Genomic DNA, 56,914 nt, shown 5'->3' with positions numbered 1-56,914 from the left:
TCAAGGTGCCGTCGGCGGCGTTGGCCGACGAGTCGCGGGCCACCGCGCCGGTGCCCTCGTCGAAGTGCCACGAACCGCTCGCGGCCAGCGCGGCGACGGCGGAGGAGGTCAGCGGCGTCGGGTACGCGCGGACGTCGTCGATGCCGCCGGCGAACCAGTCGGCGGGGTTGCCGGCCCACTTGCCGCGGCCGATCTCCAGGTGCCCGCCCGCGGTCCACGGCGTGGTGAACGGGACGCTCTGCTGCAGGGTTCCGTTGACGTACAGGGAAAGCGTGCCCGCCGCGCGGTTGTAGACGCCGACGACGTGCTGCCACTGGTCGGCCTGCGCGGGCAACGTCGACACCGCCGAGGACGAAGCGGTGTCACCGTCGCCCGCGCGGCGCGTGAAGGCGAAGCGGCCGTCGGCGGCGCGCTGGAGGTAGAAACCGCTGATCGTCGAGCCGTCGACGCTCACCGCGGTCCGGAAGCCGGCGGCCGCGGTGGGCTTGAGCCACGCCGACACCGAGAAGCTCTGCGCGGTGTCCACGACCGGGGCCGGGACGTCGACCGCGGCGTCGGTGCCGTTCAGCGCGACGCCGTGCGGGCCGACGACGCCGTCACCCCAGGCCGCGCCGCCGGTCAGGGTGCCGGTGCGCAGGTCGAGGGAGTCGTCGGCGGTGGTGGTGCCGGTGCCCTCGTCGAGGCCCCAGTGCCCGGCGATGGCCAGGCGGCCGGCGTCGGCGGCGGTCAGCGCGCCCGCGTAGGCGCGGACGTCGTCGATCGAGCCGTCGACGAAGTCCACCGGGTTGCCGCCGTACTTGCCGCGGCCGATCACCAGGTGCCCGGTGCCCGCCCAGGCGGTGGGTGCGGCGACGGTGGTCTGCCGGGTGCCGTCGACGTACAGCGACAGCGTCGACGCGGCGGCGTCGTACACGCCGGTCAGCTGGTACCACTGACCCGCGACGGGGTCGAAGTTCGCGCCCGCGACGACGCCGTCGGTCGGCGCGTCCCCGGCCAGGCGGGTGAAGGCGAACCGGCGCGAGTCGTCGCGGAACTGCAGGAAGAAGTTGCTCACCTGGGCGCCGTCGACGCTGACGAACGTCTGGTAGCCGGACGTCTTGTCGAGCTTGACCCAGCTGCTCACCGAGAAGCTCGCGGTCGTGTCGAGCACCGGCGCCCCCGCGTCGGCGAACCCGGTGGCACCGTCGGTGGTCAGCGCGCCGCCGCGGATGCCCGGGCCCCAGCCCGCGCCGCCGGTCAGCGTGGCCGGGTGGGCGCCCGCGGTGTCGGCGGCGGTCGTCCCGCTGCCGTCGTCGAACGCCCAGTGCCCGGCCAGGCCCGGCGCGGCGCCGGCCACGGCGGCCGGCGCCGCCGCGAGGGGAACAGCGGAACACAGCGCCAAGGCCGCGAGGACGGCCACCGGCCGCCGCAGTCTGCGGAGCATGACTCTCCCTTGAGTGTGAGCGCTCACATGATCCACCGGCCCGGTGGACCGGGTGTCAGCGGGTCCGTCGGGTGACGAGGCGTTGCAGGACGATGAAGACGAACAGGAGGGCCCCGGTGATGATCGAGGTCCACCAGGAGTTGAGGGTGCCGTCGAAGGTGATCAGGGTCTGGATGATGCCGAGCACCATGATCCCCAGCACCGTCCCGAGCACGTACCCGGAACCGCCGGTGAGGATGGTGCCGCCGATGACGACCGCCGCGATCGCGGTCAGCTCCAGGCCGACGCCGTTGAGCGGGTCGCCCGAGGACTTGTAGAGCACCAGCAGCAGCCCGCCGAGCGCCGAGCAGACGCCGCTGATCGTGTACACCGCGATCTTGGTGCGGCCGGTCTTGAGACCCATCAGCATCGCGGACTGCGCGTTGCCGCCGATCGAGTACACCGTGCGCCCGAACCGGGTGAAGGCCAGCACGTAGGCGGCCGCGGCGACGACCACGAGCGCGACGACCACGCTGATCGAGATGTGCAGCTCGCCGCCGAGCGGGATCTGCGTCTGGGCCAGGGTGGCGATCGTCGCGTTGTCGATCGAGTACGCCTCGGTGGTGATCGTGTAGCAGAGGCCGCGGGCGAAGAACATCCCGATCAGCGTCGCGATGAACGGCTGGATCTCGAAGAAGTGGATCAGCGCGCCCATCCCGGCGCCCAGCAGCGCGCCGACCACCAGCACCACGGCGATCGCCGCGTACGCCGGCCAGCCGTGCTTCTGCAGCAGGTCGCCGGAGACCACCGTGGACAGTGCGACCACCGAGCCGACGGACAGGTCGATGCCGCCGGTGAGGATCACGAACGTCATGCCGACCGCGACCACGAGCAGGAACGCGTTGTTGATGAACAGGTCCAGGACGACCTGGCCCGAGCCGAACGCCTCGTAGCTCGAAGCGCCGAAGATGTAGGCGCCGATCAGCAGCGCCATCGTCGCGAGGATCGGCAGGTGCCGCTGCTGCGGCCGGTAGCCCTTGACGCGGGCGAGCGTGGTCATGCCGTGACCTCCACCTTCTCCGGAGCGGGCGTGGTCGCCGGCTGCCCGGCCGCCGGTGTCCGGCGGCGCCGCAGCTTCCGGCGGAACGCGGGCGACTGCAGCAGGCACACCGCCAGCACGACCAGGGCCTTGAAGAGCATGATCGCCTCGGGCGGGATGCCCAGGGCGTAGACGGTGGTGGTGAGCGTCTGGATGAGCAGCGCGCCGATCACCGAACCGCCGAGGGAGAACCGGCCGCCGGTCAGCTGGGTGCCGCCGACGACGACGGCGAGGATCGCGTCGAGTTCGATGAACAACCCGGCGTGGTTGCCGTCGGCGCTGTGCACGTTCGCGCTGATCATCAGCCCGGCGATGCCCGCGCACAACGCGCAGAAGACGTAGACGAGCCAGGTCAGCCGGGCCGAGCGCAGGCCGGCCAGGCGGCTGGCCTCGGGGTTGCCGCCGACCGCCTCGACCAGCAGGCCGAGCGCGGAGCGGCGGACGAGCACCGACGCCAGCACGAACACCGCCAGCGCGATGAGGATGGCGCTGGGCAGGGTGACCAGGAACCCGCTGCCGATCCACTCGAACGAGTGGGAGTTGACGGTGATGATCTGGCCGTCGGTGATCAGCTGGGCGATGCCCCGGCCGGCGACCATCAGGATCAGCGTGGCGATGATCGGCTGGATGCCCAGGGCCGCGACGAGCCAGCCGTTCCACACCCCGAGCACCAGCGACAGCCCGAGCGCCAGGCCGAACGCGATCAGCGTGGTGCCGATGCCGTCGGCGTTGTCGCTGACCCACAGGCAGGCGAGCGCGCCGCTGATCGCCACCACCGAGCCGACCGAGAGGTCGATGCCGCGGGTGGCGATCACCAGCGTCATGCCGATCGCGATGAGGATCAGCGGGGCGCCGTTCTTGAGGATGTCGACGAGGTTCCCGTAGAGGTGCCCGTCCCGCAGTTCGATCTTGAAGAACGACGGGCTCGCGATCAGGTCGCCCAGCAGCAGCACCAGCAGGGCCACCACGGGCCAGAAGAGCCGGTGTTTCGTCATCCCTTTCACGGCAGTCACGCCTGCACCCCCTCGGCCATCGTGGCCATGATGTCGTCCGCGGTGAGCGCCTGGTTTTCCCGCTCCGCCACGACCTTCCGGTCCCGCAGCACCACGACGCGGTGGCTCAGCCGCAGGACCTCCTCCAGTTCGGCGGAGATGAACACGACGGCCATCCCCTCGCCCGAGAGCTGGGTGACCAGTTTCTGGATCTCCGTCTTGGCGCCGATGTCGATGCCGCGGGTGGGCTCGTCGAGGATCAGCAGCCGTGGTTCGGTGATGAGCCAGCGGGCCAGCAGCACCTTCTGCTGGTTGCCGCCGGAAAGGTTGCCCACCAGGGCCTCGGGGTTGGCGGGCCGGATGTCGAGCGCCTTGACGTACTTCTCGGCGATTTCGTCCTGGCGGCGGCGCGACAGCGGCCGCGCCCAGCCGCGGGAGGCCTGCAGCGCCAGCACGATGTTCTCGCGGACCGTCAGCTCCTCGACCAGGCCTTCGGCCTTGCGGTTCTCGGAGAGGAACGCGATCTTGTGGTCGAGCCCGGCGCGCGGGGTCCGCAGCGAGGCCGGGTCGCCGTCGATCCGCACCGTGCCGCTGTCGGCGTGGTCGGCGCCGAAGAGCAGCCGGGCGAGCTCGGTGCGGCCGGAGCCGAGCAGACCGGCCAGACCGACCACCTCGCCGGCGTGGATGGCGAGGTCGAAGGGCTGCACGCCGCCCTTGCGGCCGACGCCTTCGGCGGCCAGCAGCACCGGTGCGCCGGCGACCTCGGCCCGGCTCGGGCCGGAGTCCTCCAGGTCCTCGAGGACCTGGAGCTCCTTGCCGATCATCCGGGTGACCAGTTCGACCGGCGTGATGTCGGCGGTGCGGTACTCGCCGATCAGCTTTCCGTTGCGCAGCACGGTCATCCGGTCGGCGATGGCGAAGACCTGGTCGATGAAGTGGGAGACGAACAGGATCGCCAGGCCCTGCTCGCGCAGGGACCGGACGACCGTCAGCAGCCGCTCGACCTCCCCGGCGTCCAAACTGGACGTCGGCTCGTCGAGGACGAGCACCCGCGCGTCGACGTCGAGCGCGCGGGCGATCGCCACCAGCTGCTGCACCGCGATGGAACAGGTGGAGAGCTCGGCCGAGACGTCGACGTGGACGTCCAGCCGGGCCAGGAGTTCCTCGGCCCGCCGCCGCATCGCGCCCCACTGGATGCGGCCGAAGCGGCGGGGTTCGCGGCCCAGACAGACGTTCTCGGCCACGGACAGGTTCGGGCAGAGGTTGACCTCCTGGTAGACCGTGCTGATGCCGGCCTGCTGGGCCTCGCCGGGCCCGCTGAAGGCGACGCCGCCGCCGTTCAGCTCGATCGTGCCCGCGTCCACCCCGTACACCCCGGTCAGCACCTTGATGAGGGTGGACTTGCCGGCGCCGTTCTCGCCCATCAGGGCGTGGACTTCGCCGGGGTACATCCGGAAGTCGACCCCGTCCAGGGCGAGGACGCCGGGGAACTCCTTGCGGATACCACTCATCCGCACCATGGGCTGCGGTTCAGGCATGTGCTGTGCTCCGGAGTGGACGCGGGGGTCGTGAGTGGTAGGGCGTGTTAGAACGCGCCTTACCACTCACGACCCGCGGGCGGGTGTCAGTACTGGCGCTGCGGCAGGGCGGCCTTGGCCGACGCCTGGTCGAACTCGGTCTCCTGGGTCTCGATGCGGGCGGGCACCTGCTCGCCGGCGGCGACCTTCTTGACCAGGTCCATCAGCTGCGGGCCGAGCAGCGGGTTGCATTCGACGACGTGGTTGATCTTGCCGTCGGCCAGCGCCGTCAGCGCGTCCTTCACACCGTCGACCGAGACGATCTTGATGTCCTTGCCCGGGACCTTGCCGGCCGCTTCGATGGCCTCGATCGCGCCGAGGGCCATGTCGTCGTTGTGGGCGTAGAGCACGTCGATCTTGGGCTGGGACTTCAGGAAGGCCTCCATGACCTCCTTGCCCTTGGCGCGGGTGAACTCACCGGTCTGCGACGCGACGATCTTGTACTTCGGGTCCGCCGCGATGACGTCCCCGAAGCCCTTCTTGCGGTCGTTGGCCGGGGCCGAACCGGTGGTGCCCTGCAGCTCGACGATGTTGACCTGGCCGGTGGCGCTGCCGAACTCCTTGGTCAGCCACTCCCCCGCCTTCTTGCCCTCGGCGATGAAGTCCGAGCCGAGGAAGGTCTTGTAGAGGGACTTGTCCGGCGAGTCGATCGCACGGTCGGTCAGGATGACCGGGATGTTGGCGGTCTTCGCCTCCTTGAGCACGGTGTCCCAGCCGGACTCGACCACCGGCGAGAAGGCGATGACCTTGACCTTCTGCTGGATGTACGAGCGGATCGCGGAGATCTGGTTCTCCTGCTTCTGCTGCGCGTCGGAGAACTTCAGCTCGATCCCGGCGGTCTTGGCCGACTCCTGGATCGACTTCGTGTTCGCCGTCCGCCAGCCGCTCTCGGCGCCCACCTGGGCGAAGCCGAGCGTGATGGCCCCGCCCGAACCGCCGGACGAACCGCCACTCCCGCAGGCGGTGAGCAGCACGAGTCCGGCCGCCGCGGCCGCCGCGGCGGCCCATCGCTTCTTCAGCACGTTCACTCCTCGATCGACGATGATCAGTGGGGAAACCTGGGTGGAACTCTGTGACACTTGCGTGTTAGCGCTAACAATCCCTGCGGAACCACCGGTCCGCGCCGGCCGCCGCGCTACCGCGGTCCGGTGCTTTCGCGCACGATCAGCTCGGGGACGACCAGGGCGCGCGCGTGCCGGTCGCCTCCGTCCATCCGCCCGGCCAGGAGGCCGAACGTACGCCGTCCGACTTCGATGAAGTCCTGGCGCACCGTCGTCAGCGGCGGCGTGAAGTACGCCGCCTCGGGGACGTCGTCGAAGCCCGCCACGCGCACGTCCCGCGGCACCGAGATGCCCGCTTCGGCGAACGCGCGCAGCAGACCGAGTGCCATCTGGTCGTTGCCGGCGAAGACGGCGTCCAGATCCTTTTCCTTGGCGAGGGATCGCCCCGCCTCGTACCCCGACCGCGAGCTCCAGTCGCCGCGGATCACCCGCGGGACGCCGACACCGTGGCGTTCCAGGGTTTCCCGCCAGCCGAGTTCGCGGTCGCGGGCCTCCAGCCAGTCCTCCGGGCCGGCGATGTGCCACACGGTCCGGTGACCCAGCGCCAGGAGGTGTTCGGTGGCCCGGCGGGCGCCGTCGCGCTGGTCGACGGAGATGACCGGCACCGGTGCCGCCTCCCCGCCGCCGACCGCGACGACCGGGAAGTCCGCGGGCGCGGCCTCCAGGGCCCGGCCCGCGGTGACGTGCGGGGCGATCACGATGATGCCCTCGACCGCCTGGCGGCGGAGGTTTTCCACCGCGTCGGCGATCGACGACCGCCCCGGCCGGCTGACACTCGAGATCGTGATCGCGTACCCGGCTTCCCGGGCGGCGTTCTCGATCCCGTACAGCGTGCTGGCCGGACCGTACAGATTGGACTCGAGCGCGACGACGCCGAGCGTGCCGGTCCGCCCGGTGACCAGCGCGCGAGCCGCGGAATTGGGCCGGTAGCCCAGCTCTTCGATCGCCGCGAGCACCCGGGCCCGGGTCTCGGGGCGCACCGGGCCGGTCCCGTTGATCACCCGGGACACGGTCATGTGGGACACGCCCGCGACCCCGGCGACGTCGGTCAGGCTCGGCTGCCGCGTCCCGGCCGCGGTCGCCTTCAGGGGTCCGCCGGAGCGGGGTCGTTCGGCCACCGGCGTCCCCTTCCGTCCGCTCCGACCTGGTCCGCGTCACCTGTTCCGGTGACGACGAGGAGTTAGTGTTAGCGATAACACCCACGGGGTCAACCCCGGGTCGCGTAACGGTCTAGTCACGTGGCCTTCACACGCCCCTGACGCCGCGTTCGACGGCCCGACCTGCGCGGAGCGTCGTTTGAAATTCACCGCCCGTCAGCGCGGCCCGGTGTTCAAGCGCATGTTCGCGGTCTCCCGCGGCCGGTTACCACAGCCCGCGGCAAGCCGACCCTCCAGGTACGCAAGCCGACCCCCCAGGTACGCGAGCCGACCCTCCGGGTACGCGAGCCGTCCCTCCGGGTACGCCGGTCCGCCGGTCAGAGGGCCAGGGTGGCGGCGACCGGGAGGTGGTCGCTGCCGGTCGCGGGCAGCGACCACGACGCCAGCGGCCGCACCCCGGCGACGAAGATCTGGTCGATCCGGGCCAGCGGCAGCCCGGCGGGCCAGGTGAAGCCGAAGCCGTCGCCCGCTTCCTCCTGCGCGACCTGCATCCGCGCGGTGATCGGCGCCAGCGCGCGGTCGTCGGCGGTGCCGTTGAAATCGCCGACGAGCACGGTCCGTGCCGCGGAATGCTCGGCGATCGCGTCCGCCAGCAGCTGCATCGCGGCGTCGCGGCCGCCCGCGGTGAACCCCGCGTCCAGCCGCACCCGCACCGACGGCAGGTGCGCCACGAACACCGCCACCGGCCCCTTCGGAGTGTCCACTGTGGTCCGCAGCGCCCGCGTCCACGGCATGATCGCCACCGGCCGCGTGTCGCGCAGCGGGAACATGCTCCAGACCCCGACGGTCCCCTGGACGGAGTGGTACGGGTAGGCCGCGGCCAGTGCGTCTTCGTACTTCGGGACCTCGGACTTCTTGAGCTCCTCGAGCGCGATCACCTGGGCGCCCGCGGCGGCCAGGGCCCGCGCGGTGCCCGCCGGGTCCGGGTTCTCGTCGTTGACGTTGTGCGACACGATCGTGAAGTCCCCGCCGGCCTGCCGCTTGTCGAACAGCCGGCCGCCGAAGAACCCGCCCCAGACCAGCGTCGGCAGCAGGAGGGCCACGAGCGCCAAAGCCGAGCGCCGGAGCAGCGCCGCGACGAGCAACGGCACGACGAGCAGGCCGGTCCAGGGCAGGAACGTCTCCAGCAGGCTGCCGGCGTTGCCCGCCCAGTTGGGCACCAGCGGGTGCGCGAGCAGCAGCACCGCGGTCAGGACGGCGAAGGCGGTGATGACACGCCCGCGCCGCCACGTCCCGCTCCACCGCCCCGGGCGCACCGGCCGTTCGGTGGTGGCGGTCACCGGGTGGCCGCCGGCAGTTCCCGCTGGATCGCCGCGATGAGCTTCCCGCTGGTCTCCAGCGCGGCCCGCAACCCGGCCGCCGGGGTGCCGCCCGGGCTCTGGTGCAGGACCACGCCGAGGATCAACGCGCCGTTGCCCGCCCGCGCCGCCCACATCAGGGCGCCGCCGGCGGCGGTCGACGAGCCGGTCTTCAGCCCGATCACGCCGTCGCGCCCGAGCAGGGAGTTCGTGTTGGCGATCGGCCCCGGCACGCCGTCGACCCGCAGGTCCGCGGTCGCGACGATCGCGCGGATCACGGGGTTGCGCATCACCTCGCGCGCCAGCCGCAGCTGGTCGGTGGCGGTGCTCGTGGTCGAGTCCTCGACGCCGCTGGCGCCGGTGTAGGTGGTGCTGGTCATCCCGAGCGCGGCGGCCTCGCGGTTCATCTTCGCGACGAACGCCTCCTGGCTCCCGGCGTCCCAGCGGGCCAGCAGGCGGGCGACGTTGTTGCCGGACGGGACGAGCATCAGGGCCAGCAGGTCCCGTTCGCCGATCCCGCGGCCCGCCCGGACCGGCGCGCTCGACTCCTCGGCCGAGTTCGCCTCGGCTTCGGCCTGCTCGTCGACGGTGATCTCCGGGCCGGCTTCGCCCGGGCGCAGCGGGTGGTCCTTGAGCACCACGTGGGCGGTCATCACCTTCGTGACGCTGGCGATCGGCACCGGCCCCCGCTCACCGCGGCTGCCGAGCGAGCCCAGGTTCTGCACCTCGGCGCTCGCCTGCCCCTCGGCGGGCCACGGCAGCGGCAGGTCGACGACCGGGCGGGCGGCGATCGCGCGCCCGGCGGTTTCGGGCGGGAACACGACCCAGCAGACGGCGGCGAGCACCACGGCCGCGGCGGCGGCGAGGCCACCGGCGACGGGTGGGATGCGGGTTCGGGCCATCGGTCTCCTCCGGGTGCCGGGTGCGCTCGGGGAAGCGCACACCGGTCACTGTGTCCGGAGAAGATCGCCGGCCCGTCGGGGTTGTTCGACAGGTCTGAATCAGAAATGTCCCGGTTGTGTCCCGAACCCGGTCACGTCGAACGCTGGATGCAGTCCAGGCCCACGCCGAGCGAGGTGGCGACGTACTGGCAGACGTGCGAGGCGTGCGCCGCGTCGGTCTGCGTGCAGGCGACCGGCACGCCCAGGACGTCGACCGAGCAGTAGGCGTAGAACTGGGTCGTGCTGCCGGGGACCATGTCCGCCGACGCCGGAGCCGCCGTGACGGCCACCGCGGAAACCGTGAGCGCCGCGGCCGCCGCCCAGGAAGCGATTCGGGTCTTCATCGTGCTCTCCTCCCGCGAACTTTCCCCTGCTGTCAAGGGGTTCACCGGGGAGAATTCCCCGTCCGGCCCGCACCCAGCGCGGGGTCACCGTAAAGTGTCACACCTCGCCAGCGTTCACGTACGTGATCGACGTTCATCCTGTTGACGAATTCCGGGATGGTCGCCTATAAAGAGAACGTCCGGGTGTCCGCCGCACACCTCCGCAGTTTTTCCGTTCCGGAGGCCGTCGGTGTCCCTGCGAAAACCCGTTTTCCTCGGTGTCACAACCATTTCCGCGGCCGTTGCCGTGCTCGCCCTGGGCGGGCCCGGCACCGCACGGGCCGCCGCGCCGGACCTGTCCGCCACGTTCGCCCGGTCATCGGTCTGGACCAGTGGCTACAGCGGCGGCTACACGATCACCAACCGCGGCGACGCGGCCGCCGCCGGCTGGACCGTCGAGTTCGACCTGCCCGCCGGCTCGGCGGTGACCGGCTCGTGGAGCTCGGTGCGGACGCAGGCCGGGCCGCACTACCGGTTCACCAACGCGGGCTTCAACGGCACGGTCACCCCCGGCGGCACCGCGAACTTCGGCTTCACCGTCACCGGCACCGGCCTCCCGGTCGCGTGCACGGTCGACGGCGTCCCGTGCGACGGCGGCGGCCAGGTGACGACGACCCCGGTACCCCCCACGACCACCACACCCACGACGACCACGACCACCACCACTCCCCCGCCCACCGGTGACGTCGTCGACGTCTCGACGGCCGCCCAGCTGCAGGCGGCGCTGGCCGACGCGGCACCCGGCCAGGCGATCCGGCTCGCGGCCGGCACCTACCACGGCTCGTTCGTCACGACGAAGGCCGGCACGGCGGCGAAACCGATCCGGCTGTCCGGCCCGGCCAACGCGGTGCTGATCAACGACGGCCCCTCGGGCGACGCCCCCGACTGCCCGGTGCCGACCGCCGGCTGGGACTCCGGCTACGGCCTGTGGCTCTTCGGTGCGCCGTACTGGACGTTGAGCGGGTTCACCGTGCAGGAGTCCAAGAAGGGCATCGTCGCCGACAACTCGCCGCACACCACGATCGACGGCGTCACGGTCCACCACATCGACGAGGAGGCGGTGCACTTCCGCCGTTCGTCGGCCGACAGCGTGCTGAAGAACTCCACGATCACCTACACCGGCCTGGTGCAGCCGGGCTACGGCGAAGGCGTCTACCTCGGCTCGGCCAACTCGAACTGGGGCTGCCACGGCAACTCCGGCGGCGTCGACCGCGGCGACCGGATCCAGGTGCTGGACAACCACATCGGCCCGTTCGTCGCGGCGGAACCGATCGACGTCAAGGAGGGCACGTTCGACGGCGTCATCCGCGGCAACACCTTCGACGGCCGCGGCATCACCGGCGAGAACTCGGCGGACTCCTGGATCGACGTCAAGGGCATCGGCTACACGATCGAGGGCAACACGGGCACGTTCGCCCCGCCCGGGGTGTTCGCCAACGGCTACGAGAACCACAACACGAGCACGAGCCCGTCGTTCGACAACGGCTGCGGGAACGTGTGGCGCGGCAACAAGTCCGACCTCGGCGGCGTGGGCGAGTACGCGATCAGGATCAGCTCGGTGTCGAAGTGCGCGGCGCGGCCGAACGTGGTCTACGCGTCGAACACGGTGACGAACGCGCGCTCGGGGCTGACGAACATCCCCGTCACGCCGTAACGTCTCACGGCACGATCGAGTCGACGTACCCGCCGTCCACGCGGACCGCCGCGCCCGTGGTCGCCGAGGCGAACGGGGAACTCAGGTACACCACCAGGTGCGCGATCTCCTCGGGCTCGATCAGCCGCTGCAGCAACGATTGCGGGCGGTGCTGCTTCATGAACTCGCGCTGGGCCTGCTCCCACGGCAGGTCCTTGTCGACGAGTTCGTAGACGAAGTCCTCCACCCCGCCGGTGTGGGTGGGCCCGGCGATCACGGCGTTGACCGTGACGCCGGTGCCCGCCGCGTGCTTGGCGAAACCACGGGACACGCCCAGCAGCGCCGTCTTCGACACTCCATAGTGGATCATCTCGGCCGGGATGACGATCGCGGAATCGCTGGCGATGTACTGGATCCGGCCCCAGCCGCGCTCGGTCATGCCCGGCAGGTACGCGCGGGTGAGGCGGACCGCCGCCAGGACGTTGACCTCGAAGTAGTGCCGCCATTCCGCGTCGGTGATGTCCAGGGGCTCCTGGGCGCCGAAGATGCCGAGGTTGTTGACCAGGATGTCGGCGTCCGGCACCTCCTCGACCACCTGGGCGGCCCCGGCCTCCTCGGAGACGTCGCCCGGGGCGGGCAGGAATACCGCGTCCGGGACCTCCTCGCGCAGCCGCGCGATGGCCTTGTGGACGCCGGTCTCGCTGCGGCCGTTGATCGCGACCCGCGCGCCCGCCGCCGCCAGGCCGGTCGCGATCGCCGCGCCGATGCCCTGGGTGGAGCCGGTGACCAGCGCCGTCTTCCCGGTCAGGTCGACCAGCATCGTGAAAGCCCTCTCTCGCTCGAGTGCCTCCCCGGGCCGATTCAAGCACAGCTCGCCCGGGCCCACCGGCTGGAAAATCCGGTTGCCCGTCCCGCGCGCCGCCCGTCACGATCGGCGCATGACCTCGCACCGCACTCCGCTCCTGCCGACCGCCGCCGCGACCACCGCGCCGGTCCGGCAGCAGCCGTGCCGTCCGCGGAGGCCGCGCACGCCGGCGCCGTGACCGCCGCGCTGCTGGCCGGCCTGGTCGCCGGCTACGGCATCGCCATCCCGGTCGGCGCCGTCGGGACCTACCTCGTCGCCCTCACCGCCCGCACGTCGCTGCGGACCGGCCTGGCCGCCGCGCTCGGCGTCGCCACCGCCGACGGGGTGTACGCGCTGGTCGCGGTGCTCGGCGGGGCCGCGATCGCCGAGGTCGTCACGCCGGTCGCCGGGCCGCTGCGGCTGGTTTCGGCGGCGATTCTGATCGCGCTGGCCGCGCTCGGCGCCCTCCGCGCGGTGCGCTCCCACCGCGAACCCGCCGCCCGGGCCGTGACGCCGCTCGGCCCCGGCCGCGCCTACGTCAGCCTGCTGGGCATCACGCTCGTCAACCCGGCCACGGTCGTGTACTTCGCGGCGCTGGTCGTCGGCGGCCGCGCGGGCACCGCCGTCCCGGCGCTCGAGCAGGGCGTCTTCGTGCTCGCCGCGTTCGCCGCCTCGGCGAGCTGGCAAGCCGCCCTGGCCGGCGGCGGGGCCCTGCTCGGGCGGGTCCTCACCGGGGCGCGGGGCCGGCTGGTGACGGCGCTCGCCTCGAGCACGGTGATCACCGCACTGGCCGTCCGGCTTGTCCTGACCTGAACCCGAAACCGTTGCCGTGTAACGGTTTGTCCGGTTGCCGGGCGCACTCCGGGAGACGTTCGGCGGGGCTCGCCCCGGTTAGCGTCGGGGGAAGCGATTTCGGGAGGCGGCCATGACGATGCCGATGGCGGCGCCGGGCTGGGACACCGCGGGCGCGGTCCTTTTGGTGCTCTGGGCCGTGGCCATGTGGGCGGCGGTGGGTGTGCTGGCCCACGCCAACCGCCGTCCGGTCCGGCTGGGGGTGTACCGCGGCGCGCTGGCGGTGATCGGCCTCGGCGTCCTCGGGCAGCTCGGGCACGTCCAGGAGCACGTCGCCCAGGCCGGGTACTGGCTCGGCCACCCGAACTCCCCGGCCTGGATGACGCCGTGGGGTGCCGGGCTGGCGGCCGGGCTGCAGCAGGTCCTCCCGCACCGGCCCACCTTCGGGATGGAGCTGCTGCACCTCACCGGCAACTTCCTCTTCCTGGCCGGCTTGGCGGGCGTCATGGTGATCACCCGCCGCGCCACCCGCACCCGGACCCGGCGCTGGGCGAAGATGGGCGTCTGGATGCAGGGCCTGCACGGCCTGGAGCACCTGGTCCTGACGCTGTCGATCGGGTTCGGCGCGCCCCGGGCGATCGGGCTGTCCACGTTCTTCGGGCTCGTGGACCCGGGCCCGGGGCTGACCACCTACCGCGTCTGGTGGCACTTCACCGCGAACGTGCTGGGCACGATCATCTTCGGGCTCGCGCTGTACCACCTGTGGCGCGAACGGCGGGAGGTCCGCGCCACCTTCGTGCTCCGGCCGCTGCCCGCGGTCACCGAGCGGGCGGCGTGACGCAGGTCAGCGTCGGCACCGCCCAGTCGGCGTGGTCCTGGCCGTTGCCGTCGCCGCCGTCGCCCACCAGCAGGTCGAGCACCTGGGCCCCGGTGACGTCGACGTCGATCGGCACCGCCGCCTGCCCGCCGCGGACGACCGGGGTCGTCACCTTGGTCGTGCCGTCGACGGCCACGCCGAAGCTCACGCTGCCGCCGCTGCCGGTCTCGCCGTCGACGCCCACCGACGCGGTCAGCCGGGTGCAGGCGCCCGCCAGGTAGAGCTGGACGTCGCTCGCCGCGTGGGCGCCGAGCCCCTTGGCGTAGGCGACCCCGCCGACGGTCATCGGCTTGCCGTCACCCGCGTTCGCCTCGCCGTTGCTCGTGTCGCGTTCGACCGGGCCCCAGCCGTTCGTCGCGGTGAGGAACGGCAGCGAGCTCACCGCCACCTGGCCCGCGGGCGGGGCCGGGGGCACCGCGCCCACGATCCGTTCCCCCGTCACCGAACCCGCGCGGCCCGCCTGCCGGTAGGCCACCGCGACCTTCAGCGCGGCGGTGTCCACAGTGGACGGAGGTGTCACGGTCCAGGAGAACGTCGCCGCCTTGCCGCCGTCGATCCGCGGGACCGAGGGCGGGGTCGCCGCACCGACCGTCCACCCGGCCGGGGCGGTGAGCGCCGGCTTGACGTCGAACGCCGGGGGCGCGCCCGCCGGCACCCGCACGGTCGCCGACGCGGTGAACGCCTGGCCGCCCGAGGCGGTGTCCGGCGCGGTCAGCGTGACCCCGGCCGTGGGCGCCGGCGGCAGCGCGTACCGGGCCGGGTCGTAGCCGGGCGAGGCGTTCGGCCGGACGGTCAGCGGCGAGCGGTAGCTGCCGTAGTCGGTCCAGGCGATCTTCCCGAGGCCGCCGGTGCTGCCGTCGAGGTTCCACACCGCGACGGCGATCGTGTTGTGGCCGTTCGGGTTCAGGACACCGTTCGGGATCGGGAAGCTGTGTTGCGGCCCGAGGTAGTTCACGTACTGGCCGAGCTGCCAGCCGTTGACGAACAGCAGCGCGCGGTACTGCCGCGCCGGGTCGTCGGTGATGGTCAGGCCGAGCGAAGTGTCCTGGCCACGCGGCAGGTCGAGGTCGGCCGTCGTCCGGTACCACGAGACGCCGGGAGTGGTGTCCTTCGCCGGGAGCGACGCCGGTGCCCAGCCGCGGTCCGGGAAGCCGGGCAGCGACCAGCCCGCGCGCTCGCCGTAGAGGCCGCCGGTGTTGAGCGGCCCGCGCACCGGGTCGAGCCCGGTCTCGCCGCCGCGGACGCCCTGCAGCCGCCAGGTCACCGACGTCAGCGGGGTGCCGGTCAGGCGCGCGGCGGTGAGCCCGCGGGCGGCCTTGTTGCCGTTGTTGGCGCCGTAGTCCTCCTCGTGGCCCATGTTGACGGTCAGCACGGAAAGCTCGTTGTCGCCTTGGTGCAGTGACCCGGCCGGGAAGGTGAACGTGTGCTGCGGGCTGGTCGAGCTGCCGAGGAAGACGCCGTTGAGCCACGCCGAGAAGGCGCCGGCCGGGCCGCCGCTCTGGCTCGACAGGGTGATGCCCGTCTGCTTGCCGTCGCCGGTGAAGTGGCCGCGGTACCAGGTGTTGCCGGTGTGGAAGCCGTAGTCGTCGGCGAACAGGACGGGTTTCGTGCCGAGCGCGGTCGAGCTGTTGGTGGTGTCCTTGTCCGCCACCGGCCACGCCGAGTCGTCGAAGCCGGGCTGGCTTTCCGGCGACTCCTGCTGGTGCTTCCAGCCGGTCAGGGCGGGCAGCGGCACGGCCTTCGCGGTCGGGGCGGTCCCGGTGAGGCTGCCGCTGGGCGTCGGCGTCACCGGCACCCACGAACCGTTCCACAGCACGGCCTTTCCGGTGCCGAAGACCTCGAACGCGCCGTCGGTGCCGGTGTCGCCGGTCAGCGACAGCATCCCGTACTGGTCGGCCGCGGTCCGGACCAGGTGGGTGCCGCGGACCAGCACCGGGCCGGCCGCGGTGTCCTGACGCCAGAACGTCGTCGCCGTCGCCTTGTCCGCCAGCAGCAGGAGCAGCGGGCGAGCGCCGGGGGCGGTGACGAGCACGCGGGCCAGGCCGTCGTGGGTGTAGTTCAGCCGAAGGTCGCCGCGGGCGGCGTCCCAGGTGCTGGTCACGGCGCCGGCGAGGACCTGCACGGACGGCTGCTTCGCGAACCGCAGGACGGTCTCCCCCGGCCCGCCCTTGTCGCCGTAGAGCACCGCGACGTCCCGGTTGCCGATGGTCGCGGTCGTCATGATCTCCGACGTCGAGTACTGCATCCGAGTGGCGCCGAGGTCGTAGCCGGCGACGAGGATCTTCGACTGCCGCCCGTTCAGGGTGATGCCGGTGCCGGTCTGCTGGGGCACGACCGGGTAGTAGTCGGCGCTGCCGGACAGCAGGTCGACGGCGTCCACCACGACGAAGTTCCCGGTGGCGGCGGCGTTCTTCTGCCCGGTCACCACGATCTTCAGCGTGTGCGCCCCGGCCGGCAGGCCGCGGACCTCGTACCCGGTGATCTGGTTCTGCTTGCTGCCCGCGTAGAGGTCGACGGTGCTGACCTTGGTGTCGTCGAGGTAGACGTCGGCGAGGCCGTGGTTGCCGTCCTTCGACGTCACCCACCGGATCCCGGTGCCGGTGAAGGGAATGCTGACGCTGTCGCCGGCTACGTCCGAGAACGACTCGGTGTGCTGGTAGTCGCCACCGGTGTAGTTGACCTCGGGGCCGACGTGGCTCCAGGTGCCGGTGTAGGCGACTTCGGCCGCGGGGTCGTCGTAGGTGTAGCCGGCGTGCGCGGCGAGGTCGAGCGCGACGCTCGTGGTGTTCGTGGCGGTGGACGTCGAGTCGCCGTGGCGCAGGGTGTGGAACTGCGTGCGGGTGTCGGGGTTGATCCGCGCGGTGTCGGTGAGCGCGGGATCGGTCAGCGGCGCCCCGGCCAGCCCGTCGGTCTTGGTCAGCGGGGCGACGGACTGGGTGAAGTAGCCGATCAGCTTGTCCTCGGCGTACTTCGGGTCGAACTGGCGGCCTTCGGTGATCGCGGCGCCGTAGTCGTAGGAGGTGTAGTTCTGCGGGATCGCGCTCCAGCCCCAGGACGTGCCGCCGTGCAGCATGTAGAAGCTCTGGCCGGTGGCGCCGACGGCGATGTTCTGCTTGTAGAAGACGTTCGCGAACTGGTCGTTGATCAGCTGCGCGCACTTCTCGTAGCCCGGGCCGCCCCACGGGTCGAAGGCGCCGCCCTGGAACTCGGCGGTGATCAGCGGCTTGCCGGGGACGTGGTCGTAGCTGATGTCCGGCACGCCGTTCCAGCGCGTGGGGTTCGAGCAGTCGAAGCCCTGCGGGTAGGAGTCGGCGGCGTCGACGTCGAGCGCGGCGGTACCGGCGTTGAAGGTGCCGTTGTTGTTGCCGACCAGCGGGACGGTGATGCCGTCGGCGCGGGCCTTGTCCTCCAGGTGCTGCATGTAGGTGCGGCCGTCGGCGTTGCCGTTGTAGTACTCGTTCTCGACCTGGTAGGCGAGCACGCTGCCGGTGCCGTTGGTGAGCTGGTGCCGGGCGATGATCCGGTCGATCTGCGTCTGCCACTCGTCGGAATACTTGAGGTACACCGGATCGGCGCTGCGGGTGTGGCCGGGGGTGGTGGACAGCCAGGTCGGGAACCCGCCGCCGTCGACTTCGGCGTTGATGTACGGGCCGGGCCGCGCGATGACGTAGAGCCCGGCCTGCTGCGCCATGTCGAGCAGCCGGTCGAGGTCCCGGACGCCGGAGAAGTCGTAGCCGCCCTGCCGCGGTGAGTGGTAGCCCCAGTCGAAGTACAGCGACGTCGAGTTGAAGCCGGCGGCCTTCATCTTCTGGAAGATGTCGAGCCACAGGTCGGGGCTCGGCAGCCGGTAGGAGTGGAACTCGCCGGACCACAGGTAGGTCCGCTTCCCGTCGACGAGGAACGAGTAGCCGTCGTAGGTGACGCGGTGGGCGGCCGGCGGCGCGGGCGCGGCCACCGCCGCCTGCGGGACGACGACCCCGGCGACGGCGAACAGGAACGAGAGCAGGACGGCGAACAGCGGGCGGGAGCGGCGGCGCATCCGAGGCCTCCTGAAGCGGCGGGGACCACAATCGAACACGAACCTTTGCCGATCACACAGAAGCGGTCAAGATACAACACCACAATGGATCAGTGCCGACGTGGTGTTAGCGCTAACATTCAGCGCGAGCCGGACATCTGACACACAAAAGCCGGGGTCAGCGGGGGCGGGTGCTGTCCCGGACGACGAGTTCGGCCGGCACCAGGTGGCGGGCGCCGGCGTCCCCGCCCGCCATCCGCTCCTCCAGCAGCCCGAACGTCCGGCGGCCGACCTCGATGAAGTCCTGTCGGACCGTCGTCAGCGGCGGGGTGAAGTACGCCGCCTCCGGGACGTCGTCGAAGCCGGCGACGTGGACGTCCTCCGGCACCCGGATGCCGGCCTCGGTGAACGCCCGCAGCAGGCCGAGGGCCATCTGGTCGTTGGCCGAAAACACCGCCTTGAGCCCGCGCTTGCCCACCAGCGCCCGGCCCGCCTCGTACCCCGACCGCGGGCTCCAGTCGCCGCGCACCACCGCGGGGACCCGCAGGCCGCGCGCCTCCAGGGTGTCGCGCCAGCCGCGTTCGCGGTCGCGGGCCTCCAGCCAGTCCTCCGGCCCGGCCAGGTGCCAGACCGTCCGGTGGCCCAGGGACAGCAGGTGCTCGGTGGCGCGGCGGGCGCCGTCGTACTGGTCGACCGAGATCACCGGCACCGGCGCCGCGTCGCCGCCGCCGACCGCGACCAGGGGGATGTCCGCGGGCGCCGCGTCGAGCGCGCGGCCGGCCGTGACGTGCGGGGCGATCACGACGATCCCCTCCACCGCCTGGCGCCGCAGGCTTTCCACCGCGTCGCCGATCGACGTCCGGCCCGGCCGCGTCACGCTGCAGATCGCGACGCCGTACCCGGCCTCGCGGGCCGCGTTCTCGATGCCGTAGAGGGTGCTCGCCGGGCCGTACAGGTTGGACTCGAGCGCGACCACGCCGAGGGTGCCGGACCGCCCGGTCACCAGCGCCCGCGCGGCGGTGTTGGGCCGGTACCCGAGCTTCTGCACCGCGGCGAGCACCCGCTCGCGCGTTTCCGGGCGCACCGGCCCGCTTTCGTTGACCACGCGCGAGACCGTCATGTGCGAAACACCGGCCATCCCGGCGACGTCGGCCAGGCTCGGCTGGCGGGGCCCCGGCAAGGGCGCCCTCGTCTGCTCCCCCGGCTTCGCCCGGTCCACCACCCTGGCCCCCTCCACGTCGTACCGTCTCACCCCCGAGACGGTACCGCCGAACCGGCGAGTTCCGGACGTCCCGCGCCGGGCCGGGCCCGCCCGGGCGAACCGGAGGGCCGGGCTAGCAGCCTTTCGCGGTCGCCGAAGGGTGTCCAGGGCACGACGTCCGCGGGCCGAGCCGTCCGCGCAGCGGCTCGGCGGGCCGGTCCGGCGGCGCCGCGGTCGCCGTCGTCGCCACGCTCGTGATCAGCGGCGGTCCGGGCGGCGGCGAGCCCGGCGGGGCCGGTGGGCGCACCGCCGCGGCCACGCCGAGCACCGCCACCACCGCGCCGGCACACGTCCCGGCGACCAGCATCGCGGTTCCCCTGCGCATACCGGCTCTTGTCCGCACCCCGCCGCGGTGTTCGCGCGGAGCCGCCGGATGTGGCGTGCGTCTCATCCGGGCGGGCGGCCGGGGACGCGGGCGGCGGGCCGCGACAACCAGTAGCGTGACCAGAATCGTCGAACGGCTGGACCGGCCCGACTTCGCCGCACGAGACCCGAAAGAGGTCTTCGCGCGGCTCTTCGACGAGTACGCCCCTCCCCTGCGCGGCTACCTCGCGGGCCGGGTGGGCGTGCACGTCGCCGACGACCTCGTGGCGGAGACGTTCGTCGTCGCCCTGCGAAGACGGGCGAGCTACGACCCGGAACGCGCGCCGATCCGCGGCTGGCTCTACGGGATCGCCACCAACCTCCTGCGCAACCACGTGCGCCAGGAGGTCCGCGGGTTCCAGCTGACCGCCCGGGCCGGGGCGGCGGACCGCCCGGCCGAAAACCACGACGCCGCGGTCGCCGGCCGGGTCGACGCGGCGGCGCGCCTGCGCGTGCTCGCCGCCGCCCTCGCCGGACTGTCCGAACAGGACCGGGACGTCCTGCTGCTCACGTCCTGGGCCGGTCTAGAACCGGCCGAAGTCGCCGAGGCGCTCGGCGTGCCCGCGAGCACGGTGCGCTCGCGCCTGCACCGCGTGCGCCACCGGCTCCAGGCCCTGCTCGTCCCCACCGAGGAGAACCACTGATGAACGAGCTCGACGAGACCCTCGGGCTGCTCCACCGCGACGCCCGCACCGCCCCCGCGGACCTGACCGCGGCCCGCGCGAAGCTGCTGGCCGAGCTCGACGCCGTGCCGCCCGCCACGACGCGCCGGCGCCGGTTCGTCCTGCCCGTGGCCGCGGCCGCGGCCGGCGTGGTCGCGGTGACTACGGTCGTCGTACTGCAGCGCCCGTCGGATCCGGGGCCGGCCGCCGCGCCGCCGGTGCCGGCCGCGACGCCGTCGCCGGTCCCGACGACGGCGGTCCCGGACGTCCGGTTGATGTCGGCGGTCCAGGTGCTGACCCGGGCGGCGGACCTGACGGTCGGCGCGGCCGAGCAGCCCGTGGGGCCCGGCCGGTTCCGGTACGTCGGGGAGCACACGTGGGTGCAGCGCGGCGTCCACACCGGCGACGGCACGACGGGGTACACCTACCTGTGGGAGCAGCAGGTGGACCGCTGGATCCCGGCCGACGAGCACGACGTCTGGCAGGAGACGCGCAAGATCCTGCACACCGGCGAGTTCCTCGGCGGATCGGTGCCGCAGGCGCAGGCCCCCGAGCCGCCGGTCGACGACACCGACCAGGGCCAGTGGCAGGGCCGCTGCGGCGACTTCTTCCCGCAGGCCCAGCCCCCGAAGAAGTGCGGCGACGCGACCGACTTCGACAGCCCGGCGTTCTACGCGGCCCTGCCCCACGACCCGGCGGCGCTGTACGCGAAGCTGAAGAACCTGACGAAGGGCCGCGGTTCGACGCCGTCGGTGATGTTCCACTTCGGCATCGAGGTCCTCCGCGCGGGCCAGATGCCGGCGCAGCTGCGGGCCCAGTGGTACCGGGCGCTGGCGAAGATCCCGGGCATCACGGTCCTGGCGGCGCAGGCGAACCTCGACGGCCGCACCGGCGTGGCCCTCGGCCTGGACGACAGCCACGAGATCCGCCAGCTGATCATCGACCCGGTGACGGGCGCGTTCCTCGGCGAGCGCACGATCGCGGGCCCCCAGCCGGACGAGCCGTGGATCAAGCCGGGCACGGAACTCGGCGCCAGCGCGATCACGACGGCGGTCGCCGACCGGCTCGGCGAAGTGCCACCGAAGTAGCAGCCCGCCCGAGCGCCCCGTGCTGCCTGGGGGCGCTCGGGATCCGGCAAGCGTCCGGGCTCAGTCCCGCGTCAGGCGTACGCAGCAGAAACCCGGGTGCGGATCCAGCCGCGCCCGCAGGCCGCGCTCCCCCGTCCCGTTGAGCATGCCCTCCACCAGGCCCAGGTTCATCTCGCACACCAGGCGCGTGTGCGTCTCCGCCAGCCGGTGGAAGGGGCAGTTGCCGAGCAGCACCTCCGCGCCTTCCACGCGCGGCTCGAACCCGTTGTCCTCCAACGTTCCGACGATGTCCGGCGCACCGCCCGCCAGCTCCGCCCCGCGCTCGCGGGCGCGGCGGCCCAGGATCTCGCGGGCCGGGGCGCCCGTTTCGTCGGCCTCCTCGACCGCCGCCGCGAGGAGACTGCCCGCCAGCTCGTAGTGGCGCTCCGGCAGGGACACGCTCACCTGGCGGTCCGAGCGGCGGTACAGCTTCGCCGGGCGGCCCGCCCCCGGTCCGCTGCGGCCCGTGCGGCGCTCGTGGCCGACGGCCAGCAGCCGCTCCTCCACCAGGCGGTCGAGGTGGAACGCGACCGTCGCGCGCGGCACGCCCAGCGCGGCCGCCACGTCGTCGCGGCTCACCGGTTCCGGGCGGCGGACGACGTATTCGTACAGCCGGCGCCGGGTCGGCTCGTCCAGCGCCGCCACCGCGGCCAGCGCGCCCGCCTGGGTTTCGTACATCTCCGCATTCTAAAACACATAACTGTTGACGAAAACCCTGAGGAGCTTCTAGCGTCGATCCGACTTGATTTTAGAAGGAGGCACCCCGTGACCGTCGATCCCGTCAGCGCCCCGGTCCCGCTGCGGCACCTCGGTGTCGTCCACAACCGCGACCCCTTCGACCTGCGCGCGGCGGAGCGCGCGGTCGCCGACCTGCTGCGCGCCCTGGGCAAGGACCCGTCGTCGGAGCACCTCGGCGACACGCCGCGCCGGGTGGCCCACGCCTACGCGGAAATGCTGCAGCCGCGCGACTTCCAGCTGACGACGTTCCCCAACGACGAGGGCTACGACGAGCTCGTGCTGGCGAAGAGCATCCCGGTGCAGTCGCTGTGCGAGCACCACCTGCTGCCCTTCCGCGGCGTCGCGCACGTCGGCTACCTGCCCGGCGAACGGATCCTCGGGCTGTCGAAGCTCGCCCGCGTCGTCGAGATGTTCGCGCGCGACCTGCAGGTGCAGGAGCGGCTGACCAAGCAGGTCGCGGACTGGCTGCAGGAGCACCTGGACCCGAAGGGCGTCGGCGTGGTCATCGAGGCCGAGCACCTGTGCATGTCGCTGCGCGGCGTGCGGGCGAGCGGCGCGCTGACCGTCACGTCGTCGCTGCACGGCCTGCTGCGGGAGGAACCGAAGACGCGGCAGGAGTTCTTCGCGCTCACCGGGGTGAGCGCCTGATGGACACCTTCGTCGTCGCGGGCGCCGGCCTGACCGGCGCGAAGGCCGTCGAAACCCTGCGCGCCGAAGGGTTCGCCGACCGCATCGTGCTCGTCGGCGCCGAGCCGGACCTGCCGTACGAGCGCCCGCCGCTGTCGAAGGGCTACCTGCTCGGCCGGGACGACCGGCCGTCGGTGTTCGTGCACGACGAGAAGTGGTACGCCGAGCAGGGCATCGAGGTGCTGACCGGCCGGCGCGTCACGGCGCTGGACCGGGCCGCGCACGAGGTGGAGCTGGCCGGCGGCGAACGGATCGGGTACACGAAGCTGCTGCTCGCGACCGGGGCGTCGCCGCGGCGGCTGCGCGTGCCGGGCACCGAGCTCGACGGCGTCCACTACCTGCGCCGGCTCGCGCACGCCGACCGGCTGCGCGAGGCCTTGGCCGCGGGTGGCCGGGTCGTCGTCGCCGGCGCGGGCTGGATCGGCCTGGAGACCGCCGCGGCCGCCCGCCACCACGGGTGCGCCGTGACGATCGTCGAGCCGGCCGCGAGCCCGTTGCACGCCACGCTCGGGCCGGAGGTGGGCGGGCGTTTCGCCGACCTGCACCGCCGGCACGGCGTCGACCTGCGGCTCGGCACCGGCGTGACGGGCTTCGCCGGCGAGTCCGCGGTTTCGGCGGTGCTGACCGACGACGGGGAGATCCCGGCCGACGTGGTCGTGGTCGGCGTCGGCGCCCGGCCCGAGACGCAGCTGGCCGCCGACGCGGGCCTGGCCGTCGACGACGGCGTGCTGGTGGACGCGGGCCTGCGCACCGAAGACCCGGACGTGTTCGCGGCCGGCGACGTCGCGAGCGTGTGGCAGGAGCGCTACGGACGACGTGTCCGCGTGGAGCACTGGGCCGCGGCGACGAACGGCGGCCCCGCGGCGGCGCTGGCGATGCTCGGCCGCGAAGTGGTCCACGACGACCTGCCGTACTTCTTTTCGGACCAGTACGACGCCGGCATGGAGTTCACCGGCTGGTTCCCGCCCGGCGGCTACGACCGCGTGGTGGTTCGCGGGGACGCCGAGGCCTACCACGCGTTCTGGCTGACGGGTGACCGCGTGGTCGCGGGCCTGCACGTGAATAAGTGGGACGAGGGCCTCGACGCGGTGCGCGAGCTGATCCTCAGCGGCCGGACCGTGGACCCGGACCGGCTGGCCGACCCGGCCCGGTCGCTCACGGACTGACTCACCCGACCGGGGCGAACCCCGCCAGGCCGGTCTCGACGAGCCGGGCCGCGCTGTGCACGTCCGCGGTGACGGCGGCACGGATCTCCTCGGGCGTGCGGACGCCGTCGAGGCTCCGGCGCAGCGCGGAGGACTGGACGCGGCAGAGCCCGAGCAGCGCGGTCGCGGTGATCTGGCACCGCGGATCGTCGGCGGTGCAGCCGGTCCGGGCGGCCAGCGCCTCGGCCGCCGCGCCTTCCAGCTGCTCGGCCATCTCCCGGTGGTGCGCCCGCAGCGCGGGGGTCGACCGGACCAGCGCGGTGAACGCCTGGACCCGGCCGCTCGCCTCGGCGAGGTCGGGCTGGGCGGCCAGCCAGGACAGGAGGGCGTCGAGCTCGCGCGCCAGGACGTCCAGCACGGCTTCGACCGGGGAGCGGCCGGCGCGGGCCAGGCCGGTGCGCAGCGCGGCCATCGTGGCCTCGGGCCGGTCGAGGACCAGGGCTTCCTTGCTGGGGAAGTGGTTGAAGACGGTCTTCTCCGACACCTCGCAGGCCGCGGCGATCTCGGCGACGCGGACCGCGTCGAAGCCGCGCTCCAGGAACAGGGCGGTGGCGGTGTCGGTCAGCCGCCGGCGCAGCAGCCGCTTCTTGCGCTCCCGCAGTCCTTCCGCGCCGGCCGCGCCGGGCGTCCCCCAGTCCACCGTGGGCATGGTCATGCACTCACTGTACTTCTTCAGTGACTGAATATTGTCCTTGCCTCGATAAGTTCAGTGACAGTAATCTTTCAGTGTGAGTAATTTCCTGCAGTACGCGGGCCTGTTCCTGCTCGGCGTGTTGGCCGGCGAGGAGCTGATCGTCCGGTACGGACTCCACCCGGCGCTGTCCCGGCTGGACGAGCACGCCCACCTGCTGGCCCGCCAGGCGCTGGTGCGCCGCCTGCGCGTGGTGGTCCCGATCGTGATGCTCCCGGCGGCCGCGCTCGCGGCGGCGGTCCTCGTGGTGGTCGACGGTCCCGGCCTCGCCCTGCGGTGGGCGGCCGTGGTCACGATGGCGGCGTTCCTGCTGTTGTCGTTCCTCGGCACGGTACCGATCAACATCAAGGTCGACGGCTGGCGAGCGGACGCCCCACCCCCGGGCTGGCAGGAAGTGGTGCGCCACTGGGCAAGGATCGACGTCCTCCGCTCGACGGCGGCGACCGCCGCGTTCCTCTTCGCGATCCTCGCCCAGGCAAGCTGATCCGCGCGCCCGCGATCCTCGCGCAGGCAAGCTGATCCGCGCGCCCGCGATCGCCGCGATCCCGGGCCGCGAGCCCCGCCTACGCGAGCTGGTCCTCGCGTTGGCGGCGCACGCCGGCCCCGGGTCGCAACCCTCTCCCCGTCGGACTAGTTCTCCCGACGATGCCGCCCGCGCCGTGCGCCCGCGATCGCCCGCACCCGCGTCTCCAGGTCCCCCCGGCGGGACCGGCGTGCGTACTCCAGCAGCGCCTCCGCCTGGGCCTCCGGCAGCCACCCCTGGTCCGCGCCCGCCTCCAGCCGGAGCAGGTGCGTCACCAGCTCGCGGGACTCCTCGTCGTTGCCCGCCGCCAGCTCGGCGAACCGGCCGGCCGCCTCCACCTCGCCGTCGCACCACGCCGTCATCGCCAGCAGGGTTGCCGTGGCGGTCAGGATGTCGCCGCGGTGGACGCCTCCCTCCGCGGCCAGGTGCTCCGCCAGCTGGAAGCTGCGTGTGCCCACCCCACCGGCCCCTTCCCGGCGCACCGCTTGCGCGAGTGCCCGGATCTGCTGCGTGACATAGTCCCCGCCCGACAACCCCGACATGCCGTCCCCTCTGCCGCGCACGCCAACTCGTGCGTCACCCGACAGGTGTACTCCATCGGTGGCTGGATACGTCGGACGCCCCACCGGTTTCGTCCGATCGGGCGGGGATTCAGCCCGATCGTCCCGGCTCGGCCCGGCGCTGGGACATGTACACCGCCGCGGACGTCCGGCGTTCGACGCCGAGCTTGTGCAGGACCGACGAAACGTAGTTCTTCACCGTCTTCTCGGCCAGGAACAGCCGCTCGGCGATCTGGCGGTTGGTCAGGCCCTCCGCCACCAGGTCCAGCACCCGCCGCTCCTGCGGGCTCAGCTGCTCGTACCGCGGGTCGGGCGCCGAGACGTTCTCGCCGCGCAGCTTGTTCATCACCGACGCCGTCAGCGTGGCGTCCAGCAGCGAACCGCCGCCGGCCACCGTGCGGACGGCCTCGACCAGGGACCGGCCGGAAACCTGTTTCAGCATGTAGCCCGCCGCGCCGGCCATGATCGCGCCGAACAGGGCGTCGTCGTCCGAATAGGACGTCAGCATCAGGCAGGCCGGCGGCGGGTCCACTGTGGACCGGATCTCCCGGCACACCGCCACCCCTTCGCCGTCCGGCAGCCGGACGTCGAGGACGGCCACGTCCGGGCGCGCCTGCGGGATCCGCACCAGCGCTTCGGCCGCCGTGCCGGCCTCCCCCACCACCTCGATGTCGGCCTCGGGCTCGAAGACGGTCTTCAGCCCGGTCCGGACCAGCTCGTGGTCGTCCAGCAGGAACACCGCGATCGTCATCGTCCACCTCCCTGCTCGCCGGTCGTCGCCGGCAGGTCCGCCGTCCACTCCAGCCGCGACCCGCCGTCCTCGGCGGCCGCCAGGACGCAGTGCCCGCCCCACCGGGCCGCCCGCGCGGCCAGGTTCGCCAGGCCGCTGATCCGGCCGGCCTCCGGCGGCGGGCCGGCGCCGTCGTCGCGCACCACCAGGGTCAGCCGGCGCCCGAACCGGTCCACGGTCACCTCCACCGACGACGACTTCGCCCCGGCGTGCCTCGCGACGTTCGTCAGCGCCTCGCGCAGCGACGCGATCAGGTCCGAGCGGACCGCGTCCGGCACCGCGGCGTCCAGCGGCCCGTCGAAGCCGACGCGCGGCTCGAAGCCGAGCGCGTCGCGCGCGTCCACCGCCACCCGCAGCAGCTCCGCGCGGAGGCTGCCCTGCGCCTGCGCGGGCGCCTGCAGCGAAAAGATGCTGTTGCGGATCTCGCGGATCGTGCCGTCGAGGTCGTGGGCGAACCCGGCGACCCGTCCGGCGACCCCCGGGTCGGCGATCAGCCTGCTGACCCCCTCCAGCCCGAGCCCGGTCGCGAACAGCCGCTGGATCACCAGGTCGTGCAGGTCGCGGGCGATCCGGTCGCGGTCGGAGAACACCGCCAGCTGCTGGCGCGCGTCCTGCGCCCGGGAGAACTCGACGGCCAGCGCGGCGTGCCCGGCGAACGTCTCGGCCAGCTGGACGTCGGAGTCGGTGAACGGCGACCGGTCGCGGAACTTCGCCACCACCAGCACGCCGAGGGTTTCCTCGCCGACGATCAGCGGTACCGAGATCGCCGAGTCCAGGTCCTTGATCATCGCCGGCATCGGCCCGGCGTGGTCGCGCTGCTGCTCCTGGACACGCTCGCCGTAGTCGCGCACCACGACCGGCCGCCGGGTGGCGAACGCCATCCCGGTGGCGGTGCCTTCGGTCGGCACGGTCAGCCCGGTGAGCCGGTCGGCGTCCTCGCCCGGCGGCTCGACGACGTCGAACACGAGCCGGCCCGGTCCGTCGGGCCGCGCGATCGCGCCCGCGGTGCCGCCGGCGACGACGCGGGCGCGTTCGGCGACCAGCCGGAGCGTGGCCCGCAGGTCCTGCGCCGCGAGCAGCGCGCGGGTGACGTCGTAGGACGCCTCGAGCCAGCGTTCGCGGCGGCGCATCTGGTCGACGAGCAGGGCCTTCTCGACGGCCATCCCGGTGGCCGCGGTGAGCGCGCCGAGCACTTCGCGCTCGCGGCGGCCGAACTCCCGGCCGTCGCCGGGTTCGATCGTGAGGGTGCCGAACGTCTGCGTGCCCGCGCGGACCGGCAGCTCCAGCGCATCCTCGCCGAGCGGGCCCCGGCCGTGCTCGGCGACGCCGTGCTCGGCCACGTCGAGCCGGCCGCGCCGGGCGCCGAGGAGTTCGCAGGTCGTGGTGACCGCGCGAGCCAGCAACGCCGGCAGCTCCAGCTCGCGGGCGATGCCGCCCACCGCCGCGAGGATCGCCGGCATGCTGATTTCGTCCGCCACGTCCCGTCGACTCCGCTGGCTCCGCCCGAATCCCGGGCCTGCCCCGGGCCGTCAAGGGTCCCACAGGTCACTGCCCGTGTCGGCCCAATCAGGTTCGTCCATCCGGTGGGTCGATGGCGGGACCCGTCCCGTTACGGCCGCCGGGAAGTTACTCTGCGTGACACCCGATCCGGTGACCACTGATCGACTCGGCGGGGACGCGCAGCAGCCGGTGGCCGGCCCGGACCGGGCCCGGGCACGCGCAGGCGATGTCACCGACGTCGGCCGAGCCGGACTCGGCGGCCCGGCCCAGCAGGCTGACGTACCAGCCCGCGCCGGTGTCGGCCGCGAACTCGTCGACCTCGAAGGCGACGACGGCGTCGCGCGCACCCGCGTACAGCGGGCTGCCGGCCGGGACGGCGAAGACGACGGCGTCGCCGACCACGGTGAAGCGCACCGGGCGGACCGCCGGCATCGCCCGATGGGTGAAGATCACCCGGCCGAGGCTCGCCGTCCGCAGCAAGGCGAGGCACTGCTGCCGGTCGAGCAGCAGTCCGAAGCCCACGTCGTCCACCATCGCGTCCCTGTGTTTCTCCTGTGAAAAATCCCCGGCCACCAGCGTGATCGGTACGCCCCGCGGTCCGGTAGGGCCGTTCGGCCCGGCCGCCCGCGACCGCGGCCGGGCAGCACACCGCGGCGCCGGGGACCAGGGCCGGAAGACCCGGATCAAGACGGTCGCCCGACCGGTGTGCCGACCACGCGGAGTCACCTAGCGTCGTGACCGTCCGTTGCCGGAAGTGCAGAGAAGGGGGTGAGGCCGGTGGCGCCGTACTCCGCCGAGGGAGGTCGCACGCCCACGGTGACACCCATCCTCGACCCGGAGCTCGTCCGGGCGGCGGTGCAGGGCAACCGCGCCGCGGTGGCCGGGCTGCTCCGCGCGCTGCGGCCGACGGTGTTCCGCTACTGCCTGGGCCGGCTCCGCGCCTGGCAGGACGGCTCGTCCGACGCCGAGGACTGCGCACAGGACGTGCTGCTCGCGATCGTCCGCGCGCTGCCCGGGTACACCCACGACATCGACGGCTTCCTGCCGTTCGTCTTCGGGATCGCCGCGCACAAGGTGTCGGACTTCCACCGGCGCCGGGCCCGCGACCGCACCAGCCCGGTCGCCGAGCCGCCCACGCAGCGCACCGGCGGCGCGGACCCGACGAGCGAGGAGGCCGAGCGGTCGGCGGCGCTCGACTGGTCGGCCGGGCTGCTCGACACGCTCCCGCCGCGCCAGCGCGAAATCCTCGTCCTGCGGATCATCCTCGGCATGACGGCCGAGGAGACGGCCGCGGCGGTCGGGCTCGGCAGCGCCGGCGCGGTCCGCGTCGCCCAGCACCGCGCCCTGACCACGCTGCGGCGGCTGCTGGCGGGAAAAGAAGCGTCCTGACCCGGAGGCCGGGTTCCGACGCAGTGTGAATGGCCGCCATTCCCGCATTTCCCGGCCCATTCCGCGACCGGCCGCACCGCGGGCATTCCGCAGGCCTCACTGCGGGATACGGCTGCCGGTTCACTTCGGTTCAAACTTTTTTCCACGGCCCGGTCGAATCTGGCGAATCCCCAGGTCAGCAACGGGTCCGGTCACGGATGCGAGACCCCGGCCTGACGGTTCGTGACGACGGAAAAGAACTTCTTGCCCGGTGTCAAATGCCCGTGTAGGTTGCATAACGGAACGATAACCAGCCGGTTGACGGCGCGGCCACGGGCAGGTGCTGCCGCGCGACCACTGATGTCGGGTCAGTGGACCAGCCGGTGCCGTTCCTGCCGACGCACCACATTGCCAGCCCTTCGCGCACGAACCCCGCCTGGCCCCGGCGAGCCCGCGCTCGCTCCCGGTCAGTGTCGTGCGCGCACCCGCCAGCCCGACATCCGGAGGATTTCCCATGTCCCGCACCCAAGGACGGCACCGGCTGTCCCGCCGCACGAAGATCGCGACCGGGGGGCTCGCCCTCGCGATCGCGGTCGGCGGCATCGTCGTCGCGACGACCACCGGCAACACCGGTGAAGCCAGTGCCGACGAAGCGAACCCCGCCTTCTTCGTCGACATCCTGAAGGTGAAGCCGAACCAGTTCGATCCGCGCCCGGTCACCGGCGCCTCGACCGGCACGTTCACCGTCGACTGCGGCCGCAACGAAAACCAGCACTTCAACCCGGACAACTTCATCGCCCAGCCCGGGGTCCGCAACGGTGCCCAGCACCTGCACGACTACGTCGGCAACCTCTCGACCAACGCCGACTCGAACAACAAGAGCCTCCTCAAGGCCGGCACCACCTGCCGCAACGGCGACAAGTCCGCCTACTTCTGGCCCGTCGTGCGCATCGACACCGGCGAGGAGGAGAAGAACGAGCCCGCCAAGGTGCCCGACGGCGACCGGGCGCAGGCCGACCGCGAGAGCAAGACCCCGCAGGTCGCCTGCCCGGACGTCGCCAGCAAGCTCGACGACATCCCCGACCAGGCCATGGCCGAGGTCGACAGCAACCTCGACCAGCTCGACAGCCAGGCCGACGAGGCCAACCAGCGCATCGCCGCGACGCAGGGCCAGGGCGGCCCGGACTTCGTGCGCAACGCGATCCTGAACCCGCTCAAGGACCGCCGGGCCGCGATCATCGACCGGATCGCCACCGCGATCGGCCGGTTCAAGCCGAAGCCGGGCGATCTCGGCGGCCTCGCCCCGTGCGCGACGAAGCCGGGCAAGGACACCGGAACGCCGACGCCGCCCCCGAGCACGACGGCCGGCGGCGCGCTGCCGGGGCAGGACCAGAACAACGAGCTGCCCGGCAACGACGGCAAGATCCTGCGGCCGCAGCGGGTGCAGATCACCTTCCGCGGCAGCCCGGTCGGCAAGGTGGTGGCGATGCCGCGCTTCCTGCGCGTGCTCTACGGCGACGCGAAGGTCTCGACCAACGGGCCGGCCAACGCCAAGGCGAGCTGGACGTGCACCGGCTTCGAAAACCGCGTCACCGACAAGTACCCGATCTGCCCGCAGGGCAGCAAGGTCAAGCGCATCCACACGTTCCCGAGCTGCTGGGACGGCAAGAACACCGACAGCGCCAACCACCGCACGCACATCGTGTTCCCGGACCAGTTCGGCCGGTGCGCCAAGGGGTTCAAGGCCGTGCCGCAGCTGCAGATCTCGCTGACCTACGACATCCCGCACGACATCCAGGTCAAGAAGCAGTACAAAGTGGACGCTTTCCCGCAGGAGAAGCACAACCCGGGTTCCGACCACGACGACTTCGCCAACGTGATGTCGCAGCGGATCATGAACGGGCTGGTCAACTGCGTGAACCGCGGGCGGGCCTGCCGGGCCTGACCTCCCCCGCGCATCCTTCGAGCGCCCCGTCACCCCTCGCGGGTGGCGGGGCGCTCGTGCGTGCCTCACGCGGACGCCCGTGGGTTTCGCACATGCCGGTCCGTGCACAACGCCGGAGACCGGGTGTGCGGATCGCACTCCAGAAGACGTCGCGGTGCACCCCCGGACCACAAACTTGTTCACGTCACCCCGTCCCGGAATCCACACCGGAGACCCGACCCACCAGGAGGAAACCTTGATCTCGTCCTTCGAGCGCCCCACCGCCGCCGTCGTCCACAACCGCGCCGTGGTGCACAACCGCGCCGTCGTCCACAACCGCGCGGTGGTCCACAACCGGGCCGTCGTCCACAACCGCGCGTCGGCGAAGTAGCCCGCCCGCTCCTCCCGCCTCCGTGCCGCGGCCCCGCCCCGGGGCCGCGGCACGCCCGTATCCGACAAGGGGGTCCGCCATGCTGTCCGACGACGTCCGCCTGGAACTGACCGGCATCGAGGTGCACGACCTCGAACCGGCGTTGTGCCTGCTCGTCACCCCGAACGGCGGCCAGTACCGGATCACCGCGCCGACCGGGGAGTTCCGCGCGTGGCTCGCGCGCTGCGACGGCACCCGCACCCGCGCGCAGCTGCTGTCCGGAATGGACCCCGCCTACGCGGAGGTGCTCGACGTCCTCGCCGGCGACGGCAGCCTCCGCCCCGTCGCGGACCTCGCCGGTGCCCGCGACCCCGCCACCACCACCGTCCTCATCGCCGGCACGCCCGAGTTCACCGTGCCCCTCGCGCGGATCCTCGCGCCGGCGGGCTACGCGCGGGTCGAAACGCTCTCGGACTTCGACGGTCCCTTCCCCGTCGACCCGGCCGACACCGTCGTCGTCGCCGCGTTCACCCACCCGGCGTATTCCGAACTCACCGCCCTCGACGCCTACTGCGCGGACCGCGGGCTGCGGCTGCTGCCCCTGCGCTGCGAACGCGGCCAGGGCGTCGCCGGTCCCGCCATCACCCCCGGCGGCCCCGGCCCCGACTTCGCCGACGTCCTCGCCCGGCGCCGGGCCGCGGCCCTCGACCCGCGCGTGCTCGACGCCTTCGCCACCGCCGGCCCGCCACCCGGGCGCCGGTTCCGGCCGGCCGACGCCCAGTGGATGCTGACCGTGCTCGCCGTCCAGCTCGAACGCTGGCTCGCCGGCGAACCCGCCGAGACGACCACCGGAGAGCTGGAACTCGACCCCGTCCGGCTGTCCGTGCTCCCCCGGCCGGTGCTGCCGCTGCCGGACCGCCCGCGGCCGGTCGAGGCGCGCGGGGTGCGGCCGGAGCTGCTCGTCGACGACCGGACCGGGATCGTGACGGCGGTCCACGAACTGCCGCCCGCCCAGGGCATGCCCGCCCGGCTGAAGGTGTGCGCGGTCGACGTCGCGGACATGCGCCGGGTCGTCGACTGGCCCAACGACCGCCAGGCGTTCGGCACGTCCTGGCACGACTTCGACGTCGCCCGCGATTCCGCGATCGGCGAGGCCGTCGAACGCTACTGCGGCAGCTGGCTGCCCCCGGAACGCGAACTGCGGCGCGCGAGCTACCGTCAGCTGTGCCGCGACGGCGTGCCCGCGCTCGACCCGCGCCGCCTGAACCTGTACTCGCCGCGGCAGCACGCCACCCCCGGGTTCCCGTTCCGGCCCTTGACGCCCGACACGGAATGCCTGTGGCTGGAAGCGTTTTCCCACACCACCGAGGAAGAACTGTGGGTACCCGCCTGCCTCGTCTCTTCGGAGGCCGACGGCGGCCGCTTCACCGATCCCCTGATCGCCGGGCTGGCCAGCGGCACCAGCGAAGAACACGCTGTCACGTCCGGTTTGGAGGAAGTGCTCGAACGCGACGCCACCATGATCTGGTGGGCCAACACCCCGCGCCTGCGCCGGCTGGCGATCCCGGCCGAGCTGCAGGCGCTGATCGCCGACACCACCGGCACCTACGACGTCACGTTGATCCCGCTGGACAACGAGTTCGGCGTCCCGATCGTCGCCGCGGCCGTGCTCGACCGCACCCGGCGCTGGCTGTCGATCGGGTTCGCCACGCGTCCCGACGCGTTCGAAGCGGCCAAGAAGGCGCTGGCCGAAGGGTTCACGCTGCACCACACCTGCCTCGCCCTCGACGACGAGCGCGAGCTCGCCGGGATGCAGGCGGACCTGCCGCACCTGGGCAACCTGAAGCCCTACCGCGCCGACCGGCGCTACCTCGACTCCTACCGCGAAGACTTCGGCGACGTCGTGGACCTGCTGTGCCAGCAGCAGGTCTACCTCGACCCCCGAGCCGCGACGCGGGTGGCGCCGTGGGTGCGCGACCTGCCGGTGCGGTCGTGGGAAGGGCTGCCCGCCCTGGGCGAGCGACGGCTGAAGGCGTACCAGGAACGCGTGGAGGAACGCGGGTTCGAGGTGATCAGCGTCGACCTGACCACCCGGGACGTCGCCGCCGCCGGGTTCCGCGCCGCGCACACGATCGTGCCGGGCCTGGTGTCCAACTTCCCCGCCGGGCTCCCCTACTGGGGTGCCGGCCGGATCCGGCGCGCCGCCGTCGACCTCGGCTGGCGCTCGGCGCCGCTGCCCGAGGAGCGGCTGAACACCTTCCCGCTCCCGCACGCGTGAGGACGGCGATGACGGTCACCGAACTGCTCGGCCTGCCGCGCACCCGCGGCCGGCGGCCGCTGGTCGCCGCGCAGGCCGTCGACGCGCTCGGCACGGGCCTGTTCCTCCCGTTCGCCGTCGTGTACTTCCACGCGGCCAAGGGCCTCCCGCTGACCGCAGCCGGCGGGGCGCTCTCGGCCGCCGCGCTGCTGGCGCTGCCCGCGGGCCCGCTCGCCGGACCGCTGGTCGACCGGCTCGGCGCCCGCCGGGTCGTCGTCATCGCGAACCTGCTGCGGGTGCTGACCTTCGCCGGCTACGTCGTCGCGGGATCCCTGTGGCAGCTGGTCGTCCTGGCCGCCTTGACGTTCTGGGGCGAGGGGCTGTTCTGGCCCGCGTCGAGCGCGCTGGTGGCGCAGGTGGCCGACGACGGCCAGCGCGCCCGCTGGTACGCGATGGACCGCGCGCTGCGCAACGTCGGCATCGGCGCCGGCGGGCTGGCCGGCGGCGTGCTCGTCGCCTGGGGCGGCGTGGGCGGCTACACCGCGATCGTGCTGGCGAACGCGGCGACGTTCCTGGTCGCGGCCGCGCTGGTCGCCTCCTGGCGGGGAGCGGCGGCCGCCCCGGCGCCGTCGGCGCGGGAGCCGGCCGCGCCCGCGGGCTACCGGGCCGTGCTCGCCGACCGGGCCTTCCGGCGCGTGCTGGTGACCGTGTTCGTGTTCGCCCTGTGCGACCTGGCGTTCACCGTGCTGCTGTCGGCGTACGTGATCGACACCCTCGGCCTGCCGTCGTGGCAGCCGGGCCTGCTGTTCGCGCTCAACACCGTGCTGGTGGTGGCCGGGCAGACGGTGGTGGCGAGCCGGCTCGAAGGCCGCGCTCAACCGCGGGTGCTGCAGGTCGCGGCCGCGGTGTGGGCGCTGTCGTTCCTGCTGTTCGCGGTGGTGCCCACGGCCGTGCCCGGCGCGGCGATCGCCGTGCTCACGGTGGCGACCGCGGTGTTCACCGCCGCCGAACTGCTGCAGGCGCCGACCAGCAGCGCGCTGACGGTGGCGCTGGCCCCGCCCCACCTGCGGGGCCGGTACTTCGGGCTCGAGGAACTGCTCTGGGGCGCCGCCCGCGTCATCGCGCCGGTGACGTTCACGGCGTTGCTGGCGGGCAGTGCGCTGCTACCGTGGCTCGTGCTCGCCGGGTGCTGCGGGCTCGCGTTCGCCGTCCTGGCCGGGCTGAAGCCGGTGACGGCGGCGGTGGCCGAGGCGAAGGAGCCGGCGGGTGCGTGACCGGTGGGACGAGCTGGCGGCCGCGTACCTCTCGGTCTACCGCGAGCCGCCCTACGGCGAGAACGAGGCCGACGCGGCCCGCTTCCGCGAAACCGTGGTGCAGCACTCGAGCCTGCCGGGGTTCGCCCTGGCGACGGTCCGCGACGGCGAGGCGCTCGGCGGGTTCGCCTACGGGGTAGGCCGCGAAGCCGGCTGGTGGCACCCGGCTGCCGCGACGCCGGTTCCGCCGGGGCTCGCCGGGAGACCGCTGTTCTACGTCTACGAACTGGCTGTGCTGCCGGCCCTGCGGGGGCGCGGGCACGGCGGCGGGTTGCTGCGCGACCTGCTGGCCGGGCGGCCCGAGCCGTTCGCGGTCCTCGCGGCCGCGCCCGCGGCGCCGGCGTACGCGATGTACCTGCGCTGGGGCTGGGAGCCGATCGGCGCGCTCACGGCGGGCCCGGCGCTGCTCGCCCAGCCACTGCCCGTCCGGGTCCACGGCTGAAACGCGAACGGGCCCCTGCCCGGGAAACGGGCAGGGGCCGGTTCGTCGAGGGGCCACTCTTGCGCCCATCGGGTGGTGCTCGGGGCGGGTCGTCCGCCCCGGCCGGGGATGGTGGCCGGGGCAGCTCCCCGCCGGCTCAGCGGGTCAGTGGTTCACCTTGAACCACGGCTGCGACCAGCCGAGGTAGGTCTGGCCCCACTTGCTCTTGATCTGCGCGATCGTCGTCTCGGTGTAGCTGCCGTAGCCGTTGATGTCGTTCGACAGGAACTTGCCGCCGCCGATCGAGATCATCGTGTGGCCCGCGCCGCTGCTCTTGAAGAACGCGAGGCCGCCGGCCGGGACCTGGTAGTCACCCGGGTGCTTGAACGAGGCCGGGATCTGGGTCCAGTGGACGTAGGCGGTGTCCGAGCCCGAGGCGGACCAGCCGTAGTTCTGCGCGTTGATCCGGTCGCACCAGCCCTCGTAGGAGTCGAGGTCGTTGGTGTGGATGCGGGACTTCGCCTTGGTGACCGCCTCGGCGCAGGTGTTCGGGTCGCCGGTGCCCGCGGTCGAGCAGGTCAGCGTCGAGCCCGCGCAGTCCGGGGCGACGCGGCCGTCGGAGCCGGTGTAGACGTAGGCGTCGCTGACGTAGCCGTTGCCCACCTTGTCCCAGATGTCCGACGTGCCGTACTTGCCGTCGACCGTCGAGCCGTTCGTCTGGCAGCTGATGGTCACGGCGGTGCCGTCGGCGAGGGAGCCGACCGAGGCACCGCCGGTGCTCGGGGTGGCCCGCACGGTCAGCGCGGCACCCGAGTCGGTGTGCACCGTGCCCGACGCCGCGAGCGCCGGGCCCGCCCCGGCGACCACGATCGCCGCGGCGATGCCAGCCACCCCGGCCATCCGCTTCACGATCCCCATGTTCATTGTCCGTCCTCCAGTTTTCCGGTGTGGGGACAGCATGGGGACCGCCGGTACAAGGTCCGTACAAACCGCGGCGGCGGTTCTGGAGGTGCGGCAAAGCGGACGAAACCCCGCCTGCGCCACGGGGTTTCGTCCGCTTTCAGGCCAGATGTTCCGCGGCGGCGCGCAAGCTGACCCAGGAACCGCTGAACGTGTCGATCCGCGGGCCCTCGCCCGCCGGGCCCGGCACGCCGGTTTCCACCCGGATGAACTCCACAGTGGACAACGCGGCGAGCAGCTCCCGCACCCGCGGGTGGCGGTGCGCCTCCCGCGTGACCACGACGACGCTGGGGAACTCCCGCGCCGCCGCCAGCACCGCGGCGGCGTCCTCGGGCGTCGCGGTCATCGCCCGCGTGCCCGGCACCAGCTCGGCCAGGTGCGGGCCGAGGCCCCACGGCATCGGGCCGGCGGCGATGGTCGGCTCGGTCTGGACGTCGACCACCAGCGGCGGCCCGGCCAGCCGTGGCTCGCCGGTGACCCGCAACGCCTTGCGGGCCGCCTCCAGGCCCAGCCGCCGGTCCACCGGGCCGGCCTTCGCCGGCGCCGGGTCGGTGCCCAGCGCCGCCGTCCGCGCGGCCGCCTCTTCCAGGCGGTCCAGGGGCAGCTGCCCCGCTTCGACGGCGGCCACGATCGCCGACACGCACGCGTCCAGGTGCTCGGCCTCGAACGCCGCGCCGCCGAGGCACAGCGCGTCCGCGCCCGCGGCCAGCGCCCGGACCGCGGACCGGCCGAGGCCGTCGTGCTTGCCGTACGCGCCGGACACCGCGCCCATCTCCAGGGCGTCGGTGATCACCGCCCCGGTGAAGCCGAGCTCGCCGCGCAGGACGTCGGTGAGCGCGACCCGGTTGAGCGTCGCCGGCTCGTCGCCCCAGGCCCGCACGACCAGGTGGCCCGTCATCACCGAGCGCACCCCGGCCCGGATCGCCGCGGCGAACGGGACCAGCTCGATCTCCCGCAGCTCCTCGACGGTCCGCGGCAGCACCGGCAGCTCGACGTGCGAGTCCTCGGTCGCGGCGCCGTGGCCCGGGAAGTGCTTGGCGCAGGCCGCGACGCCGTACTTCTGCAGGCCGGTGACGTACGCGGCGACGTGCGGCGACGCCTTCGCCGGGTCGGACCCGAACGCCCGGACGCCGATGATCGGGTCCTCGGCCGCCAGGGTCAGGTCCGCGCAGGGTGCGAGGTTGACCGTGACGCCGCAGGCCGCCAGCCGTTCGCCGAGCGCGGCCGCGACGGCCGTGGTCAGTTCGGGGTCGTCGGCCGCGCCGAGGGCGAGCGGCCCCGGCACGAACGAGCCCGTGTTGACGTCGAGGCGGGTGACGTCGCCGCCTTCCTCGTCGATCCCGACCACCACGCCGTCCCGCTCGCCGCGCACCTGCGCGGTGAGCGCGGCGACCTGCTCGTCGTCGACGACGTTGCGGCCGAACAGCACCACCCCGCCGAGGCCGCCGGCGATCCGCCGGCGCAGCCAGTCCGGCGCGGTGGTCCCGGCGAACCCGGGCAGGAGGACGGCTTCGGCGAGCTTCTCGGGAGAACTCAACAGCTATCCCTTCACGGCGCCGGCGGTCGCGCCGGACACCAGCTTGCGTTGCACGAGCAGGAAGAAGATCAGCGCCGGGATGGCGTAGATGACCGACGCGGCCATCACGCCGCCCCAGTCGGTGGCGAACGCCGTGCGGAACGACGCCAGCCACACCGGCAGGGTCTCCTTCGGCTTGTCCTGGATGAAGACCAGCGCGAACAGGTACTCGTTCCAGGCGGTGATGAAGCTGAACACCGACGTGGTGACCAGGCCCGGGCCGAGCAGCGGCAGCGTCACCCGGCGGAACGCGCCGGTCTGGCTGCAGCCGTCGATCATCGCGGCCTCTTCCAGCTCGTACGGGATCCCGTTGACGAAGCCGTAGAGCATCCACACCGTGAACGGCAGCGTGGTGGCGAAGTAGATCAGCAGCAGCGACGGCAGCGTGTTGAGCAGCCCGGCGTCCCGCATCAGCAGGAACAGCGGGATGAACAGGGCCGACACCGGCGCCAGCTGCGCCACCATCACCAGCACCAGGAAGCCCTTGCGGCCGGTGAACCGCAGCCGCGACAGCGGGATCGCCGCCAGCGTCCCGGCGACCAGCGCGCACAGCACCGACCCGACCGTGACGATCAGGCTGTTCATCAGGTAGGTCGGGAAGTTGTCCTTGCCCAGCGCGGTGGCGAAGTTGCCGAACGAGAACGACGTCGGGACGAGGTCGTACTTGGGCGAGAGGATCTCACCCGGTGTCCGCAGGGACGTGACGAACATCCAGTAGGTCGGGAAGAGGATCAGCAGCGCCACGACCACGCCGACGACCGAGAGCGCGATCCGCTGCGGCAGCGACTTCCTCACTTGAGATCACCTTCCGGGGTCCGGACGAGCAGCTGGATGTACCGGCCGGTGATGAGCGCGAGCACGATCAGCATCAGCGTGGCGATCGCGCCCGCCGCGCCGAAGTGGTTGCCCGCGATGCCCTTGAGGTACAGCACGACGGCCAGCGTGGTGCTCCCGCCGTCGGGGCCGCCCTCGCGGATCGCCCAGATCTGGGCGAAGGCGTTGAAGTCCCACAGCACCGACAGGAACGTCACCATGGTGGTGATCGGCCGGATGGCGGGCCAGGTGACCGCGCGGAAGGTCTGCCACGCACTGGCGCCGTCGATGCCGGCGGCTTCGTACTGCTCGCGCGGGACGCCGATGATGCCCGCGTACAGCGAGAACGTCACGAACGGGACGGCCTGCCACACGATGAGCAGCCCGATCACGCTGAGGGTGCTGGCGCCGCTGGAGAACCACGAGAACCCGATGAAGCTGTGGAAGCCGAGCCGGTCGAGGGTCTTGTTGAGGATGCCGTACTGCTGGTCGAAGATCCACTGGAACACGGTGGTCGTGGCGATGACCGGGGTGGCCCAGGCGAGCACCAGCGTGACCTGCACGATGATCCGCACGACCGGGTCGAGGTGGCGCATCAGGATCGCCAGCAGCAGGCCGCCCAGGATGGTCGCGGCCACGATGGCGGCGGTGAAGACCAGGGTCCGGACGGTGATCGTCCAGAATTCGGGGTCGGAGAGGGTGTTCGTGTAGTTGTCGAACCCGATCCAGATCGTCTTGCCGGAGACGAGCTGGCCGATGTCGAGCTTGCGGAAGCTGATCGCGAGCACCTGGACCAGCGGCCAGGCGAGCAGGACGAGAATCGCGGCGAGCGCGGGGAGCAGCAGCAGGTACGGGAGGACCCGGTCGCCGAACCGGCCCCGCCTGCGCCGCCTGACCCCCGGGTCGCGCGGCGATGCCGGCGGGGTCGCCCCCGCCGGCATCGTCACGTTCGCGGTCGCTGTCATCCGCCGATGAGCTTGTTCAGCGCTGCGTTGGCGTCGGCGGTCGCCTGGTCGAGCGTCTTCTTGCCGGTCAGGTACGCGGTCAGCATGTCCTTGACCGGGTTCTGGCCGGACTCCACGTCACCCCACTTGGGGCTGGCCGGCACGGCCTTGCCGTTGGCCGAAGCCTTCGCCATCACGCTGCCCAGCGGGTCCTTGTCCAGGCCGGTGAGGTCGGTCGAGGTGCCGGGCACGACGCCGGCGGCGGCGAGCTGGCTCTGGTACTTCGCGCTGGAGAGCAGCTTGATGTACTCCTTGGCCGCGGCCGCGTTCTTGCTGTTGGCCGGGATCGCCAGGTTCGAGCCACCCAGGAACACCGGGGCGCTCTGGCCGGCGGTCTTGCTCGGGATCGCGAACGCGCCGGTCTTGGCGGTCAGGCTCGGGTCGGTCTTCGCCGCCGTCGCCAGCTCCCACGGGAGACCGATCATCATGGCCACCTTGCCGGCGCCGTAGACGGTCGCCTGCTGCGGCTTGGCCTCGTCGGCGTCCTTCGGCGCCTTGGTGGCCGAGGTGTCGACGAGCTTCTTGTAGAAGTCCAGGCCGGCCTTGGCCTCGGGGGTGTCGAGGGTGGCCTTGTAGTTCTTGCCGTCGGCCTTGGCGATGTCACCGCCGTTGTCCCAGATGAACGACAGCAGCGCGTACCAGTTCTGGCCCGGCATGTACAGCGGCTGGAAGTCGGGGTCGGAGCCGAACTTCGTCTTCAGCTTGCCGATCGCGTCGATCCACTCGTCGTTCGACGTCGGCGTCTTGGTGACGCCGGCCTGCTCGAACATGTCCTTGCGGTAGATGACCTCGCGGTTGGCCGCGTAGAACGGGACGCCGTAGGTCTTGCCGTCGTAGGTGCCGGAGTCCGCGAGACCCTTCAGCCACTGACCGCCGTTGAAGCTGTCCTTGTCACCGGAAAGGTCGGTCAGGACACCGTCCTGCGACGCGAACGCGGCGGTCTGCGTGTTGCCGATCTCGATCACGTCCGGCGGGGTGCCGCCGGCCAGCGCGGTGGTCAGCTTCTGCTGGATGCCGTCCCACTGCTGGACTTCGTACTTGACCTTGACGCCGGGGTGCGCGGTCTCGAACTCCTTGTTGAGCGCGTCGGTCAGCGTGGCCGGCGCGGAACCCGTCATCAGCCAGACCGTGACCGTGCCGCTGAGCTGCGCCGGAGCGCCGCTCGACGAAGCCGCGGTGTCCGAGCCGCTGGAGCCCGCGCAGCCGGCGGTCGCGAGGGTGAGTGCGGCGGCGCCCGCCGCCAGCTTGAGCCAGCGTTTCACTCGATGCCGTCCTTTCCATGCCCGGCCACCGTGGCCGGGCGCCCCAAATGGTGTAGACCAATGTTGGGGTTAGAGTGGTACGTACCACAGGCCCTGTCAAGGCGGTTGCCGGAACGTTGTAAACCCACCGGGGAGTTGTACGAGCAGTAGCCGGGCGGTTACCGGCAAGCGGCGCCCGGGTGCCAGAAGTCGTCCTGATAGGAAGGCGTCCCGGCCGTTTTTCACCGCGGGGCAGCGGAAATCTTCGGCGGCCGCCGGTAGGCGGCACGACGAAAGCCGCCCCGGGAAAGGCTTCCCGGGGCGGCGGTTTCGCGGACGGCGTGGTTTTCGCTGGTCAGACGGCGGTTTTCGCGGGCGCGCCGGCGCGGCGGTGCGCGCGGTGGGCCGCCATCCGAACCGGGGCGTTGACCACCCCGTACCCGCGGTACCCGCCGATCCGCTGCACGACCTCGAAGAACACCCGCGCCCCGGCCAGCGCGGTGTAGAAGTGCAGGAACTCGCCACTTTCGTCCCGGTCGTACAGCACCGAGTGCTCGCGCAGCGCGGCCAGCCGCTCGGGCGGCAGGTCCAGGCGGGCGTCGAGGTCGTCGTAGTAGTTGGCCGGGATCGCCGGCAGCGGCGCCCCCGCGGCGCGCATCGCCGCGGCCGCCGCGAGGGCGTCCGCGCAGGCGAAGGCCACGTGCTGCGGTTCGGGCACCGCCGGCGCCCATTCGCCGCGGCGGACCAGCGCGCTGTCCAGGGTCAGCCGGACCTCCCCCGCCGCCACCGCGCGGCTGCGCACCAGCCCGAACGGCGCCGCGAACTCGGCCACCGGCGACGGCGTCAGCCCGAACACCGACCGGTAGAACAGCGCCGCCTCGTCGAAGTGGTCGAAGGGCTGGGTGAGGGCCACGTGATCGATTCCGAGGATCCCCACGCCGGCCGCCGTCTCGCCGGTCGGCACGAAGTCGTCGCGCCAGTCGTCGCCACCCCGGTCGTCGGCGCAGAGGAACACCTGGGTGCCGTCCGGCGCCTCGACCGACGCCAGGTCGGCCTCGCGCGGGCCGCGCACCCGCGGCAGGACCGGCGCGAGCAGCGCTTCCGCCCGGCGGGCCGAGCGGGCCGGGTCGGTGCTGGACAGGGCCACCGCGCCGACGGCGCCGTGCGCCGCGCCGCCCTCGTTGACCACCACCCGGGCGTCGCCCTGCTCCCACAGCTGCACCGGCTTGGTCCGGTGGACGCCGGTGCGTGCGAACCCCAGCGACGCCAGCATCTCGCCCGCGCCGGGGTCGGTGACGACCTCGGCGAACGCGTGGCCGGTCAGCCTCGGCGCGGCCGGCAGGTCCAGCACGCCGAGCGACTCCTGCAGGGCCAGCAGGGACCGCCGGGCGTCGACCGCGGCCGGGCGCGGGTCGGCCTGGCGGTACACGTCGTTGAAGACCTCCAGCGACAGCGGTCCGCGGTAGCCGGCGGCCAGCACGTGCCCGGTGAAGGCCGTCAGGTCGAAGTCGCCCTGGCCGGGGAAGAGCCGGTGGTGGCGGCTCCACGGCAGCACGTCCATCGGCAGGCGCGGGGCGTCGGCGAGCTGCAGGAAGAAGATCTTCTCGCCGGGGATCGCCCGGATCGGCGCCGGGTCGTGGCCCTTGGACAGGATGTGGAAGCTGTCGAGGCACACGCCGAGGGCGGGGTGCGCGGCGCGGCGCACGATGCGCCACGCGTGTTCGTAGCCGCTGACGTGCTTGCCCCAGGCCAGGGCTTCGTAGGCGATCCGCATCCCCCGCTGCCGGGCGAGCTCGGCCAGGGCGTGCAGCTGTTCGGCGGCGAGTTCGTCGTCGTCGATCGCGTCCGGGGAGACGGACGAGCACACCAGCACGGTGTCCGTGCCGAGCTCGGCCATGACGTCGAACTTGTGCCGGGCGCGGCGGAGGTTGGCCGCGTGGACGTCCGGCGGGACGGCTTCGAAGTCGCGGAACGGCTGGTAGAGGTCGATCGACAGGGCGAGGTCCGCACAGCGGCGGCGGATTCCGGCCGGACTCGACGGGGAGACCAGCAGGTCGTTTTCGAACAGCTCGACGCCGTCGAACCCGGCCGCGGCCGCCGCGGCGAGCTTGTCCTCCAGGGTGCCGGAGAGGCAGACGGTGGCGATCGCGGTACGCGGTTCAGGCGGCATGGGCGGCCTTCCCTTCCAGGGCGTCGAAATGCCGCAGCATCCGCGCCGGGTCCGGGTCGACCCCGGTGAACAGCCGGAACGACTCGGCGGCCTGCAGCACGACCATGCCGCCGCCGTGCAGCACGCGGCAGCCGCGGGCGCGGGCGGCGGCCAGCAGGGCGGTTTCCAGCGGCCGGTAGACGATGTCGGCGACCCAGAGTTCCGGGCGCAGCAGCTCGGCCGGCAGCGGCGAGCCGGGGTGGGCGGCCATTCCGGTCGGGGTGGCGTGCACCAGGCCGTCGGCGTGCGCGACCGCGGTCAGCTCGCCGGCGGCCGCGCGGCCCGCGCCGAACCGGCGGTTCAGCGCGTCGGCGAGCTGCTTGCCGCGGCCGGCGTCGACGTCGTGGATCGTCAGCCGGCCGGTGCCGAGCGAGAGCAGGGCGTGCGCGACCGCCGCGCCCGCGCCCCCGGCACCGAGCAGGACGACGTCGTCCAGCCGGACGTCCGGCAGGCCACGGCCGAGGCTGCGGGCGAAGCCGGTGGCGTCGGTGTTGTGGCCGACCGCGCGATGGTTCCGGAAGACGACGGTGTTGACCGCGCCGAGCGCGGCGGCTTCGGGCGACAGTTCGTCGAGGTGCTTGAGGATCAGCTGCTTGGCCGGGTGGGTGACGTTGAGCCCGTCGAACCCGGCGAGCCGCGCGGCGGCGAGGACGTCGGCGACCGGGCGGCGCAGGAGGTCGAGGTCCAGGAGGCGGTAGACGTAGCGGAGGCCGAGCTCGTCGGCCTCGCGTTCGTGCAGCGCCGGGCTGGCCGACGGGCCGATGCCCGAGCCGACGAGTCCGATCAGGTAGCTGGCCAAGCGTCGCCTCCGATTAATGTACGAACTAGTACGTTCACGGTAGCGTGGCGGCGGCTCGCGCGAAAGGGCTGGGCTAGAGTGGGCCCGTCGACCTGCAGCGGAAGGAGCCCGGTGGCCGCACCATCGTCGGAGGCCGAGCGCCAGCGCGACAAGGAACGCACGCGCGCCGACATCCTCGCGGTGGCCACCCGGGAGTTCGCGGACAAGGGCTACACCGGCGCCCGCGTCGACGAGATCGCCGCCCGCACGAGCACGACCAAGCGGATGATCTACTACTACTTCGGCGGCAAGGAACAGCTCTACATCGCGGTGCTGGAGCAGGCGTACTCCGCGCTGCGGGCCTCGGAGCAGCGGCTCGACGTCGAACACCTCGACCCCGAGGACGCCCTGCGCCGGCTGGCCGCGTTGACGTTCGACCACCACGAGGCCAACCCGGACTTCATCCGGCTGGTCAGCATCGAGAACATCCACCGCGCGGAACACCTGTCGCAGTCGGAGATCCTGGCCGGACTGGCCGACCCGGCACTCGGCGCAATCACGCGGATCCTCGAGCGGGGCCGGAAGGCCGGCCTGTTCCGCGAAGACGTCGACGCGCTCGACGTCCACATGGTCATCAGCTCGTTCTGCGTGTTCCGGCTGGCGAACCGCCACACGTTCCAGGCGATCTTCGGCCGCGACATGCTGGACCCGGGTCGCCGGGAGCACTACCGCGCGATGCTGGGCACCCTGCTGATCGAATACCTGACCGCGCGCTGAGCTGCGCGCTCCGCCCGGCGAAAAGGATCTCTTGACACCCGGGGTCCGGTCTCGCACTCTCTATTAACTAACTAGACCGTACATTGCTTCCCGTCGCAGTCTGCGCAACGAAGCACGGACGTCAGGAGCCCCTCCCCGTGACCGGATCGATGCCCCGCAAGGCGGCGCTGGCCGCCTGGATCGGCAGCGCGCTCGAGTACTACGACTTCTTCATCTACGGCACCGCCGCCGCGCTCGTGTTCGGCAAGGTGTTCTTCCCCGCCTCCTCCCCCGCCACCGGCACCCTGCTCGCCCTGGCCACCTTCGGCGTCGGCTACCTCGCCCGGCCGGTCGGTGCGTTCGTGCTCGGGCACGTCGGCGACCGGTTCGGGCGCAAGCGGGTGCTCGTCTTCACCCTGCTGCTCATGGGGCTCGCGACCTTCTGCGTCGGCTGCCTGCCGACGTACGCGAGCGTCGGCGTCCTGGCCCCCGTGCTGCTGGTCGTGCTTCGCCTGCTGCAAGGGCTTTCCGCGGCCGGTGAGCAGGCCGGTGCCAACTCGATGTCGCTGGAACACGCCCCGGAACACCGGCGCGCCTACTTCACCAGCTTCACCCTGAGCGGCACGCAGGCCGGGCAGATCCTGGCCACCGCGATCTTCCTGCCGGTCGCCGCGCTTCCCCAGGCGGACCTGCTGACCTGGGGCTGGCGGGTGCCGTTCTGGGGCAGCGCGCTCGTCGTCGTGGTCGGGTTCGTGATCCGGCGCAAGCTCGAGGAGACGCCGGTGTTCGAACGCACCGAAGTCGCGAAGCTGCCGGTCGCGATCCTGTTCCGCCACCACTGGGCCGACGTCCTGCGCGTCGTCGTCGCGGCGACGATCGCTTCGGTGAGCACGATCTTCACCGTCTACGCGCTGAGCTACGCGGTCAACACGATCGGCCTGGCCCGCACCCCCATGCTCTGGGTCGGCGTGCTCGCCAACATCGTCGCGCTGGCGGCCATCCCGCTGCTGGCCGGGCTCGCCGACCGCGTCGGGCGCAAGCCGGTGTTCATCGCCGGCTGCCTCGCCTGCGGGGTGCTGATCTTCCCGTACCTGTGGTCGATCTCGATCGGCTCGTACGCGCTGCTGTTCGTGCTCGGCATCGTGCTGTTCGGGGTGGCCTACTCCGGGGTCAACGGCGTCTGGCCGGCGCTCTACGGCGAGATGTTCACCGCCCGGGTCCGCCTGTCCGGCATGGCGATCGGCACCCAGATCGGCTTCGCGGTGGCCGGCTTCGCCCCCAGCGTGGTGGCGGCGATCGGCTCCGGCAAGGGCGACTGGCTCGGCGTCGCGATCTTCACGGCGGCGGTGTGCGCGCTGGCGGCACTCGCCGCGGCGACGGCCCGGGAGACCTACCGGGTGCCGACCGCGGAACTCGGCGGCCTCGCGCCCGCGGCACCGAAAGTCGCGTCCACTGTAGACGGTTAGAGCGGAACGCCCACCGCGGCGGCGAGGGCCCGCACCGCGGTCCAGAGCCCGGCGCCGGCGGTCGCGAGGCCGCCGGCGTCCCGGAGCAGGTCGCGGACCTTCGCGCCCGCTCCCCGGCCGCCGCGCACGACGTCCCGGTCGACCTCGTCGAGGGCGTCGTGCACGGCGTCCTTCGTGGCCGGCGGCAGCCGGGCCGCGTCGAGTTCCGCGCGGACCGCCCGCACCAGCGCCGCGACCTGCCGGGCGTCGAGTCCACTGTGGACGACGTTGATGTCGCCGTGCACGGCGTTGTTGACCGTCCCGGCCCGGACGTCGCCGTGGAAGTGGATGCCGTCCACCTAGCGCCTCCCGCCCCGGTGCCGCGCCGCCTTGGACAGCACCAGCCCGATCGTCGCGACCACCCCGCCGAGCCCGAACAGCGCGAAGCCCACCGCGCCCAGGGGCACGCCGCCGAAGACGTCCGGGCCCAGCAGCGACGGCGGGGTGTCGAAGCCGGCGCGGGAAACCGCCTTGGCGAACCGGAAGATCACCGACGCCCAGATCGCGAACCCGGCCAGGACCATCAGCAGCCCCAGCACCATGACCGCGCGGCCGGCGCCCCGCCCGGTGGCCAGTTCCGAGATCAGCTGCCCCTCGGGCGTGCTGAATTCGTAGTGCCGCCGGTTGTCGTAGCTGTGGTTGACGTCCCGCCCGGCGTTGTTGATCGTCCCGGCCGACACCTCACCGAACGAGACGCCCCCGGAGCGCTGCCACGTCCGGGTGGCCGCCACCGACGACGTCCCGTCGGAGTAGACCGCGGTGATCGGGCCGAACTCGAGCCGGTCGCCGTGGCGCAGCGGGTGGTCCTGCCCGGCGCCCAGCTGCCGCCCGTTGAGCCGGGTCCCGTTGCGCGACCCGGCGTCGGACACCCAGGTGCCCCGCCCGTCCCGGCGGATCCAGGCGTGCCGCAGCGACACCTGGTCCGAGTACAGCCGCAGGTCCGCCTCGGGCCCCCGCCCGACCAGCCACGAACCCCGCCGGACGGCCAGCCGCGCCACGGCCCCGTCGAGCGTCTCGATCCTCGCCTCAGCCTGTCCGGCCATCGGCCCTCCTCCCGCCGTACGGCGTCTTCGCGAAGGAAGAGCCGTCCGGCGGGCGGGCAGATATCGGGCGAACGGGTGAACCGGTCAGGGTTTCGGGGCCGGCGCCTTGACCCGTTCCAGGAGCAGCTGGGCGACGTCGCGGACGTCGACGTTCTCCGCCTTCTGCTCGCTCTGGCGCTGGACCAGGCCGTCGGTCAGCATCACGCGGCAGAACGGGCAGCCCGTCACGATCGTCTCCGCGTCCGTGGCGATCGCCTCGTCGACCCGCTCCAGGTTGATGCGCTTGCCGATCTGCTCCTCCATCCACATCCGGGCGCCGCCCGCGCCGCAGCACAGGGCGCGGTCCGCGTGGCGGGGCATCTCCGCCAGGGACGCGCCCGTGGCGCCGACCAGTTCGCGCGGCGGGGTGTAGACCTTGTTGTGGCGGCCCAGGTAGCACGGGTCGTGATAAGTGACCTTCGGGCCGTCCTCGACCGGTTTGACCGGGGTCAGCTGTCCGCCGCGGACCAGGCGGTTGAGCAGCTGCGTGTGGTGGACCACCTCGTAGTGGCCGTCCAGGTCCGGGTACTCGCGGCTCAGCGTGTTCAGGCAGTGCGGACACGTCGTGACGATCTTGCGCAGCCGCGGCTCGCGGCCTTCGAACACGGCGTTGAGCGTCTCGGCCGTCTGCTGGGCCATCATCTGGAACAGGAACTCGTTGCCCGCGCGCCGCGCCGGGTCGCCGGTGCAGGACTCCTCGTTGCCCAGCACCACGTACTTCACCCCGGCGATGTGCAGCAGCTCCGCCGTGGCGCGGACGGTCTTGCGCGCCTGGTCGTCGAACGCGCCCGCGCAGCCGACCCAGTAGACGTACTCGACGTCCTCGGCCAGCTCGCCGTCGAACACCGGGACGTCGAAGCCCAGGTCCTTGGTCCACGCGAGCCGCTCGGAGTTGTTCTGGCCCCAGGGGTTGCCCTTGGTCTCCAGGTTCTTGAACAGCCCGCCCAGCTCGGTCGGGAACGCCGACTCGATCATCACCTGGTAGCGGCGCATGTCGACGATGTGGTCGACGTGCTCGATGTCCACCGGGCACTGCTCGACGCACGCGCCGCAGGTGGTGCACGACCACAGCACGTCCGGGTCGATGACGCCGCCGTCGTCCGCCGGGCCGACCAGCGGGCGCGCCTCCTCGTGCTCGGTGCCCGCCAGGATGTAGGGCGCCTCCTCGAACAGGTTGTCGCGCAGGTTCATGATGAGGAGCTTGGGCGACAACGGCTTGCCGGTGTTCCACGCCGGGCACTGCGACTGGCAGCGGCCGCACTCGGTGCACGTGGCGAAGTCGAGCATACCCTTCCAGGTGAAGTCGCCGATCTTGCCGCGGCCGAACGTGTCGTCCTCGCCCGGGTCCTCGAAGTCGATCGGCTTGCCCGCGGACTCCATCGGCAGCAGCGGGCCGAGCGCGTCCGGCAGCCGCTTCGCCGAGACGTTGATCGGCGCGACGAAGATGTGCAGGTGCTTGGAGTAGAGCACGATCGACAGGAACACCAGCATGACGCCGATGTGCAGCAGCAGGCCGACCGTCTCCAGCACTTCGGTCGTCGAGTGGCCGAGCGGCTCCAGCAGGTTCCCGACGCCGAGCGAGACGTACGCGCCGTTGTCGTAGGGGAAGTTGCCGGACGCCGAAGACGCGCCGCGGAAGAAAAACATCGTCCAGACGACGTTGAAGATCATGATCAGGATCAGCCAGGCGCCGCCGGTGTGCGAGCCGTAGAAGCGGGACGCGCGGTCCTTGCGCTCGGGGGCGTTCCGGATCCGGATGATCGTGAAGACGCCGAGCGAAACCGCCACGGCGACGGCGATGAAGTCCTGCAGGAACCCGAGCACCGCCCAGTGGCCGATCCACGGGATGGCGAACTTCTCGTCGAAGAGCGCGCCGTACGCCTCGAGGTACACCGAAGCGAGGATCACGAAGCCCCAGAACGTGAAGAAGTGCGCCAGGCCGGGCACCGACCACTTCAGCAGCTTGCGCTGGCCGAACACCTCGCGCACCTGCGCGAAGACCCGGGCGCCGAGTTCGCCGGACCGCTTGGCGTCGGGCTGGCCGGCTTTGATCAGCCGGTAGAGGAACGCGACCCGCTTGCCGGCGACGGCGAGGCCGACGACCGTCATGAGCAGGCCGAGGATGAGACGAACGAGCACGAGTCCTCCGCGTCGTGATGGAAGGACCGGCTCAGTGCGAGCCGGTGTAGTACCGGCACGCCTGGCACGCGTACCGCATCTTCGCGACCCGCCAGCGTTTCCGGTACAGATCGAGGTCGGGCGACCGCCGAACGCCGAGGCGCTGGTAACGCCCGGGCCGCCGGCCGGTTTCGTACTGCTCGGTCGCGCGGCCGAGGTGGGCGCGCCGGAGCGCGCACCCCCGCGTCCGGCAGCGGCCGAGCGCGCTGCGGCAGAACCGGTGCAGCAGCACGAGGTCGCCGGTCAGTTCTTCGACCACGCCGTAACCCGGGTGGTCGCCCGGCCCGGCGAGCCGCACCGGCAGCCCGCAGTACACGCATTTGAGCGTGCAGGTGAGGCAGCCGGTGAGGTGCCGGATCCGCAGTTCGCGCCGGTCTTCGGAGCCGGGTCCCCGGACGCGCGACGCCATCTGGCCTCCTGGAGCGACTGTGATCGGCACCACTGTCTGCTACTGGAGGGTAATGAGGAGATCACTTCACGCGACAGGACCGGACGGCCTAGTTGCGTTGGACTGTTCGGCGCAATTTTCGAGACAAGGATCACCTTACTGTCCGTAGAACGGACGCTCAACACCGTGAATCGTACGTTCGGCCCTGCTGCGCTCTCCGTGTCCCCCGCCACAATCCGGACATGACCTACCACCCGGTTCCCTACCGGCCCGCCCGGCTGCCCGACGCCGAAGCCCTCGCCCGGGCCGCCGCCCTGCGGCAGCGCATGGAGGCGCGGCGCTCGGTCCGGATGTTCTCCCCCGACCCGGTTCCCGAACGCGCGGTGCTGGACGCGATCGCGGTGGCCTCGACCGCCCCGAGCGGCGCCCACCAGCAGCCGTGGACGTTCGTCCTGGTCACCGATCCCGCGGTGCGCCGCCGGATCCGCGAAGCCGCCGAAGCCGAAGAACAGCTCTCCTACGACGGCCGGCTCGGCGACGAATGGCTCGCCGCCCTGCGACCCCTCGGCACGGACGCGGTGAAGCCGCACCTGACGGACGCGCCCTACCTGATCGTGGTGTTCCAGCAGCGGTTCGCCCTCGACGGTGACGGCGGCGTCCGCAAGCACTACTACGTCGACGAGTCGGTCGGCATCGCGGTCGGCATGCTGCTGACGGCGCTGCAGGTGGCGGGCCTGGCGGCGTTGACGCACACGCCGTCGCCGATGCGGTTCCTCGGGGAGCTGCTGGGCCGTCCCCGCAACGAAAAGGCGTTCGCGGTGATCCCGGTGGGCTACCCGGCCGACGACTGCGTCGTGCCGGACCTGCACCGCAAACCCCTCGACGAGGTGCTCGTCCGGATCTGACTCAGCAGGACGGCAAGCCGCCCGGCGGCTCGGGGAACGCCGGCCCCGAAACCAGGTCCGCACCCCGTTCCTGCCACCACTGCGCCTGTCCGGCCGTCTCGACGCCGTCGGCCGACACCGAAGCCCCGGCCGCGTGCGCCGCGTCGACCAGCGCCGACAACGTGCCCCGCACCAGCGGGTGGTCCCGGCGGGCCACCAGGTTCGGCGCGATCCGGACCGCGCGCACCGGGAACTCGGTGAGGCAGGTCGCGTCGCCGAAGCCGTGGATCTCCACCGCGACACCGATTTCCGCCAGCACCCGGATGTTGTCGGCGGCGTCGGCCGTGAGCGCCGCGGCCGGGAAGCCGGGACGCAGGCGGTCCGGCGGCAGGCCGGTGTCGTCCAGGACGCGGCGGATTTCGCCGACCAGTTCGGGATCGGCCGCCTGCGGCACGGTCAGCTCGACCACGAGCGGCACGCCGAGCCCGGACGCCGCCAGCCGCTCGGCCGCCGTGCGCAGCAGCCAGGTGCCCAGCGGCAGCGCCAGCCCGGTCTCCGCGGCCAGCCGCACGCACGTCTCGTGCGCCAGCACGCCTTCGCCCGGGTGGCGCCAGCTCAGCCGGGCCTCGACGCTCTCGGCCGAGCCGTCCGCCGGGCGCACCAGCGCGCGGAAGCCGACTTCGACCTCGCCGTTCTCCCACGCCCCCGCCATCGCCGCAGCCAGGCCGAAGTCGTGCCGGTCGCGCCGATCCAGCTCGCGGTCGAACAGGCCCCACTGGTTGCCGGTCCGCCGCACGCGCCGCAGCGTCAGGTCCGACGCCCGGAGCAGTTCCGCCGGCGTGACGTCCCGCGGCGGCCGGTGGACGACGCCGATGGCGGCCGACACCGCGACGCCGTGCTGCCCGTCGACGTACTCGGGTTCGGCGAACTCGTGGGTGATCCGGCGGACCAGCGTCACCACGTCCGGGGTGTCCGCGGTGTTCTGCACCAGAACGCCGAACTCGTCGCCGCCGAGCCGGGCCACGAGCGCCTTCTCCGGCTCGAAGACCGTCTTCAGCTTGGCGGCGACCCCGCGCAGCACGCGGTCCCCGAGCTCCTGGCCGAGACCGCCGTTGATCCGCGAAAAGCCGTCGAGATCGAGGTGGAAGAGCGTGACCCCGCGCGACGGGTCCGCGTCGCGCAGCAGGGTTTCCAGGCGGGTGCTGAAGAACTGGCGGTTCGGCAGCCCGGTCAGCACGTCGTGCAGGGCCTGGTGGCTCAGCCGCCGCTGCAGCAGCGACACCTCGGTGTCGTCGTCGACGAGGGTGAGCACCTGCCGGGGCGTGCCGACCGCGTCCCGGATCACCGACGCGGCGAAGGTGGCCCACATCGGCTCGCCGTCCTTGCCGACCAGGCGGCGCCCGGTGCGCAGCCGGTGCAGCCGGCCCGCCACCAGGTCGCGGTAGCCCTCCCGCAGCTGTTCGACGTCCTCGGGGTGGACGAGGTCGAACAGGGTCAGCGCGGCGATCTCCGCCGGGGTGCGGTTGAGCGTCTTGGCCAGTGCCGCGTTGGCCCGCAGCACCCGGCCGTCCAGCTCGGTGAGCGCGACGCCGCTGGCCGAGCCGGCGAACACCTCCTCGAACTGCGCGCGGGTGATCACCTGCTTCTGCCGCGTCTCCTGCTCGACCTTCAGCAGGGCGCGGCTGAGGCCCTCCTGCCGCTTCTGGATGTCTTCGCGCAGCATCTCGCCGTAGCCGGAGCTCAGCGCGCCGAGCACCAGCACGACCCGCTCGGAAAGGCCGTCGACCCCGCGCAGCTCCGGCTCGCGCAGCAGCGCCTTGGCCAGCACCTCCAGGCTGCGCCGCAGGCTGTCCGCGCCGACGCACCGCAGCTCGACGAGCCGCCCGCCCGCGGCGGCGGCCGCCTCGAGGTCCGGCGGATCGCTCACCACCGCCTCGAACAGCCGGCCGGACAGCGCCGCCAGCTCACGCTCGATCTCCTCCGGGGTGTGCGGCAGGTAGGCCGTGGTGCTGATCAGGTAGCCCCACTTGCGCGCGAGCGTGCCGAGCCGGCGCGCCGCGCGTTCGGCGGAGGGTTTCTTCCGCGGGCCGTCGCCGCGGGGATGCGGAGCAGTCACTTGAGGCTGTCCCAAAGTTCAGTGCACACACCGGTTCGGGTTAACCGATATATCTTGGCCCGGAATTGCGCGGGACGCACGGGTTCAGTTTCGTCCGATCGAGTGATAACCCTGCGGAGCGATGCCCAGCCGGTCCTGCAGCCACGAACGGGTGGCACTGCGGTATTCGCCGGCGTTTTCGTGCAACGCCACGGAATGCCCCGCCCCGGGCAGCACGTACACCGACAACTTCGAAGGGTCGGCGTAGTAGGGCGCCTCCTGCGCCCGTAACACCGCGGCGTCCGAACAGTCACGCAACGCCAGCACCCCGCAGAAAAGGACGTCCTTTTCCCCGACCACCTGGAAAACCGGTACGGAGATTCCCCACGTCGACGGCACCACGATGCCGAACAACGCGACCGTGCCCATCCCCGGCACCGAAACCTGGTCCTTGGTCGCCTCGTCCGCGGCGATCACGCCGGGGTCGGCGTCGTCGGCGGCGTAGAACAACCCGGCCCGCGCGCCGGGCTTCGTCGTGAAGTACAGCGGGTCGCTGCCCAGGGTGCCCAGCCGGCTGTCGAGCATCGCCGGCTGCAGGCCGAGCGCCGCGCCGAGCGCGAGCACGGGCAGCGCGGGCAGGTGCGTGATGCCGGTGAGGACGACACCGTCGACGTCGTGGTAGGTCGACGCCTCCACCGCGACGACCCCCGACCCGACCGAGTGCCCGACGATGACCACCTTCGCGAACGGCGCCCCGCCGGCGCGGCCGGCCCGCAGGTGGCCGATCACCTCGTGCATCGACTCCGCCTCGGCCCAGACCGACAGCGGCAGGCTCAGCGGCCGGCTGCTGCGTCCCGCGCCGAGCTGGTCGACGGCGAAGGTCGCGTAGCCGTTCGCGGCCATGTCGCGCTGGTAGGAGTAGCGCTCCGGCTCGTACGGCAGGTCCCAGTACGCGCTGTTGTACGTGCCGCCGTGCACCAGCAGCTGGACGGTGTCCGGCACGTCGCCCGCGGGCAGGCACAGCCGGCCGTGCACGGTCGCCGGGGCGCCGGGCACCAGCGGCGGCAGACCGGGGCCGGTGACCGGCAGGTCCGTGTCGGTGCAGGAGATCGCGACGGCCGCCGCGGGCACCGCCGCGGTCAGCGAAGCGAGCAGGACACCGCAGGCGAACAACGCCGACGTCAGCTTGAGCGGCCGTCTCACGCCGTAGTTCCCTTTCTTCGGGCACAGCTGGCTGTTCGGGACCCGGGAACACTACACCCGGTAGTGGGACAGGTACCGTCAGGTCCGGCGGGGCACCACGGTCATCGGCAGCCGGTTCGGCTGCATCGTGGCCTTGATCTGCGCGTACACGCGCTGGCCCGGCACCGGGACCAGCCGCCAGCGCGCCCCGATCGTGGCGGCGACGATGCCGATCTCCGTCGGCGCGAACACGTGCCCCGGGCACAGCCGGGCGCCGGCGCCGAACGGGATGTACGCGCCCTTCGGCAGTTCCGCGGCGCGGCCGGGCGCCCAGCGGTCCGGGTCGAAGCGGTCCGGATCGGGGAACCAGCGCGGATCGCGGTGCAGCGTGTGCTGGCTGACGGCGACCTCGCTGCCCGCCGGGATCGCCACCCCGCCCAGCTCGACGTCCTCCCGGGCGCGGCGCATGAGGATCAGCGGCGGGGTGCGGCGGACGACCTCGTTCACGATCTGGTGCGTGTAAGGGAGATCCGGCAGGTCCTCGAAGGTCGCGGGGCGCCCGCCGAGGACCTCGTCGACCTCGGCGTGGAACCGGCGTTCGACCTCCCGGTGCTGCCCGAGCTCGTGGAAGAACCAGGCCAGCGCGACGGCGGTGGTCTCGGCGCCGGTGGTCAGGATGGTGATGACCTCGTCGTGCACCTGCCGGTCGGACATGCCTTCGCCGGTGTCCTCGTCGCGGGACAGCAGCAGCATCGAGAGCAGGTCGCCGTGGTCGGTGCCGTCCTCGCGGGCCTTGACGACGGTTTCGCCGATCACCTCCCGCAGGCGCGCGGCCGCGGCGTCGAAGCGCCGGTTCGGCGGGATCGGCAGCTTTTCGACGAAGGCCGGTGAGAACGCCCGGACCAGCACGTACTTGAGCATGACGGGGATCGAGCGGCGGATCTCCGCGAGGGCCTCTTCGCCGAGCGCGGTGGAGAACAGCGTCTGCCCGGCGATGGTCAGCACGAGGTCCTGCATCCGCTGGTCGAACTGGACGACCTCGCCGGGGTGCCACGAGCTCACCAGGTCGTCGGCCAGCTTCGTCATGGTGTGCTCGGCGTAGCCCGCGATCCGGGTGCGCCCGAACGCCGGCATCACCAGCCGGCGCTGGCGGCGGTTGAGCTCGCCGTTGGAGGTGGCCAGGCCGTCGCCGAAGAGCGGGCGCATCTTGTCGAAGACCAGGCCCTTGTCGAACCTGTCGGCGTCGGTGGCCAGCACCCGCCAGGCCAGCTCCGGGGTGGTGACCACGTGCACCGGCAGCGGGCCGAGGTGGATTTTGACGACTTCGCCGTACGAGGAGAGGGAAGTGAAGAACTTCAGCGGGTCACGCAGGAGGGGCACCGAGTGCCCGAGCACGGGCCGCCGGCCGGGAACGGGACGCGGGATCGTCATGGCCTCGTCTCCTCGTGACCGGGACACCTTAGCCGGGCGTCGCATCCGCGGAGCGCGAGTCCACACGAACGGGTGAGGGGGCTAAGCTTCGCCGCCAAAGTCCGCGAGGGTGGGAGGTCCCGTGACCGGAGAGCTGAGCTGGGTACCGCCGGAGATCGACACCACGGTGCCGAACCCGGCCCGGGTGTACGACTTCTGGCTGGACGGCGACCACAACTTCGCCGCCGACCGCGCGCTCGGCGAGCAGATCCTGACGATCATGCCGGGCATCCGCGACGCGGCCCGCCTCAACCGCGCCTTCCTCCGCCGCGCCGCCCGGTACATGGTGCACGCCGGGATCCGGCAGTTCCTCGACGTCGGCTCCGGTATCCCGACCGTCGGCAACCTGCACGAGATCGTCCAGCAGGCCGATCCGTCGTGCCGGGTGGTGTACGTCGACCGCGAGCCGGTCGCGGTCGCGCACAGCGAGCTGTTGTTGCAGGGCAACGACAACTGCGCGGTGCTCCAGGCCGACCTGCGCGACGTCAACGACATCTTCGACGCCGGACCCGCCCGCCGGTTGCTCGACCCGGCGCAGCCGACGGGCGTGTTCATGTTGCTGCTGCTGCACTTCGTGCCCGACTCGTGGGACCCGGCCGCCATCCTCGCGCGCTACCGCGACCGCCTCGCGCCGGGCAGCTTCCTGGCGGTCACGCACGTCGCGGCGGACTCCGGGTCGGCGGGCCTCGACGAGGCGATCGAGGTGTACACGCACCAGCAGAACCAGCAGAACCGGCCGTTCCCGCGCACGCACGACCAGGTGCTCCGTTTCTTCGACGGCTTCGACCTCGTCGAACCGGGCCTGGTCGGCTGCGCGATGTGGAACCCCGAGGGCGCCGGCGACATGTCCGACAACCCGTCGGTCAACTCCCTGCCCTACGCGGGCGTGGGCCGCAAACCCTGACCCCTCCCCGCGTCGTGAGTGGTAAGGCGGGTTAGAACCCGCCTTACCACTCACG

51 protein-coding genes (1 of these 51 cut by a window edge) are annotated in these 56,914 nt (G+C 72.4%); 18 read left to right on the top strand and 33 right to left on the bottom strand.

Annotated elements, in window-relative coordinates; genetic code table 11:
• From ABZW17_RS18035 to ABZW17_RS17995, 9 genes are all read right to left on the bottom strand, one after another.
• A protein-coding gene (locus ABZW17_RS18035; protein WP_354814685.1) for a LamG-like jellyroll fold domain-containing protein crosses the window boundary here: on the bottom strand, positions 1 to 1,423 show its start. It extends 2,402 nt beyond the left edge of the window; only the first 1,423 of its 3,825 coding nucleotides appear in the window; its start codon is at positions 1,421 to 1,423; its stop codon lies beyond the left edge, outside the window.
• Between the two features lie 55 nt (positions 1,424 to 1,478).
• Entirely contained in the window at positions 1,479 to 2,462 is a 984-nt protein-coding gene (gene yjfF, locus ABZW17_RS18030; protein WP_354814682.1) for a galactofuranose ABC transporter, permease protein YjfF, read from the bottom strand.
• Positions 2,459 to 3,496: an ABC transporter permease gene (locus tag ABZW17_RS18025; protein WP_354815108.1), complete on the bottom strand. Its 1,038-nt coding sequence runs from the start codon at positions 3,494 to 3,496 to the stop codon at positions 2,459 to 2,461. The genes yjfF and ABZW17_RS18025 overlap by 4 nt, the downstream gene beginning before the upstream one ends.
• Before the next feature lie 14 nt (positions 3,497 to 3,510).
• Complete coding sequence (locus ABZW17_RS18020; RefSeq protein ID WP_354815105.1) at positions 3,511 to 5,013, bottom strand: sugar ABC transporter ATP-binding protein; 1,503 nt, start codon at positions 5,011 to 5,013, stop codon at positions 3,511 to 3,513.
• Between the two features lie 104 nt (positions 5,014 to 5,117).
• A complete protein-coding gene (locus ABZW17_RS18015; RefSeq protein WP_354814679.1) occupies positions 5,118 to 6,098 on the bottom strand; it encodes an ABC transporter substrate-binding protein in 981 nt (326 codons plus the stop codon).
• Between the two features lie 107 nt (positions 6,099 to 6,205).
• The gene (locus tag ABZW17_RS18010) at positions 6,206 to 7,249 is read right to left on the bottom strand and encodes a LacI family DNA-binding transcriptional regulator (RefSeq protein WP_354814676.1); all 1,044 of its coding nucleotides are present in this window, start codon (positions 7,247 to 7,249) and stop codon (positions 6,206 to 6,208) included.
• Positions 7,250 to 7,605: 356 nt separating this feature from the next.
• Entirely contained in the window at positions 7,606 to 8,568 is a 963-nt protein-coding gene (locus ABZW17_RS18005; protein ID WP_354814673.1) for an endonuclease/exonuclease/phosphatase family protein, read from the bottom strand.
• Positions 8,565 to 9,488, bottom strand: coding sequence for a D-alanyl-D-alanine carboxypeptidase (locus ABZW17_RS18000; RefSeq protein WP_354814670.1), 924 nt, complete (start codon positions 9,486 to 9,488; stop codon positions 8,565 to 8,567). Before ABZW17_RS18000 ends, ABZW17_RS18005 begins: the two co-directional genes overlap by 4 nt.
• Before the next feature lie 131 nt (positions 9,489 to 9,619).
• Positions 9,620 to 9,871, bottom strand: coding sequence for a hypothetical protein (locus ABZW17_RS17995; RefSeq protein WP_354814668.1), 252 nt, complete (start codon positions 9,869 to 9,871; stop codon positions 9,620 to 9,622).
• A gap of 229 nt (positions 9,872 to 10,100) precedes the next feature.
• Between ABZW17_RS17995 and ABZW17_RS17990 the strand changes: the two genes are divergently transcribed.
• A complete protein-coding gene (locus tag ABZW17_RS17990) occupies positions 10,101 to 11,564 on the top strand; it encodes a cellulose binding domain-containing protein (RefSeq protein ID WP_354814665.1) in 1,464 nt (487 codons plus the stop codon).
• A 4-nt stretch (positions 11,565 to 11,568) separates the two neighbouring features.
• Here the strand turns inward: ABZW17_RS17990 and ABZW17_RS17985 are convergent, their stop codons facing one another.
• On the bottom strand, positions 11,569 to 12,363 hold the full coding sequence (locus ABZW17_RS17985; protein ID WP_354814662.1) for an SDR family oxidoreductase: 795 nt from the start codon (positions 12,361 to 12,363) through the stop codon (positions 11,569 to 11,571).
• Between the two features lie 186 nt (positions 12,364 to 12,549).
• On the opposite strand from ABZW17_RS17985, the gene ABZW17_RS17980 reads away from it, so the two are divergent.
• Complete coding sequence (locus tag ABZW17_RS17980; RefSeq protein ID WP_354814660.1) at positions 12,550 to 13,200, top strand: LysE family transporter; 651 nt, start codon at positions 12,550 to 12,552, stop codon at positions 13,198 to 13,200.
• A 112-nt stretch (positions 13,201 to 13,312) separates the two neighbouring features.
• The gene (locus ABZW17_RS17975) at positions 13,313 to 14,017 is read left to right on the top strand and encodes a DUF6008 family protein (protein ID WP_354814658.1); all 705 of its coding nucleotides are present in this window, start codon (positions 13,313 to 13,315) and stop codon (positions 14,015 to 14,017) included.
• Here ABZW17_RS17975 and ABZW17_RS17970 read toward each other — a convergent pair.
• From ABZW17_RS17970 to ABZW17_RS17960, 3 genes are all read right to left on the bottom strand, one after another.
• Positions 13,998 to 18,095, bottom strand: a complete 4,098-nt coding sequence (locus ABZW17_RS17970; RefSeq protein ID WP_354814656.1) for a beta-galactosidase — start codon at positions 18,093 to 18,095, stop codon at positions 13,998 to 14,000. The two genes, ABZW17_RS17975 and ABZW17_RS17970, sit on opposite strands and share 20 nt — an antisense overlap.
• A gap of 157 nt (positions 18,096 to 18,252) precedes the next feature.
• Positions 18,253 to 19,296: a LacI family DNA-binding transcriptional regulator gene (locus ABZW17_RS17965; protein WP_354815102.1), complete on the bottom strand. Its 1,044-nt coding sequence runs from the start codon at positions 19,294 to 19,296 to the stop codon at positions 18,253 to 18,255.
• 112 nt (positions 19,297 to 19,408) lie between these two features.
• On the bottom strand, positions 19,409 to 19,660 hold the full coding sequence (locus tag ABZW17_RS17960) for a hypothetical protein (RefSeq protein WP_354814654.1): 252 nt from the start codon (positions 19,658 to 19,660) through the stop codon (positions 19,409 to 19,411).
• A gap of 124 nt (positions 19,661 to 19,784) precedes the next feature.
• Between ABZW17_RS17960 and ABZW17_RS17955 the strand changes: the two genes are divergently transcribed.
• The gene (locus tag ABZW17_RS17955; RefSeq protein WP_354815099.1) at positions 19,785 to 20,342 is read left to right on the top strand and encodes an RNA polymerase sigma factor; all 558 of its coding nucleotides are present in this window, start codon (positions 19,785 to 19,787) and stop codon (positions 20,340 to 20,342) included.
• A complete protein-coding gene (locus ABZW17_RS17950; protein WP_354814652.1) occupies positions 20,342 to 21,448 on the top strand; it encodes a CU044_5270 family protein in 1,107 nt (368 codons plus the stop codon). Before ABZW17_RS17955 ends, ABZW17_RS17950 begins: the two co-directional genes overlap by 1 nt.
• 60 nt (positions 21,449 to 21,508) lie before the next feature.
• Here the strand turns inward: ABZW17_RS17950 and ABZW17_RS17945 are convergent, their stop codons facing one another.
• Complete coding sequence (locus ABZW17_RS17945; protein WP_354814650.1) at positions 21,509 to 22,165, bottom strand: helix-turn-helix domain-containing protein; 657 nt, start codon at positions 22,163 to 22,165, stop codon at positions 21,509 to 21,511.
• A gap of 120 nt (positions 22,166 to 22,285) precedes the next feature.
• On the opposite strand from ABZW17_RS17945, the gene folE reads away from it, so the two are divergent.
• Complete coding sequence (gene folE / locus ABZW17_RS17940; RefSeq protein ID WP_354815096.1) at positions 22,286 to 22,873, top strand: GTP cyclohydrolase I FolE; 588 nt, start codon at positions 22,286 to 22,288, stop codon at positions 22,871 to 22,873.
• A complete protein-coding gene (locus tag ABZW17_RS17935) occupies positions 22,873 to 24,078 on the top strand; it encodes an FAD-dependent oxidoreductase (RefSeq protein WP_354814648.1) in 1,206 nt (401 codons plus the stop codon). The genes folE and ABZW17_RS17935 overlap by 1 nt, the downstream gene beginning before the upstream one ends.
• A 1-nt stretch (position 24,079) precedes the next feature.
• Here ABZW17_RS17935 and ABZW17_RS17930 read toward each other — a convergent pair whose 3' ends face one another.
• Positions 24,080 to 24,772 carry a helix-turn-helix domain-containing protein gene (locus tag ABZW17_RS17930; protein ID WP_354814647.1) on the bottom strand — a complete coding sequence of 231 codons (693 nt, stop codon included), beginning with the start codon at positions 24,770 to 24,772 and terminating at the stop codon, positions 24,080 to 24,082.
• A gap of 73 nt (positions 24,773 to 24,845) precedes the next feature.
• Here ABZW17_RS17930 and ABZW17_RS17925 point away from each other — a divergent pair, with 73 nt between their 5' ends.
• Positions 24,846 to 25,292 carry a DUF1772 domain-containing protein gene (locus ABZW17_RS17925; RefSeq protein ID WP_354814645.1) on the top strand — a complete coding sequence of 149 codons (447 nt, stop codon included), beginning with the start codon at positions 24,846 to 24,848 and terminating at the stop codon, positions 25,290 to 25,292.
• Between the two features lie 146 nt (positions 25,293 to 25,438).
• On the opposite strand, the gene ABZW17_RS17920 is transcribed toward ABZW17_RS17925, so the two are convergent.
• From ABZW17_RS17920 to ABZW17_RS17905, 4 genes are all read right to left on the bottom strand, one after another.
• A complete protein-coding gene (locus ABZW17_RS17920) occupies positions 25,439 to 25,789 on the bottom strand; it encodes a hypothetical protein (protein WP_354814643.1) in 351 nt (116 codons plus the stop codon).
• Positions 25,790 to 25,982: 193 nt separating this feature from the next.
• Positions 25,983 to 26,642 carry a response regulator transcription factor gene (locus ABZW17_RS17915; RefSeq protein ID WP_354814641.1) on the bottom strand — a complete coding sequence of 220 codons (660 nt, stop codon included), beginning with the start codon at positions 26,640 to 26,642 and terminating at the stop codon, positions 25,983 to 25,985.
• Positions 26,639 to 28,141, bottom strand: a complete 1,503-nt coding sequence (locus ABZW17_RS17910; RefSeq protein WP_354815093.1) for a GAF domain-containing protein — start codon at positions 28,139 to 28,141, stop codon at positions 26,639 to 26,641. The genes ABZW17_RS17915 and ABZW17_RS17910 overlap by 4 nt, the downstream gene beginning before the upstream one ends.
• A gap of 166 nt (positions 28,142 to 28,307) precedes the next feature.
• Positions 28,308 to 28,715, bottom strand: a complete 408-nt coding sequence (locus ABZW17_RS17905; RefSeq protein ID WP_354814639.1) for a pyridoxamine 5'-phosphate oxidase family protein — start codon at positions 28,713 to 28,715, stop codon at positions 28,308 to 28,310.
• A 243-nt stretch (positions 28,716 to 28,958) separates the two neighbouring features.
• Between ABZW17_RS17905 and ABZW17_RS17900 the strand changes: the two genes are divergently transcribed.
• From ABZW17_RS17900 to ABZW17_RS17875, 6 genes are all read left to right on the top strand, one after another.
• Positions 28,959 to 29,570 carry a sigma-70 family RNA polymerase sigma factor gene (locus tag ABZW17_RS17900; protein WP_354814637.1) on the top strand — a complete coding sequence of 204 codons (612 nt, stop codon included), beginning with the start codon at positions 28,959 to 28,961 and terminating at the stop codon, positions 29,568 to 29,570.
• A 493-nt stretch (positions 29,571 to 30,063) separates the two neighbouring features.
• Positions 30,064 to 31,494: a DUF1996 domain-containing protein gene (locus tag ABZW17_RS17895; protein WP_354814635.1), complete on the top strand. Its 1,431-nt coding sequence runs from the start codon at positions 30,064 to 30,066 to the stop codon at positions 31,492 to 31,494.
• Positions 31,495 to 31,729: 235 nt separating this feature from the next.
• Entirely contained in the window at positions 31,730 to 31,864 is a 135-nt protein-coding gene (locus ABZW17_RS17890) for a hypothetical protein (RefSeq protein WP_255410252.1), read from the top strand.
• Between the two features lie 79 nt (positions 31,865 to 31,943).
• The gene (locus ABZW17_RS17885; RefSeq protein WP_354814632.1) at positions 31,944 to 34,121 is read left to right on the top strand and encodes a YcaO-like family protein; all 2,178 of its coding nucleotides are present in this window, start codon (positions 31,944 to 31,946) and stop codon (positions 34,119 to 34,121) included.
• A gap of 8 nt (positions 34,122 to 34,129) precedes the next feature.
• Positions 34,130 to 35,374 (top strand): MFS transporter, encoded by a 1,245-nt coding sequence (locus tag ABZW17_RS17880; RefSeq protein ID WP_354814630.1) that lies wholly within the window; start codon positions 34,130 to 34,132, stop codon positions 35,372 to 35,374.
• A complete protein-coding gene (locus tag ABZW17_RS17875; protein ID WP_354814628.1) occupies positions 35,367 to 35,855 on the top strand; it encodes a GNAT family N-acetyltransferase in 489 nt (162 codons plus the stop codon). The genes ABZW17_RS17880 and ABZW17_RS17875 overlap by 8 nt, the downstream gene beginning before the upstream one ends.
• A gap of 144 nt (positions 35,856 to 35,999) precedes the next feature.
• Here the strand turns inward: ABZW17_RS17875 and ABZW17_RS17870 are convergent, their stop codons facing one another.
• From ABZW17_RS17870 to ABZW17_RS17840, 7 genes are all read right to left on the bottom strand, one after another.
• Positions 36,000 to 36,758, bottom strand: coding sequence for a hypothetical protein (locus ABZW17_RS17870; RefSeq protein WP_354814626.1), 759 nt, complete (start codon positions 36,756 to 36,758; stop codon positions 36,000 to 36,002).
• 136 nt (positions 36,759 to 36,894) lie between these two features.
• Positions 36,895 to 38,331: a glycoside hydrolase family 3 N-terminal domain-containing protein gene (locus ABZW17_RS17865; protein ID WP_354814624.1), complete on the bottom strand. Its 1,437-nt coding sequence runs from the start codon at positions 38,329 to 38,331 to the stop codon at positions 36,895 to 36,897.
• A gap of 3 nt (positions 38,332 to 38,334) precedes the next feature.
• Entirely contained in the window at positions 38,335 to 39,165 is an 831-nt protein-coding gene (locus ABZW17_RS17860; RefSeq protein ID WP_354814622.1) for a carbohydrate ABC transporter permease, read from the bottom strand.
• Complete coding sequence (locus ABZW17_RS17855; protein ID WP_354814620.1) at positions 39,162 to 40,148, bottom strand: sugar ABC transporter permease; 987 nt, start codon at positions 40,146 to 40,148, stop codon at positions 39,162 to 39,164. The genes ABZW17_RS17860 and ABZW17_RS17855 overlap by 4 nt, the downstream gene beginning before the upstream one ends.
• Positions 40,145 to 41,449, bottom strand: a complete 1,305-nt coding sequence (locus tag ABZW17_RS17850; RefSeq protein WP_354814618.1) for a sugar ABC transporter substrate-binding protein — start codon at positions 41,447 to 41,449, stop codon at positions 40,145 to 40,147. Before ABZW17_RS17850 ends, ABZW17_RS17855 begins: the two co-directional genes overlap by 4 nt.
• 334 nt (positions 41,450 to 41,783) lie before the next feature.
• Entirely contained in the window at positions 41,784 to 43,598 is a 1,815-nt protein-coding gene (locus tag ABZW17_RS17845; protein ID WP_354814616.1) for a TIM barrel protein, read from the bottom strand.
• Entirely contained in the window at positions 43,588 to 44,436 is an 849-nt protein-coding gene (locus tag ABZW17_RS17840) for a shikimate dehydrogenase (RefSeq protein WP_354814614.1), read from the bottom strand. The genes ABZW17_RS17845 and ABZW17_RS17840 overlap by 11 nt, the downstream gene beginning before the upstream one ends.
• Before the next feature lie 111 nt (positions 44,437 to 44,547).
• Here ABZW17_RS17840 and ABZW17_RS17835 point away from each other — a divergent pair, with 111 nt between their 5' ends.
• Together ABZW17_RS17835 and ABZW17_RS17830 are read left to right on the top strand one after the other, a co-directional pair.
• Positions 44,548 to 45,192 (top strand): TetR/AcrR family transcriptional regulator, encoded by a 645-nt coding sequence (locus ABZW17_RS17835; protein ID WP_354814612.1) that lies wholly within the window; start codon positions 44,548 to 44,550, stop codon positions 45,190 to 45,192.
• Positions 45,193 to 45,329: 137 nt separating this feature from the next.
• On the top strand, positions 45,330 to 46,637 hold the full coding sequence (locus ABZW17_RS17830; protein WP_354814610.1) for an MFS transporter: 1,308 nt from the start codon (positions 45,330 to 45,332) through the stop codon (positions 46,635 to 46,637).
• Here ABZW17_RS17830 and ABZW17_RS17825 read toward each other — a convergent pair.
• The 4 genes from ABZW17_RS17825 to ABZW17_RS17810 form a co-directional block, all read right to left on the bottom strand.
• On the bottom strand, positions 46,634 to 46,975 hold the full coding sequence (locus ABZW17_RS17825) for a hypothetical protein (RefSeq protein ID WP_354814608.1): 342 nt from the start codon (positions 46,973 to 46,975) through the stop codon (positions 46,634 to 46,636). The two genes, ABZW17_RS17830 and ABZW17_RS17825, sit on opposite strands and share 4 nt — an antisense overlap.
• Positions 46,976 to 47,719 (bottom strand): FHA domain-containing protein, encoded by a 744-nt coding sequence (locus tag ABZW17_RS17820; RefSeq protein ID WP_354814606.1) that lies wholly within the window; start codon positions 47,717 to 47,719, stop codon positions 46,976 to 46,978.
• Positions 47,720 to 47,803: 84 nt separating this feature from the next.
• Positions 47,804 to 49,897, bottom strand: a complete 2,094-nt coding sequence (locus ABZW17_RS17815) for a (Fe-S)-binding protein (RefSeq protein WP_354814604.1) — start codon at positions 49,895 to 49,897, stop codon at positions 47,804 to 47,806.
• A 31-nt stretch (positions 49,898 to 49,928) separates the two neighbouring features.
• Complete coding sequence (locus ABZW17_RS17810; RefSeq protein WP_354814602.1) at positions 49,929 to 50,345, bottom strand: hypothetical protein; 417 nt, start codon at positions 50,343 to 50,345, stop codon at positions 49,929 to 49,931.
• Positions 50,346 to 50,566: 221 nt separating this feature from the next.
• Between ABZW17_RS17810 and ABZW17_RS17805 the strand changes: the two genes are divergently transcribed.
• A complete protein-coding gene (locus ABZW17_RS17805) occupies positions 50,567 to 51,229 on the top strand; it encodes a nitroreductase family protein (protein WP_354814600.1) in 663 nt (220 codons plus the stop codon).
• Position 51,230: 1 nt separating this feature from the next.
• Here ABZW17_RS17805 and ABZW17_RS17800 read toward each other — a convergent pair whose 3' ends face one another.
• The 3 genes from ABZW17_RS17800 to ABZW17_RS17790 all read right to left on the bottom strand — a co-directional run bounded on the left by ABZW17_RS17800 (position 51,231) and on the right by ABZW17_RS17790 (position 55,916).
• The gene (locus ABZW17_RS17800; RefSeq protein ID WP_354814598.1) at positions 51,231 to 53,324 is read right to left on the bottom strand and encodes a diguanylate cyclase; all 2,094 of its coding nucleotides are present in this window, start codon (positions 53,322 to 53,324) and stop codon (positions 51,231 to 51,233) included.
• Positions 53,325 to 53,408: 84 nt separating this feature from the next.
• Entirely contained in the window at positions 53,409 to 54,506 is a 1,098-nt protein-coding gene (locus ABZW17_RS17795) for an alpha/beta fold hydrolase (RefSeq protein ID WP_354814596.1), read from the bottom strand.
• A gap of 78 nt (positions 54,507 to 54,584) precedes the next feature.
• Entirely contained in the window at positions 54,585 to 55,916 is a 1,332-nt protein-coding gene (locus tag ABZW17_RS17790) for a cytochrome P450 (RefSeq protein WP_354814594.1), read from the bottom strand.
• A 121-nt stretch (positions 55,917 to 56,037) separates the two neighbouring features.
• On the opposite strand from ABZW17_RS17790, the gene ABZW17_RS17785 reads away from it, so the two are divergent.
• Positions 56,038 to 56,859 (top strand): SAM-dependent methyltransferase, encoded by an 822-nt coding sequence (locus ABZW17_RS17785; RefSeq protein ID WP_354814592.1) that lies wholly within the window; start codon positions 56,038 to 56,040, stop codon positions 56,857 to 56,859.
• Positions 56,860 to 56,914 lie beyond the last annotated feature (55 nt).

It is taken from the genome of Amycolatopsis sp. NPDC004625, assembly GCF_040609695.1.
In the GTDB taxonomy this organism is placed as follows: domain Bacteria; phylum Actinomycetota; class Actinomycetes; order Mycobacteriales; family Pseudonocardiaceae; genus Amycolatopsis.
Note: the sequence above shows the minus strand (reverse complement) of the source record. Positions and strands in the feature narration are given on the sequence as shown.

Bases quoted from the DNA above. Each gene is read 5' to 3' on its own strand.
- yjfF (WP_354814682.1), bottom strand. From the start codon at position 2,462: ATGACCACGCTCGCCCGCGTCAAGGGCTACCGGCCGCAGCAGCGGCAC.
- ABZW17_RS18025 (WP_354815108.1), bottom strand. From the start codon at position 3,496: ATGACGAAACACCGGCTCTTCTGGCCCGTGGTGGCCCTGCTGGTGCTG.
- ABZW17_RS18020 (WP_354815105.1), bottom strand. From the start codon at position 5,013: ATGGTGCGGATGAGTGGTATCCGCAAGGAGTTCCCCGGCGTCCTCGCC.
- ABZW17_RS18000 (WP_354814670.1), bottom strand. From the start codon at position 9,488: ATGGCCCGAACCCGCATCCCACCCGTCGCCGGTGGCCTCGCCGCCGCC.
- ABZW17_RS17995 (WP_354814668.1), bottom strand. From the start codon at position 9,871: ATGAAGACCCGAATCGCTTCCTGGGCGGCGGCCGCGGCGCTCACGGTT.
- ABZW17_RS17985 (WP_354814662.1), bottom strand. From the start codon at position 12,363: ATGCTGGTCGACCTGACCGGGAAGACGGCGCTGGTCACCGGCTCCACC.
- ABZW17_RS17975 (WP_354814658.1), top strand. From the start codon at position 13,313: ATGACGATGCCGATGGCGGCGCCGGGCTGGGACACCGCGGGCGCGGTC.
- ABZW17_RS17970 (WP_354814656.1), bottom strand. From the start codon at position 18,095: ATGCGCCGCCGCTCCCGCCCGCTGTTCGCCGTCCTGCTCTCGTTCCTG.
- ABZW17_RS17960 (WP_354814654.1), bottom strand. From the start codon at position 19,660: ATGCGCAGGGGAACCGCGATGCTGGTCGCCGGGACGTGTGCCGGCGCG.
- ABZW17_RS17950 (WP_354814652.1), top strand. From the start codon at position 20,342: ATGAACGAGCTCGACGAGACCCTCGGGCTGCTCCACCGCGACGCCCGC.
- ABZW17_RS17945 (WP_354814650.1), bottom strand. From the start codon at position 22,165: ATGTACGAAACCCAGGCGGGCGCGCTGGCCGCGGTGGCGGCGCTGGAC.
- ABZW17_RS17935 (WP_354814648.1), top strand. From the start codon at position 22,873: ATGGACACCTTCGTCGTCGCGGGCGCCGGCCTGACCGGCGCGAAGGCC.
- ABZW17_RS17930 (WP_354814647.1), bottom strand. From the start codon at position 24,772: ATGACCATGCCCACGGTGGACTGGGGGACGCCCGGCGCGGCCGGCGCG.
- ABZW17_RS17915 (WP_354814641.1), bottom strand. From the start codon at position 26,642: ATGACGATCGCGGTGTTCCTGCTGGACGACCACGAGCTGGTCCGGACC.
- ABZW17_RS17910 (WP_354815093.1), bottom strand. From the start codon at position 28,141: ATGCCGGCGATCCTCGCGGCGGTGGGCGGCATCGCCCGCGAGCTGGAG.
- ABZW17_RS17905 (WP_354814639.1), bottom strand. From the start codon at position 28,715: ATGGTGGACGACGTGGGCTTCGGACTGCTGCTCGACCGGCAGCAGTGC.
- ABZW17_RS17895 (WP_354814635.1), top strand. From the start codon at position 30,064: ATGTCCCGCACCCAAGGACGGCACCGGCTGTCCCGCCGCACGAAGATC.
- ABZW17_RS17885 (WP_354814632.1), top strand. From the start codon at position 31,944: ATGCTGTCCGACGACGTCCGCCTGGAACTGACCGGCATCGAGGTGCAC.
- ABZW17_RS17880 (WP_354814630.1), top strand. From the start codon at position 34,130: ATGACGGTCACCGAACTGCTCGGCCTGCCGCGCACCCGCGGCCGGCGG.
- ABZW17_RS17870 (WP_354814626.1), bottom strand. From the start codon at position 36,758: ATGAACATGGGGATCGTGAAGCGGATGGCCGGGGTGGCTGGCATCGCC.
- ABZW17_RS17855 (WP_354814620.1), bottom strand. From the start codon at position 40,148: ATGACAGCGACCGCGAACGTGACGATGCCGGCGGGGGCGACCCCGCCG.
- ABZW17_RS17845 (WP_354814616.1), bottom strand. From the start codon at position 43,598: ATGCCGCCTGAACCGCGTACCGCGATCGCCACCGTCTGCCTCTCCGGC.
- ABZW17_RS17820 (WP_354814606.1), bottom strand. From the start codon at position 47,719: ATGGCCGGACAGGCTGAGGCGAGGATCGAGACGCTCGACGGGGCCGTG.
- ABZW17_RS17810 (WP_354814602.1), bottom strand. From the start codon at position 50,345: ATGGCGTCGCGCGTCCGGGGACCCGGCTCCGAAGACCGGCGCGAACTG.
- ABZW17_RS17805 (WP_354814600.1), top strand. From the start codon at position 50,567: ATGACCTACCACCCGGTTCCCTACCGGCCCGCCCGGCTGCCCGACGCC.
- ABZW17_RS17790 (WP_354814594.1), bottom strand. From the start codon at position 55,916: ATGACGATCCCGCGTCCCGTTCCCGGCCGGCGGCCCGTGCTCGGGCAC.